This window comes from Lentzea sp. NPDC102401 (genome assembly GCF_044765805.1).
Taxonomy (GTDB): Bacteria; Actinomycetota; Actinomycetes; order Mycobacteriales; family Pseudonocardiaceae; genus Lentzea; species Lentzea sokolovensis.
This window is the reverse complement of sequence record NZ_JBIWKS010000016.1, coordinates 112,411-169,809: the sequence shown is the minus strand read 5'-3', so window position 1 is coordinate 169,809 and position 57,399 is coordinate 112,411. Positions and strand designations below refer to the sequence as shown.

The 57,399-nt window shown below is 68.0% G+C and carries 55 protein-coding genes (2 of these 55 cut by a window edge); 27 read left to right on the top strand and 28 right to left on the bottom strand.

Annotated elements, in window-relative coordinates; all coding sequences use genetic code 11:
- The 3 genes from ACIRG5_RS41025 to ACIRG5_RS41015 all read left to right on the top strand — a co-directional run.
- Positions 1 to 353, top strand: partial view of a sigma-70 family RNA polymerase sigma factor gene (locus tag ACIRG5_RS41025; RefSeq protein ID WP_258950595.1) — the final stretch only. The gene continues 637 nt to the left of window position 1, outside the view; only the last 353 of its 990 coding nucleotides appear in the window; its start codon lies off the left edge, out of view; the stop codon is at positions 351 to 353.
- Between the two features lie 284 nt (positions 354 to 637).
- Positions 638 to 2,302: a fumarate hydratase gene (locus tag ACIRG5_RS41020; protein WP_402915531.1), complete on the top strand. Its 1,665-nt coding sequence runs from the start codon at positions 638 to 640 to the stop codon at positions 2,300 to 2,302.
- A 75-nt stretch (positions 2,303 to 2,377) separates the two neighbouring features.
- A complete protein-coding gene (locus ACIRG5_RS41015; RefSeq protein ID WP_402915528.1) occupies positions 2,378 to 2,740 on the top strand; it encodes a glyoxalase in 363 nt (120 codons plus the stop codon).
- A 188-nt stretch (positions 2,741 to 2,928) separates the two neighbouring features.
- Here the strand turns inward: ACIRG5_RS41015 and ACIRG5_RS41010 are convergent, their stop codons facing one another.
- From ACIRG5_RS41010 to ACIRG5_RS40975, 8 genes are all read right to left on the bottom strand, one after another.
- Entirely contained in the window at positions 2,929 to 3,465 is a 537-nt protein-coding gene (locus tag ACIRG5_RS41010; protein ID WP_402915525.1) for a hypothetical protein, read from the bottom strand.
- A 138-nt stretch (positions 3,466 to 3,603) separates the two neighbouring features.
- Positions 3,604 to 3,894 (bottom strand): hypothetical protein, encoded by a 291-nt coding sequence (locus ACIRG5_RS41005; RefSeq protein WP_402915523.1) that lies wholly within the window; start codon positions 3,892 to 3,894, stop codon positions 3,604 to 3,606.
- Positions 3,895 to 4,127: 233 nt separating this feature from the next.
- Entirely contained in the window at positions 4,128 to 5,270 is a 1,143-nt protein-coding gene (locus ACIRG5_RS41000; protein ID WP_402915520.1) for a hypothetical protein, read from the bottom strand.
- On the bottom strand, positions 5,264 to 6,523 hold the full coding sequence (locus ACIRG5_RS40995; RefSeq protein ID WP_402915517.1) for a glucarate dehydratase family protein: 1,260 nt from the start codon (positions 6,521 to 6,523) through the stop codon (positions 5,264 to 5,266). The genes ACIRG5_RS41000 and ACIRG5_RS40995 overlap by 7 nt, the downstream gene beginning before the upstream one ends.
- Before the next feature lie 13 nt (positions 6,524 to 6,536).
- Positions 6,537 to 7,439: a 5-dehydro-4-deoxyglucarate dehydratase gene (locus ACIRG5_RS40990; RefSeq protein ID WP_402915515.1), complete on the bottom strand. Its 903-nt coding sequence runs from the start codon at positions 7,437 to 7,439 to the stop codon at positions 6,537 to 6,539.
- A gap of 8 nt (positions 7,440 to 7,447) precedes the next feature.
- The gene (locus ACIRG5_RS40985; RefSeq protein WP_402915512.1) at positions 7,448 to 8,326 is read right to left on the bottom strand and encodes a carbohydrate ABC transporter permease; all 879 of its coding nucleotides are present in this window, start codon (positions 8,324 to 8,326) and stop codon (positions 7,448 to 7,450) included.
- A complete protein-coding gene (locus ACIRG5_RS40980) occupies positions 8,323 to 9,144 on the bottom strand; it encodes a carbohydrate ABC transporter permease (RefSeq protein ID WP_402915510.1) in 822 nt (273 codons plus the stop codon). Before ACIRG5_RS40980 ends, ACIRG5_RS40985 begins: the two co-directional genes overlap by 4 nt.
- 161 nt (positions 9,145 to 9,305) lie before the next feature.
- On the bottom strand, positions 9,306 to 10,625 hold the full coding sequence (locus tag ACIRG5_RS40975) for an extracellular solute-binding protein (RefSeq protein ID WP_402915508.1): 1,320 nt from the start codon (positions 10,623 to 10,625) through the stop codon (positions 9,306 to 9,308).
- 126 nt (positions 10,626 to 10,751) lie between these two features.
- Between ACIRG5_RS40975 and ACIRG5_RS40970 the strand changes: the two genes are divergently transcribed.
- From ACIRG5_RS40970 to ACIRG5_RS40950, 5 genes are all read left to right on the top strand, one after another.
- Positions 10,752 to 11,540 (top strand): IclR family transcriptional regulator, encoded by a 789-nt coding sequence (locus tag ACIRG5_RS40970; protein ID WP_402915505.1) that lies wholly within the window; start codon positions 10,752 to 10,754, stop codon positions 11,538 to 11,540.
- Positions 11,541 to 11,581: 41 nt separating this feature from the next.
- On the top strand, positions 11,582 to 12,409 hold the full coding sequence (locus ACIRG5_RS40965) for an NAD-dependent epimerase/dehydratase family protein (RefSeq protein ID WP_402915502.1): 828 nt from the start codon (positions 11,582 to 11,584) through the stop codon (positions 12,407 to 12,409).
- A complete protein-coding gene (locus ACIRG5_RS40960; protein WP_402915499.1) occupies positions 12,406 to 13,911 on the top strand; it encodes an aldehyde dehydrogenase (NADP(+)) in 1,506 nt (501 codons plus the stop codon). The genes ACIRG5_RS40965 and ACIRG5_RS40960 overlap by 4 nt, the downstream gene beginning before the upstream one ends.
- Before the next feature lie 68 nt (positions 13,912 to 13,979).
- The gene (locus tag ACIRG5_RS40955) at positions 13,980 to 14,561 is read left to right on the top strand and encodes a class I SAM-dependent methyltransferase (protein ID WP_402915497.1); all 582 of its coding nucleotides are present in this window, start codon (positions 13,980 to 13,982) and stop codon (positions 14,559 to 14,561) included.
- Between the two features lie 172 nt (positions 14,562 to 14,733).
- A complete protein-coding gene (locus ACIRG5_RS40950; protein ID WP_402915494.1) occupies positions 14,734 to 15,579 on the top strand; it encodes a radical SAM protein in 846 nt (281 codons plus the stop codon).
- On the opposite strand, the gene cpt is transcribed toward ACIRG5_RS40950, so the two are convergent.
- The gene (gene cpt / locus ACIRG5_RS40945; RefSeq protein WP_402915492.1) at positions 15,576 to 16,121 is read right to left on the bottom strand and encodes a chloramphenicol phosphotransferase CPT; all 546 of its coding nucleotides are present in this window, start codon (positions 16,119 to 16,121) and stop codon (positions 15,576 to 15,578) included. The genes ACIRG5_RS40950 and cpt overlap by 4 nt on opposite strands.
- Positions 16,122 to 16,355: 234 nt before the next feature.
- A complete protein-coding gene (locus ACIRG5_RS40940; RefSeq protein ID WP_402915490.1) occupies positions 16,356 to 17,675 on the bottom strand; it encodes an NAD(P)-binding domain-containing protein in 1,320 nt (439 codons plus the stop codon).
- Positions 17,676 to 17,772: 97 nt separating this feature from the next.
- Here ACIRG5_RS40940 and ACIRG5_RS40935 point away from each other — a divergent pair, with 97 nt between their 5' ends.
- From ACIRG5_RS40935 to ACIRG5_RS40910, 6 genes are all read left to right on the top strand, one after another.
- Complete coding sequence (locus ACIRG5_RS40935) at positions 17,773 to 18,738, top strand: ATP-binding cassette domain-containing protein (RefSeq protein ID WP_402915487.1); 966 nt, start codon at positions 17,773 to 17,775, stop codon at positions 18,736 to 18,738.
- On the top strand, positions 18,735 to 19,535 hold the full coding sequence (locus ACIRG5_RS40930) for an ABC transporter permease (protein ID WP_402915485.1): 801 nt from the start codon (positions 18,735 to 18,737) through the stop codon (positions 19,533 to 19,535). The genes ACIRG5_RS40935 and ACIRG5_RS40930 overlap by 4 nt, the downstream gene beginning before the upstream one ends.
- Positions 19,536 to 19,582: 47 nt before the next feature.
- Entirely contained in the window at positions 19,583 to 20,254 is a 672-nt protein-coding gene (locus ACIRG5_RS40925; RefSeq protein WP_402915482.1) for a hypothetical protein, read from the top strand.
- A gap of 10 nt (positions 20,255 to 20,264) precedes the next feature.
- Positions 20,265 to 21,443: an RtcB family protein gene (locus ACIRG5_RS40920; protein ID WP_402915479.1), complete on the top strand. Its 1,179-nt coding sequence runs from the start codon at positions 20,265 to 20,267 to the stop codon at positions 21,441 to 21,443.
- A gap of 71 nt (positions 21,444 to 21,514) precedes the next feature.
- Entirely contained in the window at positions 21,515 to 22,099 is a 585-nt protein-coding gene (locus ACIRG5_RS40915; protein WP_402915476.1) for a hypothetical protein, read from the top strand.
- A complete protein-coding gene (locus ACIRG5_RS40910; protein ID WP_402915473.1) occupies positions 22,092 to 22,697 on the top strand; it encodes a hypothetical protein in 606 nt (201 codons plus the stop codon). Before ACIRG5_RS40915 ends, ACIRG5_RS40910 begins: the two co-directional genes overlap by 8 nt.
- A 72-nt stretch (positions 22,698 to 22,769) precedes the next feature.
- On the opposite strand, the gene ACIRG5_RS40905 is transcribed toward ACIRG5_RS40910, so the two are convergent.
- From ACIRG5_RS40905 to ACIRG5_RS40880, 6 genes are all read right to left on the bottom strand, one after another.
- Positions 22,770 to 23,111, bottom strand: a complete 342-nt coding sequence (locus ACIRG5_RS40905; RefSeq protein ID WP_093599595.1) for a hypothetical protein — start codon at positions 23,109 to 23,111, stop codon at positions 22,770 to 22,772.
- Positions 23,112 to 23,265: 154 nt separating this feature from the next.
- Positions 23,266 to 26,817 carry a hypothetical protein gene (locus ACIRG5_RS40900; protein ID WP_402915470.1) on the bottom strand — a complete coding sequence of 1,184 codons (3,552 nt, stop codon included), beginning with the start codon at positions 26,815 to 26,817 and terminating at the stop codon, positions 23,266 to 23,268.
- A 50-nt stretch (positions 26,818 to 26,867) separates the two neighbouring features.
- Positions 26,868 to 27,635, bottom strand: coding sequence for a GntR family transcriptional regulator (locus ACIRG5_RS40895; protein WP_402915468.1), 768 nt, complete (start codon positions 27,633 to 27,635; stop codon positions 26,868 to 26,870).
- Positions 27,636 to 27,666: 31 nt separating this feature from the next.
- Positions 27,667 to 28,500, bottom strand: a complete 834-nt coding sequence (locus ACIRG5_RS40890; protein WP_402915466.1) for a glutamate ABC transporter substrate-binding protein — start codon at positions 28,498 to 28,500, stop codon at positions 27,667 to 27,669.
- A 185-nt stretch (positions 28,501 to 28,685) separates the two neighbouring features.
- Complete coding sequence (locus ACIRG5_RS40885) at positions 28,686 to 31,331, bottom strand: GNAT family N-acetyltransferase (protein WP_402915463.1); 2,646 nt, start codon at positions 31,329 to 31,331, stop codon at positions 28,686 to 28,688.
- A gap of 6 nt (positions 31,332 to 31,337) precedes the next feature.
- Positions 31,338 to 32,510: an acetoin utilization protein AcuC gene (locus ACIRG5_RS40880; RefSeq protein WP_402915460.1), complete on the bottom strand. Its 1,173-nt coding sequence runs from the start codon at positions 32,508 to 32,510 to the stop codon at positions 31,338 to 31,340.
- A gap of 102 nt (positions 32,511 to 32,612) precedes the next feature.
- Between ACIRG5_RS40880 and ACIRG5_RS40875 the strand changes: the two genes are divergently transcribed.
- A complete protein-coding gene (locus ACIRG5_RS40875; protein WP_402915457.1) occupies positions 32,613 to 33,215 on the top strand; it encodes a hypothetical protein in 603 nt (200 codons plus the stop codon).
- 15 nt (positions 33,216 to 33,230) lie between these two features.
- Here the strand turns inward: ACIRG5_RS40875 and ACIRG5_RS40870 are convergent, their stop codons facing one another.
- Positions 33,231 to 34,082, bottom strand: a complete 852-nt coding sequence (locus tag ACIRG5_RS40870) for a sulfurtransferase (RefSeq protein WP_402915455.1) — start codon at positions 34,080 to 34,082, stop codon at positions 33,231 to 33,233.
- Positions 34,083 to 34,160: 78 nt separating this feature from the next.
- Between ACIRG5_RS40870 and ACIRG5_RS40865 the strand changes: the two genes are divergently transcribed.
- The 4 genes from ACIRG5_RS40865 to ACIRG5_RS40850 are packed head-to-tail and all read left to right on the top strand — an operon-like array spanning position 34,161 to position 39,037.
- Positions 34,161 to 34,856, top strand: a complete 696-nt coding sequence (locus ACIRG5_RS40865) for an iron dependent repressor, metal binding and dimerization domain protein (protein ID WP_402915453.1) — start codon at positions 34,161 to 34,163, stop codon at positions 34,854 to 34,856.
- Positions 34,853 to 36,028 (top strand): galactokinase, encoded by a 1,176-nt coding sequence (gene galK, locus ACIRG5_RS40860; RefSeq protein WP_402915450.1) that lies wholly within the window; start codon positions 34,853 to 34,855, stop codon positions 36,026 to 36,028. Before ACIRG5_RS40865 ends, galK begins: the two co-directional genes overlap by 4 nt.
- A 36-nt stretch (positions 36,029 to 36,064) precedes the next feature.
- Complete coding sequence (gene galE, locus ACIRG5_RS40855) at positions 36,065 to 37,027, top strand: UDP-glucose 4-epimerase GalE (RefSeq protein ID WP_330278037.1); 963 nt, start codon at positions 36,065 to 36,067, stop codon at positions 37,025 to 37,027.
- A gap of 6 nt (positions 37,028 to 37,033) precedes the next feature.
- On the top strand, positions 37,034 to 39,037 hold the full coding sequence (locus ACIRG5_RS40850) for a prolyl oligopeptidase family serine peptidase (RefSeq protein WP_402915448.1): 2,004 nt from the start codon (positions 37,034 to 37,036) through the stop codon (positions 39,035 to 39,037).
- Here the strand turns inward: ACIRG5_RS40850 and ACIRG5_RS40845 are convergent.
- Positions 39,007 to 40,047 carry a DUF4192 domain-containing protein gene (locus ACIRG5_RS40845; protein WP_402915446.1) on the bottom strand — a complete coding sequence of 347 codons (1,041 nt, stop codon included), beginning with the start codon at positions 40,045 to 40,047 and terminating at the stop codon, positions 39,007 to 39,009. The two genes, ACIRG5_RS40850 and ACIRG5_RS40845, sit on opposite strands and share 31 nt — an antisense overlap.
- A gap of 174 nt (positions 40,048 to 40,221) precedes the next feature.
- Positions 40,222 to 42,021 (bottom strand): Xaa-Pro dipeptidyl-peptidase, encoded by a 1,800-nt coding sequence (locus ACIRG5_RS40840; protein ID WP_402915443.1) that lies wholly within the window; start codon positions 42,019 to 42,021, stop codon positions 40,222 to 40,224.
- Positions 42,022 to 42,128: 107 nt separating this feature from the next.
- Here ACIRG5_RS40840 and add point away from each other — a divergent pair, with 107 nt between their 5' ends.
- Both add and cutA read left to right on the top strand, forming a co-directional pair.
- Positions 42,129 to 43,130 carry an adenosine deaminase gene (gene add, locus ACIRG5_RS40835; protein WP_402915440.1) on the top strand — a complete coding sequence of 334 codons (1,002 nt, stop codon included), beginning with the start codon at positions 42,129 to 42,131 and terminating at the stop codon, positions 43,128 to 43,130.
- Positions 43,127 to 43,441, top strand: a complete 315-nt coding sequence (gene cutA / locus ACIRG5_RS40830; RefSeq protein WP_402915437.1) for a divalent-cation tolerance protein CutA — start codon at positions 43,127 to 43,129, stop codon at positions 43,439 to 43,441. Before add ends, cutA begins: the two co-directional genes overlap by 4 nt.
- Here the strand turns inward: cutA and ACIRG5_RS40825 are convergent.
- Entirely contained in the window at positions 43,424 to 45,448 is a 2,025-nt protein-coding gene (locus tag ACIRG5_RS40825) for a helicase (RefSeq protein WP_402915434.1), read from the bottom strand. The genes cutA and ACIRG5_RS40825 overlap by 18 nt on opposite strands.
- Before the next feature lie 324 nt (positions 45,449 to 45,772).
- Here ACIRG5_RS40825 and ACIRG5_RS40820 point away from each other — a divergent pair, with 324 nt between their 5' ends.
- From ACIRG5_RS40820 to lspA, 3 genes are read left to right on the top strand one after another with little or no spacing between them, the layout of a single operon-like run.
- The gene (locus ACIRG5_RS40820; RefSeq protein ID WP_402915431.1) at positions 45,773 to 47,071 is read left to right on the top strand and encodes a 6-phospho-beta-glucosidase; all 1,299 of its coding nucleotides are present in this window, start codon (positions 45,773 to 45,775) and stop codon (positions 47,069 to 47,071) included.
- Positions 47,072 to 47,075: 4 nt separating this feature from the next.
- A complete protein-coding gene (locus ACIRG5_RS40815; RefSeq protein ID WP_402915428.1) occupies positions 47,076 to 47,543 on the top strand; it encodes a YybH family protein in 468 nt (155 codons plus the stop codon).
- A 49-nt stretch (positions 47,544 to 47,592) separates the two neighbouring features.
- Complete coding sequence (gene lspA / locus ACIRG5_RS40810; RefSeq protein WP_319978286.1) at positions 47,593 to 48,078, top strand: signal peptidase II; 486 nt, start codon at positions 47,593 to 47,595, stop codon at positions 48,076 to 48,078.
- On the opposite strand, the gene ACIRG5_RS40805 is transcribed toward lspA, so the two are convergent.
- Positions 48,050 to 48,775: an endonuclease V gene (locus tag ACIRG5_RS40805; protein ID WP_402915426.1), complete on the bottom strand. Its 726-nt coding sequence runs from the start codon at positions 48,773 to 48,775 to the stop codon at positions 48,050 to 48,052. The two genes, lspA and ACIRG5_RS40805, sit on opposite strands and share 29 nt — an antisense overlap.
- Positions 48,705 to 49,670, bottom strand: coding sequence for a DUF3500 domain-containing protein (locus ACIRG5_RS40800; protein WP_402915423.1), 966 nt, complete (start codon positions 49,668 to 49,670; stop codon positions 48,705 to 48,707). The genes ACIRG5_RS40805 and ACIRG5_RS40800 overlap by 71 nt, the downstream gene beginning before the upstream one ends.
- A 77-nt stretch (positions 49,671 to 49,747) precedes the next feature.
- Here ACIRG5_RS40800 and ACIRG5_RS40795 point away from each other — a divergent pair, with 77 nt between their 5' ends.
- Entirely contained in the window at positions 49,748 to 50,095 is a 348-nt protein-coding gene (locus tag ACIRG5_RS40795; protein WP_402915420.1) for an ArsR/SmtB family transcription factor, read from the top strand.
- Positions 50,079 to 50,624, top strand: coding sequence for an SRPBCC domain-containing protein (locus ACIRG5_RS40790; RefSeq protein WP_402915417.1), 546 nt, complete (start codon positions 50,079 to 50,081; stop codon positions 50,622 to 50,624). Before ACIRG5_RS40795 ends, ACIRG5_RS40790 begins: the two co-directional genes overlap by 17 nt.
- A 105-nt stretch (positions 50,625 to 50,729) precedes the next feature.
- On the opposite strand, the gene ACIRG5_RS40785 is transcribed toward ACIRG5_RS40790, so the two are convergent.
- The 4 genes from ACIRG5_RS40785 to ACIRG5_RS40770 all read right to left on the bottom strand — a co-directional run bounded on the left by ACIRG5_RS40785 (position 50,730) and on the right by ACIRG5_RS40770 (position 53,600).
- Complete coding sequence (locus ACIRG5_RS40785) at positions 50,730 to 51,671, bottom strand: MBL fold metallo-hydrolase (protein WP_402915414.1); 942 nt, start codon at positions 51,669 to 51,671, stop codon at positions 50,730 to 50,732.
- Between the two features lie 27 nt (positions 51,672 to 51,698).
- Positions 51,699 to 52,127: a CBS domain-containing protein gene (locus ACIRG5_RS40780; protein ID WP_402915412.1), complete on the bottom strand. Its 429-nt coding sequence runs from the start codon at positions 52,125 to 52,127 to the stop codon at positions 51,699 to 51,701.
- Between the two features lie 144 nt (positions 52,128 to 52,271).
- The gene (locus ACIRG5_RS40775) at positions 52,272 to 52,439 is read right to left on the bottom strand and encodes a hypothetical protein (protein WP_402915410.1); all 168 of its coding nucleotides are present in this window, start codon (positions 52,437 to 52,439) and stop codon (positions 52,272 to 52,274) included.
- 207 nt (positions 52,440 to 52,646) lie between these two features.
- Entirely contained in the window at positions 52,647 to 53,600 is a 954-nt protein-coding gene (locus ACIRG5_RS40770) for a DUF6923 family protein (RefSeq protein ID WP_402915408.1), read from the bottom strand.
- A 315-nt stretch (positions 53,601 to 53,915) separates the two neighbouring features.
- Between ACIRG5_RS40770 and ACIRG5_RS40765 the strand changes: the two genes are divergently transcribed.
- Positions 53,916 to 54,674, top strand: coding sequence for a hypothetical protein (locus ACIRG5_RS40765; protein ID WP_402915405.1), 759 nt, complete (start codon positions 53,916 to 53,918; stop codon positions 54,672 to 54,674).
- Here the strand turns inward: ACIRG5_RS40765 and ACIRG5_RS40760 are convergent.
- Positions 54,671 to 55,327, bottom strand: coding sequence for an EcsC family protein (locus ACIRG5_RS40760; RefSeq protein WP_402915403.1), 657 nt, complete (start codon positions 55,325 to 55,327; stop codon positions 54,671 to 54,673). The two genes, ACIRG5_RS40765 and ACIRG5_RS40760, sit on opposite strands and share 4 nt — an antisense overlap.
- Positions 55,328 to 55,337: 10 nt before the next feature.
- On the bottom strand, positions 55,338 to 57,399 hold the 3' portion of the coding sequence (locus ACIRG5_RS40755; protein WP_402915401.1) for a PEP/pyruvate-binding domain-containing protein. The gene runs 452 nt beyond the window's last position; only the last 2,062 of its 2,514 coding nucleotides appear in the window; the start codon falls outside the window, past its right edge; it ends in the stop codon at positions 55,338 to 55,340.

Here is a 57,399-nt window from a genome sequence, read left to right as displayed (position 1 = left end):
ACCTGCTCGACCACGCGCGTGACCCGGTATCGCTCGACATGCCGGTCGGCACGGAGGAGGACGCTCCCCTCGGTGACTTCATCGAGGACTCGGACGCCACCGACGCCGAGAGCGCCGTCATCTCCGGGCTGCTGCAGGACGACCTGCGCCGCGTTCTCGCGACGCTGGAGCCGCGCGAGCAGGCCGTGATCCGGCTGCGCTACGGGCTCGAGGACGGTCAGCCGCGCACGCTCGACCAGATCGGCAAGCGGTTCGGCCTGTCGCGCGAGCGGGTGCGTCAGATCGAGCGCGAGGTCATGTCCAAGCTCCGCCAGGGCGAACGCGCCGCGAAGCTGCGGGCCTACGCCTCGTAACCCCGGAATCGTCCCTGGTGGCGTTACGGTCGGGTCTCACCCGCCGAGCAGTATTGACTTGTGACTCAACTCACGGCACGGTCGGGCGTTACCAGAGCCACGCGACGCCCGTCGTGAGTCGGGTTAGCACGCGAAGGAAGGTCGGGACGGCCGGGGGCCGCCTCGGCCTTCCGCGTTTGCGGGACCCCCGCGAAAACGGTTGCGAAGAACACGGTGGACGGGGACCAGTGCGTCCCTTTGGTGGCGGTACGGTTTTCTGATCCGAACTGCACACCGTTGGAGTTGTGTACCCCGTGCCCACCACATTCGAGTACACCGACGTCCTCCCCCTCGCGAAGGACACCGAGACCGAGTACCGCCTCGTCACCTCCGACGGGGTCAAGCTCATCGAGGCCGGTGACCGCAAGTTCCTCCAGATCGCGCCCGAGACGCTGACGCTGCTCGCGAAGGAAGCGATCCGGGACATCCAGCACCTGCTGCGCCCGTCGCACCTCGCCCAGCTCCGCAAGATCATCGACGACCCCGAGGCCTCCGGCAACGACCGCTTCGTCGCCATGGACCTGCTGCGCAACGCCGCCATCTCGTCCGGTGGCGTGCTGCCGATGTGCCAGGACACCGGCACGGCGATCATCATGGGCAAGCGCTCCGAGACCGTCCTGACCGGCGGCGACGACGAGCAGGCGCTGGCCCGCGGCGTCTACGAGGCCTACCAGGAGCTCAACCTGCGTTATTCGCAGATGGCTCCGGTGACGTTCTGGGACGAGAAGAACACCGGCACGAACCTGCCCGCGCAGATCGAGGTGTTCCACAAGCCCGGTCAGGAGCCCGTCTACGAGTTCCTGTTCATGGCCAAGGGCGGCGGTAGCGCGAACAAGACGTTCCTCTACCAGGAGACGAAGGCGGTGCTGAACCCGAAGCGCCTCGCGTCGTTCCTGGACGAGAAGCTCCGTTCGCTCGGCACCGCCGCGTGCCCGCCGTACCACCTCGCGGTCGTCGTCGGTGGCCTGTCCGCCGAGCAGAACCTGAAGGTCGCGAAGCTCGCCTCCGCCCGCTACCTGGACAACCTGCCGTCCGAGGGCTCGGCGCTGGGCCACGCGTTCCGCGACACGGACCTCGAGCAGCAGGTCCTGGAACTGACCCGCAACTTCGGCATCGGCGCCCAGTTCGGCGGCAAGTACTTCTGCCACGACGTGCGCGTCATCCGGCTCCCCCGCCACGGCGCGTCCCTCCCGGTCGGCATCGCGGTGTCGTGCTCGGCGGACCGCCAGGCCAAGGCCCGCATCACGGCCGAGGGCGTGTTCCTGGAGCAGATGGAAAGCGACCCGGCGCGGTTCCTGCCCGAGATCGAGGGCGAGGACCTGTCCGACGAGGTCGTCCACATCGACCTCACTCGCCCGATGTCGGAGATCCGCGACATCCTCACCAAGCTCCCGGTGAAGACCCGCGTCTCGCTGACCGGTCCGCTGGTCGTGGCCCGCGACATCGCGCACGCCAAGATCAAGGAACGCCTCGACGCCGGCGAGGAGATGCCGCAGTACCTCAAGGACCACCCGGTCTACTACGCCGGTCCGGCCAAGACGCCCGAGGGCTACGCCTCAGGTTCGTTCGGCCCGACCACCGCCGGCCGCATGGACTCCTACGTCGAGCAGTTCCAAGCCGCGGGCGGCTCGCTGGTGATGCTCGCCAAGGGCAACCGCTCCCAGCAGGTGACCAACGCCTGCTCGTCGCACGGCGGCTTCTACCTGGGCTCGATCGGTGGCCCGGCGGCGCGGCTGGCGCAGGACTGCATTCGCAAGGTCGAGGTGCTCGAGTACCCCGAACTGGGCATGGAGGCGGTCTGGAAGATCGAGGTCGAGGACTTCCCCGCGTTCGTCGTGGTCGACGACAAGGGCAACGACTTCTTCGCGGAGACGTCGACCCCGACGCTGCAGATCAGTTTCCGCCGCTAGGGTCCCTCAGCGACCCCGAAGCCCCCGATCAAACAGTACGGTTGTCCCGTATTCGTTGCGATCGGGGGTTTCGCGTTGATCCACCACGTGCAGGTCACCTGTCCGGCAGGAGCCGAAGACGAGCAGCGCGCGTTCTACGCAGGCGTGCTGGGCTGGACCGAACTGCCCAAACCGCCGCTGCTCGCCGCGCGAGGCGGCTGCTGGTTCGCGGTACCCGGCGGCGGCGAGATCCACGTCAGCGTCGAGGACGACTTCCACCCCGCACGCAAGGCGCACCCGGCGTTCGTGGTCGACGTGACCGCGGTGGCCGAATCCGTGGCGGCAGCGGGCCACCCGGTCGTCTGGGCCGATCCCGCGGAGATCCCCGGCCGTCTCCGCTTCCACACCTTCGACGCCGCCGGCAACCGCGTGGAGTTCCTCGCCCACGCTGGAAACTGATATATCGGCTCGCTCACTCCGGTCGCTTCCCGGCCTTTGCAACGAGTCTTTTGCGGACGAAGTCCAAAGAGTCATTGCTAAGCAGCAGGTGAGCGGGGTCCGGCCGAGCACTGAGGTGGCGCACGCGAGGGCGTGTGGTGCGCCACCTCAGTGCCGGACGACCGCGAACTGCGGGGGGTGCCGGACGCTCAGCCGGTTTCCTCGCGGGCTTCGAGGACCAGGCGGCGGTTGCCCAGCGGCGCGTCCAGGCGGACGGTCAGCGGCACCTCACGGATCTCCTGGGTGCACACGGTGCCGGGGGGCTGCTTGGTGATCGTGACCAGCGTGATCTGGACGACGTCGGCCGACTGGCCGGTGATCTCGGCGCGGGCTTCCTTGCAGCCGCCACCGGCACCGAAGACCTCGACGTCACGGCCGTCGCCGAAGACGTAGGCCTCGTCGCGGTAGGTGTCTGACAACGATGTCGTGTCGACCTTGTCCTTCGCCACGGGCGTGACGCCGGGCGGTACGACGGGCTTCTGCTCCGAGATCGAGACCGGAGGCTGGACGGGAGCGGTGGGGTTCCCGCTCGACGAGCCCGTGCCGGGGGTGCCGCTCGAACCGGGCGCGGTCGTGCCCGTGGGCGCCCCGCCCGACGAGCTCGCGCCGGGTGCGCCGGACTGAGTGCCGGACGAGCAACCGACGAGCACGACGGCGAGAGCAACGACTGCGACGGCGTTTCTCATGCGCACCATCCTCGCAAACCGGGACGGGAAGTCCCTGTCAAATGTCCTGCGACCTGTCCGGTCGAACTTTCACCACGAAGGAGAAGAGGTACCCGGCCGGCGGGGCAGATGCCGGCCGGGCACCGTGGGGAGGAAGGTCTACTTCTGTTCCTGCCGCGACGTCAGCACGACCGTGCGCTCACCGAGGGGCTCGGAGAGCTGCACCGTCAGCGGAGGAAAGCGGATGTCCATGGTGCACATCTGCTTGGTCAGCGGCAGCGTCTCGAGCAGCTCGATCTTCACCGTGGCCGCGTTCTGCTCCAGCACGGACGCGCTCGCCTTGCCACATCCGCCCTCCTGGGCGACGACTCCGACGGTCTTCCCGTCGCCCTGAGTCCAGACGGTGCGCGGATAGTCCGGCGTCAGACCGTTGGCATCGAGCTTGGTCACGGGTTTACCGTCCGGCGGCACTTCTCCGGGTGCGATGTTCGGGGGCAGCTCCGAGGGTGAGGTGGCGGTCGGCAACTCCTGACCGCCACCTGCCCCGGTGCCCGCGTTCTGCGCGCTGCCACAGGCCGAGATGACGAGCAGCAGGACGCCAGTGCCAACTACGGTTCCTATGTGCCTCATGTTCAAAGGACGGAACCGCGCTCACAGCGGGTTGCAGTGACTTCTCTTCACAGTTAGCGGCTGACGGCCGCCACAGCCTCTCGCAGAGCTTCCAACCGTGCCGCGGACGCAAGACCTCCGTGGTAGAGGTGGAACTCCTCCACACCGGCGTCCAGATAGGCGAGCCACTCCTTCGACAACGCCGCGCCGTCGGCCGGTTTGGGCGGCAGCCCCAGCACGTACGCGGCGATCCGCGTGTCCGGTGCGGCGGAACGAAGAGCCTCGATGCCGGGGACAGCGATCTCCGGGCCAGGCCAGCACATCGTCGTCAGGACGTCGACGTCGGCGCCGACTCCCCCGGCCACGGTCGCGAACGGCCCAGTGCCCCAAGGGTCTGCCGTCACGTGCATTCCAACCCGGATCGAAGGCGCCGCGGCACGAATCTCGCCGACCAGCTTCTGCCGCAACGACCGCACCACGCCGGTGCGCACGGTCTGAACGTCCTCCGCGAGCGCACCCAACGCTTCCTCAACGCTCTGTCCATTCTTGGGTGCGCCGCGATCAACTCCGGCCCGGACCGCTTCGCGCAGGGCATCCGGGTCGGCGTACAGGGCGGTGCAGGCAGAGCAGAAGCACAGCGACAACAGCTTCTGCTGCACCGCGTTCCAGTCCGTGCCGTCGGTCTTCTCGTGGTGCCCGCCGTGGAAGAACCCCAGCGGCCCGCAGGCCTCCAGGATGATCCCGTCCGGCGCGCCGAGTTCCAGCACCTCGGACACCAGCACCGACGCGTACTCGACGACGTCGGGCTGCGCGGTGCACAACGCGTACGGGTAGCGATCCCCGAACGCGTTCACCACGGTCACATCGGGATGAAGGTCGCCCAGCCGCGAGTTGTGCGTCAGCACGGTCCACGCGTACACCGGCAGTCCGGCGGCACGAACCAACGCCGCCGCGGCACCGAACGAGTCCGAACCGTCCATCCAGGACGGTTCGGCGGGGGCCAACCGGCCGTACTTCTCCGAACGCACCGGTAGGTAGAACGCCGCATGCCTCGCGTCGACCATCCGATGCGAAGGGTGCAGCGGCGTCGCGGCCCGCACGGTGTGATACGACGCGGCAACGGCGATCGCGTCGACCCCGAGCTCCTGGTACCGCGTGACGGCCTCAGGGTCTCCGATCAGGTCCCACGGATAGGCGTGCACAACCGACTTCACCACCGGGGACGCTTCCTCTCGTAGCTCGGGTCGAACTTCTGCATGTAGCCCGTGTCGTCACGAGCCGTGATGCCGCAACGAACGTAGTTCTCGGCCATGCGCGCCAACGCGTCCCGGTCCAGCGTCACTCCGAGGCCCGGCGTGACGGGCACGGGCACGGCACCATCCACAAAGGACAGCACACCCGGCTCCACGACCTCGTCGGCCGCGTTCCACGGGTAGTGCGTGTCGCACGCGTAGTTCAGGTTCGGCGTCGCCGCCGCCAGGTGCGTCATCGCGGCCAGTGAGATGCCGAGGTGTGAGTTCGAGTGCATCGACAGGCCGATGCCGAACGTCTGGCAGATCATCCCCAGCTGACGCGACCGCTGCAGGCCGCCCCAGTAGTGGTGATCGGACAGGAGCACCTGCACGGCGTCCTGCTCCACCGACGGCTTGAGGTGCTCGAACGCGACCACGCACATGTTGGTGGCCAACGGCATCGGCGCCTTCGCGGCCACCTCCGCCATCCCGGAGATCTCCGGCGTCGGGTCCTCCAGGTACTCCAGCACGCCGTCGAGCTCCTCGGCGACCTTCAGTGACGTCGCCGTCGACCAGGCCGCGTTCGGGTCCAGCCGCAGCGGGTGCTCCGGGAACGCCTCACGCAGGGCGTGGATCGCCTCGATCTCCTGCTCTGGAGGGAAGACACCGCCCTTGAGCTTGATCGACCCGAACCCGTACCGCGAGATCATCTTGGTCGCCTGCGCCACGATGCCGGCGGGGTCGATCGCCTCGCCCCACTCGTCCGGCTCGGCGCCGGGGTGCCCGTCCCACTTGTAGAACAGGTACGCCGAATACGGGACAGCGGAGCGAACGGCGCCGCCCAGCAGGTCGTGCACCGGACGGCCCAGCGCCCTGCCCTGGATGTCCAGGCAGGCGACCTCGAACGGCGAGTACACGCGGTCGACGGTGCTCTCCGCCGTGATCTTCCCGGTCAGGCCGTGCTTGTCCTGCCCGGCCTTGCCGCCGAGAACGGCGGAGACCCGCGCGTGCATCTCGTTCAACGCGAACACGTCGAGGCCGATCAGGGAGTCCACAACGGACCTTGAGCGCTCCAGGTGCCCAAGGTCGCCGTAGGTCTCCCCCAGCCCCGAAATGCCCTCGTCGGTGTGCACCTCGACGATGGTGCGCAGCGCCCACGGCTCGTGGACGCCGGCCGAGTTCAGCAGCGGCGGGTCCCGGAACGCGATCGGTGTCAGAACAATCTCGGTGATCTTCATTCCGAACGCCCTCTCAGCTCAGCAGAGCCTTGCCCGCAGCGATGATCTTGTCGAGAGCGGCCAGGTGCTCGTCCAGCGGGTCGATCAGCGGCGGCCGCACGCCACCCACGTCGAGCCCGTTCGCGCGCACCGCGGCCTTCACCAGGGCGACCGCGTAGCCGGGAACCTTGTCCCGCAGCTCGACCAGGGGCTTGTAGAACTCGTAGAGGAAGCGGTTCACCAGTTCGGTGTCGCCGGACTGCACGGCGTTGTAGAAGCCAAGCGAGATCTCTGGCGCGAAGCAGAACACCGCCGACGAGTAGAGCTCGACGCCGATGCCCCGGTACGCGAGCTGGGTCATCTCCGCGGTCGGCAGGCCGTTGAAGAACTGGAACGGCTTGTCAACGTTGGCACGAACCGACAGCACGATCCGCTGCATCTGGTCGAGGTCGCCGATGCCGTCCTTGAAGCCCACGACGTTCGGGATCCGCGCGACCTCGACGGCGGTCTCCGGCGTGAACCGCGCGTTGTTGCGCTGGTACACGATGATCGGCAGTTCGGTGACGCCGGCGACCTCGGCCACGTACCGCACGAGTCCGGCGGCCGGGTTCGTCACCAGGTACGGCGGCAGCAGGAGAATGCCCTGCGCACCAGCACGTTCCGCCGCCTGGACGAACTGCTTGGTCGCCACGACCGAGCCGCCCGCACCGGCGAACACCGGCACCTTGCCCGCGGTCGCCTCGACCGCGACGGCCACCGCGCGCTCGAACTCCTCCAGCCCCAGGGCGTGGAACTCGCCGGTGCCGCAGGCGGCGAACACCGCGCCCGGCCCGGCGGAGACACCGTGCTTGACGTGCTCGGCGAGCACGTCGTACGCGATGTTCCCCTCGCTGTCGAACGGGGTCACCGGAAAGAACAGCACACCATCGAGTTGCATAACCAGACTCATCCCTTGATCGCTCCGGTGGTGATCCCACGCAGGAAGGACTTCTGCAGCGACAGGTACACGACCAGGCTCGGTACCAGCGCCAGCAACGCTCCGGCCAGCACGATGCCCGTTCCGACCTGGTCGTCGGAGCGAAGCGCGAGAAGTGCGACCGTGAGCGTGTAATCGGAGGGGTCAGCGGCGACGATCAGGGGGAGCAGGTACTGCTCCCAAATCATGTTGAAGCCGAACACGGCGATGACGCCGAGCGCGGGTTTGCACAGCGGGAGGATGATCTGCGCGAAGAGACGCAGCTCCCCGGCACCGTCCACTTTGGCCGCCTCCTCCAGTTCGCTGGGGATCTCCTTCATGAACTCCGTCATGACGAAGATGGAGAAACCCCAAGCCCCCAACGGGAGGATGACGCCGAGCAGGGTGCCCTTGAGACTCACGTGCACCAGTGGTAGGTCTCCGATCACCAGCGACAGCGGGATCGCGATGACCTCCTCCGGCAACATCATCGTGGCGAGAATGACCAGCAGTGCGATGGCCTGGCCGCGGAACTTCTTGCGCGCCAACGCGTAGGCGGCGAACACACTCACCGCCAGCTGCAACAGCAGCGCGCCACCGGCGATGATCAACGAGTTCATCAGGTAGTGCCAGATCTTGTTCTCCGCCGCGACCTGGAAGTTGATCAGCGACGGGTTGGCCGGGATCACCGACAGCTTGGTCGGGTCCGGGTTGTGGTCGAACGCGCCGGAGAAGATGACCAGCAGCGGGCCGCAGAAAAGGATTACAGCGAGGGCACTGAAAAGGAAGCGGACGGCCCTGCTGCCCCACGCGTCCGGCCTGGTGGACCAGCCGATGGCGCTGTCGAAGCGGCTCGAGTTGACGCTCATCGCGCCTCCTTCCTCCGGCGGTACCACTGCACGCTGACCGTCAAAATCAAGGTAACCAGGAACAAGAGCACAGAACCAGCCGAGGCGACTCCGGCCTCGGACTGTTCGAACGCCGTGGTGTAGACGCGGGTCATCCAGACGTCGGTCGACCCCGCGGGGCCACCTCCGGTGAGCACGTACACCTCGGTGAAGACGCGCAGGCCGCGGATCGCCGCCAGCGTCAGGAGGATGGTGATGACGGGCCGCAGCGCGGGGAGCGTGACGTTCCAGATCCGTTGCGGCGTCGAGGCTCCGTCGATCGCGGCGGCCTCGTACTGCTGGCGGTCGATGCCGGCGAGCCCGGCGAGGATCAGCACCATGTCGTACGGGGCGTGCTTCCAGATGCCCACGAACATGACCGACACCAGCGAGGTGTCCGTGCTGTGGATGTACTCCCAGGGCCCGAGGCCGACCCACGAGATGAGCTCGTTGAGGAAGCCTTCGGGCGCCGGGTAGAAGAACAGCCGCCAGATCTCGCCGATGACCGCGGTGGCCGCCACGACGGGCAGGAACACCGCGGACCGCACGAACCACAGCGACTTGGTGTGGCCTTCGAGCAGCAACGCGAGGAAGAAGCCGATCAGCATCGCGCCAACGGTCTGACCGCCGGCCAGCACGAGGGTGTGCCAGCTGGCGGTCAGGAACTTCTCGTCCTGCAGGATCGTCGCGTAGTTCTTGAACCCGACGAAGATGTCCCCGAGGAACGGCCGGACCTCGAACAACGAGAGCCGGATGCCCTCGCCCATCGGGATGAACTTGAAGACCAGGAAGATCAGCACGGCGGGGAGAAGAAAGAGCCACGGGACCCAGGCATTTCCCCTTGGGGTGGCTCCCGTGAGGCGACGCCGGCGGCGTCGCCTCACGGGGTGGGTTTCGACGGCACCGCCGCCACTAGCCGTCGAGCCCACGTCTCGGGTGTCGCCGAGTGACTGAACTGCGGTCACTTCGACGCCTTCTGGTTCTCGAGCTCCTTCTTCAGTGCTTCCGCGAGCGTCTTCAGCTCGGCCGAGGAGTCAGCGGGGCACTTCGCGAAGATGGAGTTCAGGGTCTCCGAGGTCTTCTGCCGGAACGGCGCGAAGTTCGGAACGCTGGGGAACGGCCGCGCCTCGCTGGAGTACACGCCCGCCACGGTCGCCCACCGCGGGTCCTTGTACGTCGCGTTGACGTCGACGGTCTTGTTGACGGGCAGGCGCACGACCGGCTGCGGGTCGCCCTTCATACCGGCCTGCTGTGCCTCGGGCGTGATCAGGTACTCGGCGAGCTTCTTCTGGTCGGCGGTCTTCGCGGAGCCGGCCATCTGGTAGATGTTCTCGCCCTCACCGAGCACCGTGGCGCCGGCCGGGCCCTTCGGGGAGGCGATGACCTCGTACTTGTCCTTGCCGACCGACTTGTCGAAGCGGCCGATCATGTACGGGCCGGTGAGGTAGATGCCGCTCTTGCCCGACTCGAACAGCGGATGCGCGTCGTTCGTGCCCAGGGTCAGCGAGCCGGGCTGCATGACCTTGTCCTCGCAGAAGAGCTTGCGCAGCCGTTCGACGGCCTTGGTCGACTCCGGCGAGTCGATGCCGACGCGGAACTTGCCGTCACCCTCGTCCTCGAGGATGTCGCCGCCGCCCTGCCAGATGTAGCTGGCCGCCCACCACGCGAGGTAGCCGCGGTCGGTCGTGCCCGGCACGAGCATGCCGTACGTGTCGTTCTGCCCGTTGCCGTCCGGGTCGTTCTGGGTGAAGGCCTTCGCGAGGTCGTCGAGCTCCTCCCACGTCGTGGGGATCGGCTTGCCGAGCTTCTCGCGCCAGTCCTTGCGGATCAGCGTGACCATCGCCTGGGTGGAGTAGGGGATGGCGTAGAACTTGCCGTCCGCGCCCTTCCCGTTGTTCCACGCGCGGTCGACGATGTCGCCGCTGCCCGCGACGTCGTCGCGGCTCACCTCGGTCGTCCAGCCCTGCTTGACGAAGTTGCCGAGAGAACCGGTGTCGGTGATGACGACGTCGGGGAGGTCCTTCGACGCGGCGCGCTGCTGCACCTGCTTGTCGAAGTCGTTGAAGATCGGCTTGTAGTCGACCTGCACGCCGGTCTTCTCGGTGAACGACTTGAAGATCTTCTCGTAGACCTTCGCGGTCGCCTCGGTCGAGCGGGTCCACACTTCGAGAGGCTTGTTCGGGTCCTTGGACGACGCCGCCGTGGTGCCACCGCTGCCACATCCTGCGAGCAGCGCTGCCACGCCGAGCGTGGCGATCGTGGTGGCTGTTCTACGGCGCATCGTCGGAGCCCTTCGTGTTCATGTATGTGAACGTGGGTCGTACTTGTGAACCTGAGTCAGGACTGTAAGAATCAGCACAGCAACGTGTCAAGGGAAAGTTTCTTCCCTGTTTCGAGGAGGCTTCAGGTGGCGTCGCCGATCGGCAAGGGCACAGCTCGTCCCGGTGCGGTGAAGTCCGCCGACCGCACGGTGGAGTTGCTTGAGGTGCTGTCCGCGTCGGACCGCAGGCTCACGCTCACGGAGCTGCACCGCGAACTCAGCTATCCCAAGTCCAGCCTCTACATGTTGCTGCAAACGCTGGTGGCACGCGGCTGGGTCGAGGTCGACGCGGACCGCGGCACCTACGGCATCGGCGTGCGCGCACTGCTCGTCGGTACGTCCTATTTGGACCACGACCCGGTGGTGCGCGCGGCGATCCGCGTGATGGAGCAGGTCCGTCAGGACATCAACGAGACCGTCCACCTTGCCCGTTTGGACGGCGCGGACGTCGTCTACCTGGCGAGTCGCGAGTCCGAGCACCACCTGCGGGTCGTCTCACGCGTCGGCCGCCGGCTGCCCGCGCACTCGACGTCACTGGGCAAGGCGGTGCTCTCGACGCGGACGCCGGAGGAGGTCGATCTGCTCCTTCCGGCCGAGCTGGCACCGCTGACGCCGAACACCGTGATCGATCGGGCGGCGCTGCACGAGCAGCTCGCCGGGTTCCGGAACGTCGGCTACGCGCACGAACGCGAGGAGAACACGCCCGGGCTGGGCTGTTTCGCGGTGGCGTTGCCTTACCGAAATCCCGTCCTGGACGCTATGAGTTGTTCGGTTCCCCTGGGCAGACTGGACCCCGAGCACGAGCGGCAGGTCATCTCCGCTCTGCTCGACGCCGCCCGGCAGATCACCGAACTCCTCCGCCAGTTCGGTCGCTGAGCTTTGCCGACACACCTGAACAAGACGGAGGGCTCCAACCCGTGACCGCACGCATCCTGATCACCGGCGCCGGCGGCGGGGTGGGCACGCTCATGCGTACCCGCCTCGCGGCGGAGGGCCGTGTCCTGCGGCTGCTGGACATCGCGGAGCTTCCCGCGGCCGCCGACGGCGAGAACGTCGAACTCGTCGAGGCGTCGGTGACCGACATGGCCGCGATGGAAGCGGCGCTGAAGGACGTCGACGCGGTGATCCACCTCGGTGGCCACAGCCTCGAGGAGCCGTGGGAGAAGATCCTGAGTGTCAACATCGACGGCACGCACACGCTGCTGGAAGCCGCACGCCGTCAGGGAGTTCGCCGGGTGATCCTGGCCAGCTCGAACCACGCGGTCGGCTACGTCGAACGCGCCGACGGCGAGGCCGGCGACTACGCGTTCCCGCGTCCGGACACCTACTACGGCGTGTCCAAGGTGGCGCTGGAGGCGTTGGGATCGCTGTACGCCGACCGCTACGGCATGGACGTGATCGCGATCCGCATCGGTTCGTGCTTCGAGAAGCCGCGTGACGTGCGGATGCTGTCGACGTGGATGTCGCCGGACGACGGCGCGCGCCTGTTCGAGGCGGCTCTTTCCTTCCCCTCCCCCGGTTTCCGGGTCGTCTGGGGCGTGTCGGCCAACAAGCGCGGCTGGTTCTCGCTCGACGAGGCCCGCGCTCTGGGCTATGAGCCCCAGGACGACTCCGAGGAGTACGCGGCCGCGGTGCTGGAGCAGCACGGCGGTGAGCTCGATCCCTCGTCGTACGCGGCGAGGTACGTGGGCGGGGCCTGGTGTGGCCCCGATTTCGACACGGCAGTCAAGGAGGCAGGGCGTTGAGCCACGTCGTTCAGGGATACAACCCGCGCACCGGTGAGCCGTTCGGCGAGCCAGTTGCGAAGACCCCCGACAGCGAGGTGGACCGGATCGCTTCCGCCGCGGCCACCGCGTTCTCGGCGTGGTCGGTCGTTCCGGCGGCGGATCGCGCCGTGGTGCTGGAGAAGGTCGCGGACGCGCTCGACGCCGAGTCGTCGTTGCTCGTCGAGACGGCGGACGGCGAGACGGCGCTGGGCGTGCCGCGGCTGACGACCGAGCTCAAGCGCACGACGAACCAGCTGCGGTTGTTCGCGGAGGTGCTGCGCGAGGGCAGCTACGTCGAGGCCACTTTGGACACGGCGAACCCGGACATCATCCCGCCGCGCCCGGTGCTGCGGCGCGTGCTCCGTCCTTTGGGGACGGTCGCGGTGTTCTCCGCGTCGAACTTCCCGTTCGCGTTCTCGGTCGCCGGCGGTGACACGGCTTCCGCACTGGCGTCCGGTTGTTCCGTTGTGGTGAAGGCACATTCGGCGCACCCGTCGACGTCGCGCGAGACCGCGCGCGTCGTCGTGGACGCTCTGCGCGAGGCCGGTGCGCCCGAGGGTGTGTTCGGCATCGTGTACGGCACCGAGTCGGGTGTCGCGCTGGTGAAGCACCCGGCGGTGCGCGCGGTCGGTTTCACCGGGTCGACCGGTGGCGGGCGAGCGCTGTTCGACCTGGCGCAGGGCCGGCCGGACCCCATCCCGTTCTACGGCGAACTGGGCAGCGTGAACCCGACGGTGATCCTGCCGGGTGCGGCCGGGCGCGAGGACATCGCCGCCGGGTTCGCGGCGTCGCTGACGATGGGCGTCGGCCAGTTCTGCACGAACCCCGGTCTGGTCTTCACGCCCGAGACGCTGGTGCCCGCGCTGGGTGAGGCCGTCGCGGCGACAGCCGGTGGCGCGATGCTGAACGAGCGGATGTGCGACTCCTACACGGCGTCGACGGACGCGCTGGCGGCGTCGGACCTGGTGACCGTCGTGTCCTCAGGTACGCGCCCGGACGAGGCGTGGGCCGTGGCTCCGCGCCTGTTCAGCGTGCCGGTGTCGGTGTTCGAGGAGAACCTCGAGAAGCTCACCGAGGAGCACTTCGGCCCGGCCGCCCTGGCCGTGACCTACTCCGATCCCGCCGAACTGCACTCGGTGCTGGCGAAGCTGCCGGGCACGCTGACCGGCACGGTGCACGCGGAGGCGTCGGACCACGCGGAGGCCGGTGAGATCGCCGAGGTCCTGCGGCACGTCGCGGGTCGCATCATCTTCAACGCGTGGCCGACCGGTGTCGCGGTGGCGTGGGGTCAGCACCACGGTGGTCCGTGGCCGTCGACGACGAACCCGCTGCACACGTCGGTGGGCGCCACGTCGATCCGCCGCTGGATCGCGCCGGTGACGTACCAGTCGTGGCCGGACGCGTTGCTGCCGGCCGAGTTGCAGGACGCGAACCCGCTCGGCATTCCGCGCCGGATCGACGGAGTGCTCGGCGTGCACTGAAAGGTCGTTCTATGAGCGGGGCCGCTGACTTCATGTCGGCGGCCCCGTTTTCGTTGGGAGGACGTGGGATGGTCGGTCGTCGGGCCTACAACTTCATGTACCGGACCTGGGCGCCGTGGGAGGGCGGGCCCCGTGCCGAACTGGTCGAACTGGTGACGTCAGGCCAGATCGCGCCCGGCCGGGCGATCGATCTCGGCTGTGGCAGCGGGGCGAACTCGATCTTCCTGGCGGAGCACGGCTTCGACGTGACGGGCGTGGACTTCTCCCCTGTCGGCCTGGAGAAGGCCCGGCGCGCGACGCCGCCGTCGTTGTCGGTCGAGTGGCTGCCAGGGGATCTGACGGCCACCTCGATCCTCGGCGTCGCCGGGACGTTCGACCTGCTCGTCGACTACGGCGTGCTGGACGACCTGAGCGGGCCGGCCCAGGAGGCGATGGCGGCGACCGTGCTGCGGCTGTCGCACCCCGGTTCGGTGTTCGTGATGTGGTGCTTCTACGACGAGATCCCGTGGTGGAAGCGTCGTGGCGCCCGGTTCCCCGGTCTCGCCGTGGGTGACGAGCAGCGGCTGTTCGGGGCGTCGTTCGACATCGAGAGGCTGCCGGAGCCCGCTTCCGGGAGCGGTTTCGCGTGCTTCCTAATGAGACGCTCCTGATCGGCGATTGATTGGTCGGTTAATACTAATACGGCGACGCGCACGCAGTATTCGTGTCGGTGACATGTCACCAGTCCGACAGCAGACCGATGTTTAAATCAATTCGACAGCTCCTTTCGCGGCCCGCCGGGGCAAGATGGTTATCGCACGGCGTCGTCCAGGGGAGCGGGACATGACCGACCTGCGTTTCGCATGGCTTGAGATCACCGGCAAATGTCAGCTGAGCTGCACGCACTGCTACGCGGAGTCCGGACCGCGCGGCGACGAGGGCGTGCTCAGAACTCGTGATTGGTTCCGGACCATCGACGACGTCGCCGAACTCGGCGCGCACTCGATTCAGTTCATCGGCGGAGAGCCGACATTGCATCCCGATTTACCGGAGTTCGTCGACCGCGCACTCGCCGCCGGACTCGAGGTCGAGGTGTTCAGCAATCTCGTGCACATCGGCCCACGCCTGTGGGACACGTTCTCCCGTCCCGGCGTGCGCCTGGCGACGAGCTACTACTCCGACACGGCGTCCCAGCACGAGGCGATCACCCGCGGGCGTGGCAGCCACGCCCGCACCCGCGCGAACATCGCCGAGGCCCTGCGCCGCGACATCCCGTTGCGCGCCGGCGTCATCGATGTCAGCTCTTCCGAGCGCATCGGCCTCCAGCGCACCCGCGCCGCCCAAGCCGACCTCTCGTCGCTGGGCGTCTCGCATGTCGGTGTCGACCGGCTGCGCCGCATCGGCCGCGGCGCAAACGCTTCACCGGGCCCTGACCAGCCCAGCTTCGACCAGCCCGGCCTTGACCAGCTCTGTGGCCGCTGCGGCCACAGCGCCGTCGCCATCTCACCGTCCGGCGACGTCTGGCCGTGCGTGTTCGCCCGCCGAATCCGACTGGGCAATATATTGGATACGGATCTGGCGACGATCCTGTCGACCGCCCAGCCGACCCCGCCGATCACCGCCGGCCCGTCGTGCTGGCCTCAGGGCGGCGGCTCCTGCGCCCCGAACGACGACCCACCCCGCCCCTAGACGTTCCCGACCCGCGCGGCGATCACCTTCGCGCACTCGACCGCCTCGGCCTTCGCGGTGTCGACCTCGACGTCGTAACTCATACCGCGATGCACCAGTTCAGCCTGCGCCTCGGCCATCCCGGCAACCCGATCACCACGAGCAAGCTCGCGCCCGGCGGCGACAGCGGCGTCACACCGCACCCCGACCCACACCACGTCGAGCCCGTCCAGGGCCTTCTCCCACCGCCGCCGCGACTCGGCCCCACCGAGGAACACGTCGTCCACGATCACCCGCGCCCCCGCGCGCACCATCGCCGCGACGCCGTTCATCCACGCGTCCTCCAGCAACCGGAACTCGGCCCCGACGCTGACCTCACCGTCGCCCGCGAACCCGATCCCCTCCGACCCGAGCCGCAACCGCGCGGGCATCACGTCGATCAACGTGTCGACCCCGATCGCCAGCCACGCCTCCGGCAATACCGCCTGCAGGCACCGCGCGACCCCCGACTTACCGGAGCTGGACCCACCGTTGAGAACGATCACCTGAGCGCTCGACGACACGCTCCGACCGTACCCACGCCACCCAGCGCCCACCCCCTCATTTACTACCTCTAGCAATGAGTCTTTTGACGACGTAGTCAAAAGACTCATTGCTAAGGCCCAGCTCACAGCCCGCCAGCTCACTGATATATCGCTTCCTGCGCACACCGGATGCAAAAAACGTTTGCGGACGAAGTCAAAAGACTCATTGCAAAGGTCAACATCGAGAGTGGCGGCGCAGAGCAGGGCGGCGAGTCAGCGGCGAGCGGCGCCGGCCCGCCGCTCCTCCTGCAACTCCCGCTGGTACCCGAGGAAGTCGACCTCCAGCGTGTGCCGCTTCGACTTCACGTACCGGCGCCGCAGCGTCTCCCGGTAGGAGGTGATCTCCGCCTTCATCTCCGGCACCGGCGGCAGCGCCCCGTGTCCCGAGATCAGGTCGGCGATCCACTCGGACTGCGCCTCGGCCAGCGGCATGATCGCCCCCAGCGGCTGGATCAGCCCGAGGAAGTAGAGCCCGGGATGCGCCGGATCCACGACCCGCCGGTACAGCGACACCTCGTTGTCCGCGGACGACACGGCGGGGAACTCGGCGGAGGAGAGGAACGGGAAGTCGACCTTGTACCCGGTGCAGTAGACGATCACGTCGACGTCCTCGCGGGATCCGTCCGCGAACACGACCCCGGATCCGTCCAGCCGCGCCAGGTTCGGCTTCACCGTGATGTCGCCGTGCCCGAGCCGGGTCAGCAGATCGTCGGACACCGTCGGATGCGCGGCGAGGATGCCGTGCGACGGTTCGGGCAGGCCGTAGTCGGAGAGCTTGCCGCGCGCCAGCCGCAGCATTGCCCGCACGGACAGCGCCTGCAGCCAGGCGGGCGCGAAACGGGCGAGCGGTGAGGTCGTCAGGTGATCGGTCGGCATGCCGAAGAGGTACTTGGGCATGATGTGCGCGCCTCGGCGCATCGCCAGAAACGTCCGCGCGGAGACGCGTGAGGTCTCGACCGCGATGTCACAGGCGGAATTGCCGATGCCGAGAACCAGCACCTTCTTGTCCGCGAATCGTTCGGGCGTCTTGTAGAAGTGCGCGTGCATCTGTTCGCCGTCGAACGAGCCGGGAAAGGCGGGCTCGGGCATCCGCGGTGACCAGTGATGCCCGTTCGCGACGATTACTGAACCATAGACACCCGAAATCTCCTCGCCCGTATCGCGATCGCGCGTCGTGACCGAATAGCCACCGGGCGCGACGGAAACCGAGGTGACCTCGGTCCGGAACCGGATGCGGTCGCGGAACCCGTGGTGCTTCACGAAGTCGTCGAAGTACTCGGCGATCTGGAAGTGCGACGGATAGGCGGGCAGACGCGCGGGCATCGGGAAGGACTTAAACTCCATCATCTGCCGCGAGGTGTTGATGTGGAGGGACCGGTAGGCCGACGACATGCCGTTGTCGTTGAGGTAGCGCCAGTTGCCGCCGATCTCCGACCCCGTCTCGAAGCAGTCGAACTCGATGCCGCGGGCACCGAGCACCTGACATGCGGCGATGCCGGACGAGCCCGCACCGATGACGCACACGCGTTCCATGGCTCTGAAGTATTTTCACGTTCAAAGCGGCTGTCAATCACCTGGGCACGGTCATAAATCGGACGAGATTGTCAGACCTCAGCGCCATGATGCCCCCATGACAGACGCGATCGTGGCCGAAGGCCTGGTCAAACGCTACGGATCGGTCGTCGCGCTCGACGGCTTGGACCTCACCGTGCCCGAGGGCACCATCACGGGCCTGCTGGGTCCCAACGGCGCCGGCAAGACGACGGCGGTGCGGGTGTTCACCACACTGCTCGAGGCCGACGAGGGATCAGCGCGCGTCGCCGGGCTCGACGTGCGCAGGCAGGCCGAGGAACTCCGCACGAAGATCGGGCTCTCCGGCCAGTACGCGGCCGTCGACGACAACCTCACCGGGTTCGAGAACCTCGACATGGTCGGCCGTCTGTACCACCTCGGCCGCGCCAGAAGCCGGGAACGAGCCCGCGAACTGCTCGCCCGCTTCGATCTCGAGGACGCCGCCGACCGTCCGGTGAAGGGCTACTCCGGCGGCATGCGACGCAGGCTCGACCTCGCGGGCGCGCTGGTCGCGAAGCCGACGGTGCTGTTCCTCGACGAACCGACCACAGGCCTCGACCCGCGTTCCCGGCTGGGCATGTGGGACGTGATCGAGGAACTGGTCAAGGGCGGCACGACCCTGCTGCTCACCACCCAATACCTTGAAGAGGCGGACCGGCTCGCCGACCAGATCGCCGTGATCGACCACGGCAGGGTGATCGCCGAAGGCACCGCGGACCAACTCAAGGACCAGGTCGGCGGCGAACGTCTCGAACTGTCCGTTGCCACGTCCGCCGAACTGGGTAGCGCCGCCACCACGTTGGTGGACCTCGCCGTCGGCCCGATCGAGTCCGACGACCGCCAGAACCACCTCACCGTGCCGGTCACGGGCGGGTCCTCCGTGTTGATGGAGGCGATCCGGCGCCTGGACGCCGAGTCGGTGAAGGTCCTCGACATCGGGTTGCGCAGGCCGACGCTCGACGACGTGTTCCTCGCCCTGACCGGTCACGTCGCGGACGACTCAGTGCAGGGGGAACAGAAGTGAAGCTGCTGCAGGCGCTCGCGGACGGCGGGGTCGTCGCCAAGCGCAACCTGATCAAGATCAAACGCGTGCCGGACCTGCTGGTGTTCTCCACCGCGGCGCCGATCATGTTCGTGCTGCTGTTCGCCTACGTGTTCGGCGGCTCGATTCAGATCCCCGGCATGGATTACCGCGAGTTCCTGATGGCGGGCATCTTCGCGCAGACAGTGCTGTTCGGCGCCACCATCACCGGCAGCGGCCTCGCCGAGGACATGACCAAGGGCATCATCGACAGGTTCCGCTCGCTACCGATGGCGCGCTCGGCCGTGCTGGTCGGCCGCACCACCTCTGACCTGGTCAACAACGCGCTGGTCATCGTCATCATGATGATCACCGGTGTGATCGTCGGCTGGCGCATCCACTCGTCGCCGCTGGAGGCCCTCGCCGCGGTCGGGATCCTGCTGCTGTTCGCCTACGCGTTCTCGTGGGCGATGGCGTGGATAGGGCTGCTGGTGCGCAGTCCCGAGGTGTTCAACAACGCCAGCTTCATCTTCATCTTCCCGATCACCTACATCGCGAACACGTTCGTGCAGTCGGAGAACCTGCCGGCAGGCCTGCGGCACGTCGCCGAGTGGAACCCGGTCTCGGCCGTCACGCTGGCCGCCCGCGAACTGTTCGGCAACACCTCTCCCCTGCAGACACCGCCGGACGTGTGGCCGCTGCAGCACCCGGTGCTCGCGTCGCTCGGCTGGGTGGTGGTCTTCCTGCTGATCTTCGTTCCGCTGGCCAATCACCAGTACAAACGTGCCGTTGCCCGCTGAGTGGAACGGGGTGTACCGAACCGCGTCGCGCCAATACGTTGTGCCCCATGCGAAATCTTCTCGTGGCAGTCACGTCGGTACTGGCGTTCGCGGTCTCCACCGGCACGGCGGCGGGCGCACCGCTGCCGTGCCCGGAGATCTTCGCGACGAACAACACCGCGATCATCACCGACCCCGCCGACCCGCGGTTGCAGGACAGACTGGTGAGTTTCGACCGCGAGGTCCGCGCGATCGTGCACGCGAACGGCGGCCGCACGACCCGTTCGACGCTGCTCGACGGCGTGTTCTGGTCGGGTGACCAGCAGCAGACCACGTTCGAACGCTCCCGCAAGTTCGACGTCACCCTCGACGAGGAAAGCCTGCGCCACACCGCGTCCACGATCGGCAAGCAGTTCCGGCAGGAGTCGGTGCTCACGTTCCGCTTCCTGCTCGCGAACTCGCCGGAGGTCGACGCCGTCCAGGTCGAGGTCGACGGCGTCACCGCGACGCAGGTACGCGAAGGCCTGCTCAAGGACGCGGTCGCGCGCGAGAAGCTCGGCGGCGGCAGCGTCACGTTGCAGGACAAGGCGATCCTCATCGCGGACGTCAAAGACCTGCCGACCGTGCGGGCGTTCGTCACGAACATCGGTGGCGACCTCCGCAAGGCCAAGGTGCGCAAGGGCACGTGGGAGTTCGTGAGCGCGGAAACTCTTTTGTGGAACGGGCAAAGCGCCGCCTAACCTCGTGGGCATGGCAGCAACCCTGGTCCGCGGCCAGAACGTGGACATTCGCATGTGGACTCGACCGGACGAGGTCGAGGAGTTCGCCATGCGGCAGTTGCAGAACATCTCCTCGCTGCCGTGGGCGTTCAAGCACATCGCGGTCATGCCCGACGTGCACTACGGCAAGGGCGCCACGGTGGGTTCGGTGATCGCGTTGCGCGACGCCGTCTCCCCCGCGGCCGTCGGCGTGGACATCGGCTGCGGCATGACCGCCGTGCGCACCTCGCTCACGGCCAGCGACCTGCCGGAGACGCTGCGCGGCCTGCGGTCCCGCATGGAGGCCGTGGTCCCCGTCGGTTTCGGTCAGCACAAGGCGACCGCGTTCACCGAGAGGGACGCGTCCGACTGGGGCGCGTTCTGGAGGAAGTTCGACGACCTCACGCCCGTTGTGAAGGCGCGCGCCGACAAGGCGCTGCACCAGATGGGCACGCTCGGGGGCGGCAACCACTTCCTGGAGGTCTGCCTGGACGGCGACCAGCGGGTGTGGGTCATGCTGCACTCCGGGTCGCGTGGGATCGGCAACGAGCTGGCGCAGCACCACATCGCGGTGGCCCGCACGCTCGCGCACAACGCCGAGCTGCCGGACCCGGACCTCGCCGTGTTCCTCTCGGGCACGCCCGAGATGGCGGCGTACCGGCACGACCTGTACTGGGCGCAGGACTACGCGCGACGCAACCGCGCGGTCATGCTGCGCCTGGTCTGCGACGTGCTGCGCGGCGAGTTCCCGCAGATCGTCTTCGAGGAGCCGATCTCGGCGCACCACAACTACGTGTCGGAGGAGAACCACTTCGGCGAGGACGTTCTGGTGACGCGAAAGGGTGCGATCCGCGCCGGACGTGGCGAGCTGGGCATCATCCCGGGCTCCATGGGCACCGGTTCGTACATCGTGCGCGGACTCGGGAACCCCGACTCGTTCGAGTCGGCGTCGCACGGCGCCGGCCGCCGGATGTCGCGCAACAAGGCCCGCAAGACGTTCACGACGAAGGATCTCGCCGCCCAGACAAGTGGTGTCGAGTGCCGCAAGGACTCCGGCGTGGTGGACGAGATTCCGGGCGCGTACAAGGACATCGACACCGTGATGGCGAACCAGTCCGACCTGGTCGAGGTGGTCGCCAAGCTCAAGCAGGTGGTTTGTATCAAGGGTTGATGTTTCCCTTGTGGGTGAACGGGAAGCCTCCAGGACAGCAGAGTCTTTCTTGCCTGTCTTGGAGGTTTTCCATGTCAACGGGCGCCATCATCGGCCTGGTGGTCGCGGTTCTAGTGGTGCTGGCGGTCCTCGCGTTCGTGCTGAGGCCCGCTATGCAGCGCAAGAAGCTGCGCGACCGCTTCGGCCCTGAATACGACCGCGCGGTCACGGACAGCGACAGCAGAACGGCCGCGGAGAAGGAGCTCGCCGAGCGGGAGCACCGCCACAGCGAGTTCGACCTGAAGCCGCTTTCCCAGACGGCGCAGGAGAGTTACCGCCGGCACTGGGCGAACGTGCAGACGAAGTTCGTCGACTCGCCGGAGAGCGCGATCGCGGACGCCGACCGTCTCGTGACCGATCTGATGTCCGAGCGCGGTTACCCCACCGAGGGTTACGAGGCGCAGCTGAGCGTTCTGTCCGTCGAACACGCACGGACCTTGGAGCACTACCGCAAGGCGCACGACATCTCGGAGCGCCACGAGATCGGCGAAGCGAACACCGAGGACCTGCGCACGGCGATGGTCCACTACCGCGAACTCTTCACGGATCTGCTCGAACACGGCGCCGAGCCGCGCAAGGACAGGGAAACCGTGCGGAAGGAGAAGACTGATGTCTGAGGCACCGACTCACGCCGCTGGGGTTCCCACTCCGGGTCGTCCGCAGCAGGGTGACCGCACCCCGCAGCAGACGCAGCGGGTAGACGCGGAACGGACTGACGCGCAGCGGACCGAGGCTCAGCGCACCGACGCGAACCGGACCGACGCGAACCGGACCGACGCTCAGCGCACTGACGCTCAGCGCACCGAGGCTCAGCGCACCGACGTGAACCGGACCGACGCAAGCCGGACCGACTCGAACCGGACCGAGCACCAGCGCACGGAAGCGCAGCGCACCGAGCACGAGCGCGGCGAGCAGAACCGCACCGACCGGCAGCCCACCGGGTCGCAGCGCGCCGACCAGCCGCGCACCGACCAGAAGCTGTCGAGCAAGCTCGAGGACGAGTGGCAGTCGGTGCAGTACGAGTTCGTCGACGACCCGAAGGCCGCCGTCCGCAAGGCCGACGACCTCGTGACCCGCGCGCTCGAGGAACTGAACACGCGCCACCGCTCCCTCACCAAGCAGCTCGAGGGAAACGGTGATCCACAGACCGAGGACCTGCGACTGGCTCTCCACCGCTATCGGGAATTGTTCAAGTCGCTGGTCGCCGTCAAATAAGTGCTGGAAGCCCCGGCGCCGTGGCCGTAACAGGTGGCGGCGCCGGCAGGCATGTCCGGACCTTTTCCAGCCTCAGCTGGGCAGTTCGCGGATCTCCATCTCGAGTACGTCGATCTCGTCGCTGATCGCCTCGTCGAGCATGTCGTCCAGCAGTTTGCGGCACTCCGCCGATCCGCAACGGGGAAGTCCCGCGCCGAACCGCGGCACCTGCTCCCACCACACCGCCGGGTTGTTCCAGAACGACCCGGAACCCTGGTCGACACCTTCGAGGCAACGCAGCCTCTGGTCACTTGCCGGAAGGGCTCGCACGAACTCGATGAACAACGCGAGTGCGTCGGGATTGCTCACCGGGACCGCGCCGTAGCCGCGCAGGCAATCCTCGAGTTCTGCGAGGAACTCCGCCTTGAAGGACACGGCACACCCCCGCTCCTCCGCACCGTTGCGGACGCCTGAAGTTCGTAGCGTCAACAGTACCTCCGCGACTTGAGCGGGAAACGAGTGCGAACGGGCGGTATCTTTCCTGCACCCGCACGGGGGTGCGGTGACCCGCAGTCACTTCACCTGATGGTCATGTTCCTTCGTGCGACACATAGCGGGACACCAGGAAACCGTTGTCCAGCTTGACGATCTGGCCCACGACCAGCTTGTCGGCCGGGTCGGCGCCGGACGTGCCGCTCGCACCGGTCCGGTCGAACGTCAGCCTCCCGGACGCGCCTGGGAAGTCACGCAAAGTGCGCAGCCTTTCGTAGAGGTCTTCTCGTGACGCACCAACGGACGTCTGCCGCGCGACAACGCTGACGGCGTCATAGGCGAGCAGAACGTGTCCGTTGGGGCCCGAAAGGAATGCCCTTCTGGCGTGCTTCTTCTGGGCGGCCTCGTACGTGGTGAAGAACTGTTGCGTTGGCTGGGGAATCGGCTCGCGGCCCGGCGTCCACGCGAACGTCGTGAAGTAGAGCCGGCCGTCGGCGAATCGTTTGATGTCTTCCAGATCCGTGAAGTTCGTCGTCTCGAGCTGGGTCAGGTCGTCGCCGCCGAACACCACCGGGTCGGTGCAGTTGCTGTGGCTGAGTTCGGTCAGCAGCCCGCCGACCTCCGCGGTGCGGCCCGTGTAAAGGATGAGCGGGTTCGGAGCCTTCTCGCAGATGTCCGTCACCACCTGCCCCAGCTGGGTGGTGACGGTGTTGGCGGTCTCGTCGTAGTCGTGGCGTTCGGGCCCCAGCACGGCCTCGAACTTCTCGGCGAGATCCGAGCTGTACTCGTCTCCCGGGCTGCGCACGAGGTGCAACGGGCGGCCGCGCAACGCTTCGGTGCGTTCGATGATGCGGGCGGCGACCTGCGCCTGACGGTCGTTGCCCGGCGCGATGCGGAAGAAGTACGGCTTCTGGCTGAAGTTCGTCGACGACAACGACGACCCGACCATCGGGATGCCGGTCGGCTGTTCCTTCGACGGGGCCAGCACCGCGAGCGCCGACTGGGTGGTCTCGCGGCTCTGCCCGAGACCGGTCACGGCGATCACCGACGAGTCCCGTGCGGCGTAGTCGCGGATCTGCTTCGCGACGTCCTCCGCGTACTTTGACTCGCCTCCGAAGTTCGCGAGAACCAGGCGCACCAACGGATTTCGGCCGAGTCCGTCGAGCTGGTTCCAGTCGCGCTGGGCGAGGTAGGCGCCGCGCAGTTCGTTCACGCCCGCGGACAGGTCCCGCTTCACGCGCTCGCTCGAACTGAGCATGGTGGCGACGACGATCGTGACGACGCTGCGGTCCTTCACTTTGGTGGCACGGTCGTTCTCCTCCGCGATGAGCTTCGCGAGCTCCTCCACCTCGGCGTCGTCGTTGTTCTGCGTGGCCGGGTCGCCGTACGCGAACCTGCCCGGTTTCTCACTCAGGCCAACACATTGAACGCCATCCATTTTGGACAGACGCGTGTGTTCGCCCCTGAGGTCCGCGACGAGCTCGGCGGGTTCGAGAACGCCGTAGCGCAGGCAGTTGGTGCTGTTCTGGAGGTAGAAGGCCGCGCCGTACAGGACAAGCAGCACCACGACGAGGTAGACGGTCACGCGGCGCACCGAGTTGCGTCCCGGCCAGCGCCGCGGATACGGGAATCTGCCGACCGTGGACGGGCGCGGCAACGACACCGGCGGCGACGCGGGCGTGTTGTGCTCCAGTGCGCGTTTCGTCGTGCGGTAGGCGGTCAGGCGTTCCTCGGCGCCGTCGAGCTCCTGGTGGGTGCGCAGAACCCGGTCGTACATCTCGACGGTCGGGCGGACGGTCCGGCTGCGGGAACGCAGTTCCCACGTCGCGATGACCGCGTCCTCCAGCAGCCCCGTCTCCGGGCGCACCACGCTGTCGTAACGGCGATGCAGGTTGCGTTTCGTACCGGTTCGCAGGCGCTCCCACCATGCGCGCGGCTCTTCGTCGAACTCCGGTTCGCCTTCGCCCGGCGGCATCGGGGCCTCGGCGATGGCGGCGAGCTCGGCGATCCAGCGGTCGCTGCGTTCGTCGACGTGCGGGCGCAGGCGATGCGCGACGAGGTGGACTTGGCCGAGCGCGAGTGCGTGGTAGAGCGCGTCCTCGCGTTGCCCGAGGCTGTCGTAGCGGTCCTTCAGCAACCGGTGGACGTTCGCGTGCGAGAACGGCTGGTCCGCCGGGACATCGCGGAGTCTGCGCGCGAGAAGGTCGCGCAACAGCGGATGCAGGACGAAGTTCTCGCCCTCCTGGCCGACGAAGCTGAGCTGCGCCAGCAGAGCGCGCATGTTCTCGGCCGACCACGACGGTGGCAGCAGCGCGCGGATCACGTGCCGGTCGAGCACTCGCGGAGCGGCGAGACGGGCGAAGATCTCGCGCGCCGCCTCGCGTTCCGGCATCTCCTCGGTGCCCGGAATGCGTTGGAAGAAGCGGAGAAGCAGGTAGTCGCCGACGGTGGCGTCCTGGAACGTCGTGGTCTCGTCGACCGGCAGCCGTTCGTCGAACACCGACCGCACCGACGGCAGCACCTGATCTCGTGCGAACACGAACTGCACCAGTTGGATGGCGAGCCGCACCGCGAGCGGGTGGCCGTGCGTGACCTCCTGCAGCTCCTCCACGAGCGCCTCGGACTCGACCGTGCTGTTGCGGGTGCGGTTCCACTCGGCGAGGAACTGCCGCGTCTGCGCCAGCGTGAAGGGCTCCAGGCGCACGGGCTTGAAGACCGCCGAGTCGGCCAGTGCGGGCGCGGACTGCTTGGTGGCGATCACGAGCAGCGGCACGTTCGGTTCTTTCGCGCGACGCTCGGCGAGCAGGCTCAGGAAGTCGGTCGCCCGCGCGGCGGGCCGCGGCCGTTTCGGGGGCAGGTAGGAGTCGATGCCGTCGAGCAGGTCGGCGCCGTCGAGCAGCAGGAGGCTGTTCATCCTGCGGTAACGGCGGAACCGGTAGGCGGCCGTGATGTCGGCGAGGAAGGCGGCGACGAGCAGGCGGTCGATCTCCAGCGCGTCGCCGGAGCGGTGGAGGCTCCACGTGTGCACGAGTGCGGCGTCGAACTTCGGGCGCTGTCCCGATTTCAGTTCCTGGCCGACGTAGTTCTCGAACCAGCGCAACGCACTCGCGACGCGTGGCCCGCCCAGCAGCCAGCGCAACGGCCGCGGTGCGACGACCGCGAGCCCGATGAGCCACAACAGCAACGGCCGCAACACTTTGCCCAGCCCCTGGGCGGGCGGCAGCATCTCGACGACCTCCGCGGCGTCGGCCACCGCGACGAGCCGGGTCATCTGCTTGGCGGCGAGCTCACGGGCGCGGTGGTGCGGATCGTCCGCGGGCTCCGTGTACAGCGCGAGCCGGGCGAGGTCGTAGCGCGGCAACCGCATGCGGCCGAACTCGGCGTGCCGGTAGGAGCGCAGCTGCTCGGCGGCGACGTCGAGGATGTCCTTGCAGGAACGGGATCCGGCCTTGTCGAGGTCGATCTTCGCCGTCGGCGCGTCGCGGTAACGCCGGCGGACGTGGTCGAGCAACGACGTCTTGCCGCTGCCACCGGGGCCGAACGCGACGATCACCGGCAGGGGGTGTTTCGCGCGGCGTTCCACGAGGGACTCCACCAACGCGGTGATGTCGTCCCTGCCGACGAGCCCGATCTCCGGTTCCAGCGCCATGATCCTCAGACGCCTCGGAGACCGATCCTGTTCCGTTCCGAATGAACCGGCTAGCGGTCCGCGTGCAGCCTGGCCACGAAACTGAACCGATCACCCCGGTAGAGCGAGCGGGCGCGTTCGATCGGGTGGCCGTCGACGTCGTAGGAGACGCGGTGCAGCAACAGCATGGGCAGCGCCGGGTTCGTGCCGATCAGCAACGCCTCGCGGGGCGTGGCGAGCACCGTTTCGACGCGTTCCTCGGCCTCGGCGAAACGGACGCCGAGCCGTTCGGTGAGGCACGCGTAGAGCGAACCGGCGGGGTCGAGCTTCTCCAGCAGGTCCGGGAAGCGGCCGAGGCTCAGGTACGTCGACTCGAGGCCGATTCGCTCGTCGTCGGCGAGCAGGACGCGTTCGAGGTGCACGATCGGGTCGCCGGGTTCGAGCAACAGGTCGCGGGCCAGGCCCTCGTCGGCGCCGAGCTCCTCGACCGTGATGACCGTGCGGTTCGGCTCGACGCCCTGACGGCGCATGCCCTCGGTGTAGCTGACCAGGGACAACGGCTGGACGAGCTTGGGCGGCGCGACGAACGTGCCGCTGCCCTGGCGGCGGATGAGCTTGCCTTCGAGCACGAGTTCGCTGACGGCCTGCCGCAGCGTGACGCGCGAGACGGAGAACCGTTCGGCGAGTTCACGTTCGGAGGGCAGGACGGTGCCTTCGCCGAGGTTCTCGACGAGGTCGAACAGCTCGGCCTTGACCGCGTAGTAGCGCGGGACTCTGCCGTGTTCGGGAATGCCCGCGCGAACGGGTCGATCAGCGCGGTGCGGCGGGACGCGGTTCACGTGGCGTGAGCCTACGTGACGCCCCGTGTGATCAGGGGGCCAGCTTCGGCGGGTCGGGAATCTTGTAGCCGGAAGATCCGATGTTGACCTCGAGCGACTTGCGCCATGCACCCGTGTCGATCATCTTCTGCATCGCGGCCTGGACCTTCGTCTTGCTGGCGGGGTCGTCGCGGTGCAGGCCGACGCCGTACTCCTCCTTGCTGAACGGGTCGCCGACGACCCGCAGGAGCTCGGGGTTCTGGGCGGCGTAGCCGGCGAGCAGCACGTCGTCGGTGGTGACGGCGTCGACGTTCTCCGCGAGCAGCGCCGTGACGCAGTCGCTGAACTTGGCGTACTCGACCATCTTCACGTCCTTCGCGAACTGGTCGCGGACGTACTCGGCGGAGGTCGAGCCGGCGGTGGAGCACAGGCGCAGGGTGGCGTTGAGCGACTTCGGGCCCTCGATGCGGTTCTCGTTCATGCGCACCAGCAGGTCCTGGCCGGCGACGAAGTACGGGCCGACGAAGTCGACGATCTGCTTGCGCTTGTCCGTGATCGAGTAGGTGGAGACGACCATGTCGGCCTCACCGCTGGTCAGCAGCGTCTCCCGGTTGCCGGGCTGCGCTTCCTTCCAGGTGATGTTCTCCTCTTTGACGCCCAGTTCGTTCGCGATGTACTTGGCGACGTCGACGTCGAACCCGCGGTAGCTGCCGTCGAGCCTGCGGATCGACAGTCCCGGCTGGTCGTACGACACGGCGATGACCATGCGGTCGTCCGCACTGACCTTGCTGGCCATACCGGACCCGCCGCCGCCCGCGCACGAGGCGAGCAGGAGCACGGCCGCGCATGTTGTCGCGACCAGGCGGAGAAGTGCTCTCGGCGTCATTCGTCCCTCTTACAGCGGTCATCCACTACATCGGTATTCCACGGGCATGCGCCTGCGCACCTGCTTCGGCGCTGCTGGGCGATGCGGGAAACCTAAGCGGCGAACCGACGCATGTCCATACCTCGACGCGAATGGAAACAACCGAATCGGTGCGGTAACAGATCAGTTCGGAGCCGGCCCAGGAGTCAGCGCAGGCGACGCGGACCGGCGTCGTGCAGGGACGGAGGCGGGCCGATGACGATGCGGGCGCTGCTCACGAAAGCCCCTGCGGCAGAAGCAAGAACGGGCTCGAGCTTCAGGGAGCGCACCTCCGGAAGGTCCTCGGCCAGTGCGGCCAAACGGAGTACCAAATCCTGAAGTGCTTTCAGGTCCGCGGGTTCGTCGCCGCGGTAACCGGTCAGCAACGGCGCTGCTTTCGGTGCGGCAACGAGTTCCGCCGCGTCGGTGTCGGTGAGCGGTACCGCCCGGTAGGCCCGGTCGCCGAGGAGATCACTGACCAGACCCGACAGTCCGAACCAGACCAGCGTGCCGAAGCTCGGATCGTCCTGCAGGCCCAGGACGCAGCTGACTCCCTTGGGCGCCATGCGTTGCACGTACACGCCCGGTTTGCCGGAGAGTCCGGCGAGGTCCTGGTAGGCCCCCGTGACCGATTCGGCGTGGGCGATGTCGAGCCGGACGCCGACGAGATCCGTGCGGTGGCGCAGGCGTTCGCTGGTGGCCTTCATCGCGACGGGGTAGCCGAGTTCGTCGGCCGCCCGCACGGCTTCCTCGGCGCTGTGGGCGATGCGGAACGGGACGACGTCGATGCCGTAGCACTCCAGCAGTTCGACGGCTTTGCGGTCGTCGAGACGGACTTCGCTCTGCGGGTTGTCCACAATGGATCGTGCCTTGTCGGCGTCGATGCCTTCTGGACGCACGAAGTTGCCCTGCGGCGCGGCGCGCCAGCGCGCGTAGCGGACGGCGCGGGCCAGGGAGAGCACCGCGCGTTCGGGACTGGCGTAGCTGGGGATCGACCCCTTGCCGGGCATCTTGAGCTCGTCGGGAATGCCCTCGACCGCCAGGAACGTGGAGACGATCGGCTTCGTGCGGTGCGCGGACTCCTTGATCGCACGCGCATAGGCGGCGCCGGGGACCGCGATCGGCGGCACGAACACGACGACGAGCGCGTCGGTGTCGGCGCGGTCCAGGGCCTCCTTGACCGCCTTCGCGAACTCCTCGGGGGTGGCCTGGGCACCAACGTCGATGGGGTCGCCCGCGAGTTCGAGGTCCTGGGCGAGCAACGTGTCGGCGGCGAGCAGGCCGATCGCGGTGGAGTTGCCGACGACGGCGACGCGCTTGCCCTTGGGCAGCGGCTGGTGGGCCAGCAGGAGCGCGGTGTCGAACAGCTGGGCCAGCGAGTCGACCCGGATCACGCCGGCCTGCTCGAACAGGGCCTGGACGCTCGACTCGTCGACCTTCGCGGCGGTGGCGGCGAGGCCGGGGACGACGGCGTGCCGGCCGGACTTCACCGCGACGATGGGCTTGGTGCGGCCGAGCCGGCGGGCGAGCCTCGCGAACTTGCGCGGGTTGCCGAACGACTCCAGGTAGAGCAGGACGACGTCGGTGGCGGGGTCGGTCTCCCAGTACTGCAGCAGGTCGTTGCCGGAGACGTCGGCGCGGTTGCCGGCCGAGACGAACGTGGACAGGCCGAGGCCCCAGCCCGCGGCGTTGGCGAGGATGGCCGTGCCGAGGGCACCGGACTGGCAGAAGAAGCCCGCGCGGCCCCGTGCCGGCAGCTTCGGGGCGAGGCTCGCGTTGAGGCGGACCTTCGGGTCGAGGTTGATCACGCCGAGCGCGTTGGGGCCGACGACACGCATGCCGTGCGCTCTCGCCTCCGCCGCGAGCCTGCGTTCGGCAGACAGCCCGTCAGGCCCCGTCTCACCGTAGCCCGAACTGACGACGACGAGCGCCTTCACGCCCTTGGCGAGGCATCCGTCCATGACCTCGTCGACGCTGGCCGCGGGGACTGCGACAACGGCGAGGTCAACGTCGCCAGGGATGTCGAGCACGGTCGGATAGGCCCGGACGCCCCGCACGGCGCGATGCTCGGCGTTGACGGGGTAGACGGGCCCGTTGAAGTCGGCTTCGAGGAGGTTTTTGAGGACCGCGTGCCCGATCTTGGTCGGGTCGGTGGACGCGCCGATGACCGCGACGCTGCGCGGGTGCAGCAGGTTGTGCACGCTGCGGGCCTCGGCGGCCTGCTCGCGGGCCCTGGCGACGGCGACGGACTCGTCGGTGGGGTCGATCGCGAACTCCAGGTGCAGCACGCCCTCCTCGAACGCCCTGCTGACCTGGTAGCCGGCGTCGCGGAACACCCGGACCATCTGCCCGTTCTCGGCGAGCACCTCGGCCTCGAACCGCTCCAGCCCGACCTCCCTGGCCGCGGCGGCGAGGTGTTCGAGCAGGATGCTGCCCAGCCCGCGCCCCTGGTGACCGTCCTCGACGACGAACGCCACCTCGGCGCTGTCTCCCCGATGGCCCTCACCGTGCAGCCGGTCGAACCTCCCGACGGCGACGATGTCGTCGCCCAGGAGCGCGATGAGCGCGACGCGGTCGTGGTGGTCGACGGTGCTGAATCGGTCGAGGTCCCGCTGCGGGATCCGCGGGTACGGCCCGAAGTAGCGGAAGTACCGCGTCCGTTCGGACAGCCGGCCGTGGAACTCCCGCAGCTTCTCGCCGTCGTCGGGCGTGATCGGTCGCAGGTGGACGGTGCCGCCGTCGCTGAGGACGACGTCCGCCTCCCAGCGCCGCGGGAAGTCGAACGGATCTCTGTGCCCGTTTTCGGAGCCCACGTGGCTTCAGTCCCTGGGGTCGTCGGGATCAAGTCCGTGCAAGGGGAACACAGCGCGACGGGTCTCGCGGATCGCCTTGTCCACCGGCTCCTCCGCGTCCCCACCCCACGGCTGGTGCCCAGGGTCGCATCCATCCGTCATCGACGCAGGCAAAGGCCACTCGGGCGCGATCCGTGTCGCGTGCGCGATCCAGTCCGCCGGCAACGGCCGGTTCGGGTCGACGTCGCGGTCCAGGACAGTCGCCAGCAGGTGCGTCCACGACCGCGGCACCACCCTGAGCAGCTCGTACCCGCCACCTCCGAGCGCGAGCCACTTGTACCCGTGCTCGTTCACGAGGTCCCGGAACGCCTGGTAGATCGCCCGATGCCCGTCCACGCTCAACGACAGGTCCGCGAGCGGATCCTCCTTGTGCGTGTCGACACCGCACTGCGTCACGAGCACCTGCGGCCGGAACGCCCGCAACAACGAGGGCACCGTCGCGTGGAACGCCCGCATCCAGCTGCCGTCCCGCGTCCCCGCGGGCAACGGCACGTTGACCGCACTCCCCTCGGCACCGGCGCCACCGACCTCACCGGCCCACCCGGTACCGGGCCACAGGCTCATCGGATGCTGGTGCAACGAGATCGTCAGCACCCGCGGGTCGTTCCAGAACGCCGTCTGCACCCCGTCCCCGTGATGCACGTCGACATCGACGTAGGCGATGCGTTCCACCCCGCTGCGCAACAGCCACTCGATGGCCACCGCGCAGTCGTTGTAAACGCAGAACCCGGCCGCGCTGTCCGGCATCGCGTGGTGCAACCCACCCGCGATGTTGACCGCCCGGTCCACCTCACCTGACGCGATGGCCCGAGCCGCCACCAGCGACCCGCCCACGACCAGCGCCGAAGCCTCGTGCATCCGCTCGAACACGGGATTGTCCGGCGTCCCCAGCCCGTGCCCGACATCCCACCCGGCCGTGGGCGCCGCCTGCACGGCACTCAAATAGCCGGGCTTGTGCACCAGCTCGATCTCTTCGTCGCCGGCCGGCTCAGGAACCCTCAACTCAACGCCGTCCAGCACGCCGAGCGCCGTGGCGAGCCGGACGGTCAGGTCGAGCCGAACCGGATTCAGGGGATGGTCGCCACCGAGGTCGTACCCGAGGAAGGACCTGTCCCAGACAACCGCGGCTGGCTTACCCATGCCCAGCAACCTACAGTCGCCACTTTCCGGCGCGCCCTCCCAGCGCTCCTTTCTGGCGCACCTCGCCGGAACCGATCTCACCGAACAGGGGTCAGAGGCGACATGCACCTGCGACCAGCGGCCGTCCTCCTCGCACTGGGCCTGGCCCTCGCCGCCGTCACGGGCTGCGCCGAACAGGTCAAGGGCTCAGCGGCAGCCGACCCGAACGCGGTCCAGGAACCCGCCGACCCCACCACGACCACGAAGAAACCACCCGCCAGCACCCCGGCCTCCAAGCCGGCGGACCCCACCGCCCCGAAACAGGGCGACGTGAAGATCACCACCAGGAAGAAGACCACTGGCCTGGAAACCTGCGGCGTCCTCAAGGCCTCGGACATCGAAGCCGCCACCGGCGGCAAGTCCTCGGCCGACGGCGGCTGCATCCACACCACCACCGGCCCGTCCACCGTCATCACCCAGATGGTCACGGTCCCCGAGGTGGCGGACCAGGAAGGCGAGAAGAAGCAGATCGAGATCGGCGGCAACACGGCATGGCAGGTCAGCGCCTCCAAGGAGGACTGCCAGGTCACCGTCATGCTGACCGACGACCCGAACGCCATCACCTCGGCCTTCTCGGTGAGCGTCCTGGCGATCGAGGAACTGGACACCTGCGCCGCGGCCCTCAAACTCGCCACCGAGGGCTTCAACCGCATCCCCAGCGCCTAACTCAGGCGGGCGACATCAGCCGCCGGTCGCGACCTCCCGGTCCAACGCACACCAGTTGGACCACGACCCGGCGTACAACGCCGCCGGCTTCTCGGCCGACGTGATCCCCGCGACCTCCAGCGCGAGCACCACGGACGAGGCGGTGACGCCCGACCCGCAGTACGCGCCGACAGCCACGCCACCCGACACCCCGAGCCCGGCGAACCGCGCGGCCAGCTCCTCCGGCCCGAGCCACCGCCCGTCCGCTCCGACATGCCCGGTCGTCGGCGCGTTGAGCGCCCCCGGAACGTGCCCGGCCTTGGGATCCACCGGCTCGGTCTCCCCGCGATACCGAGCAGCCGCCCGCGCGTCGAGCAGCACACCCTCCTGAGCGAGCGCCGCGGCCTCGTCCGCGTCCAGCACGGGCATCTGCCCAGGCCGCACCACCACGTCACCAGCGTCATCACCGGTCAGGGTGGCCGGCACGTCCGCGGTCACCGGCAGCCCGGCGGCCTCCCACGCGGCGAACCCGCCGTCCAGCACCGCGACCTCACCGAACCCGGCCCACCTCAGCAGCCACCACACCCGCGCGGCGACCGACCCGTCCCCACCGTCGTACGCCACGACCCGAGCACCCTCGCGCACGCCCGCGCCGCGCAGCACGTCCTGCAACCGCTGCGGATCCGGCAACGGATGACGGCCCCCGATCCCGGGCGGAGCGGACAGCTCGGTGTCCAGATCCACGTACACCGCGCCAGGCACGTGGCTGACCTCGTAGTCTTGGCGTCCGGGTGGTCCGCCGAGACGCCACCGGACGTCCAGCACGACGGTGGCCGAACGCGCACTCAGCGCATCGGCGAGGGCCTCAGGAGTGATCAAGGGATGCACGGCTCACATCCTGCACCCGCGCGGACACCTGTGTCCCCCGGCACGACTACCATTGACACCATACGAAGGGGAGCGGGTGTGAACGACCTCATCGACACCACGGAGATGTATCTCCGCACGATCTACGAGCTCGAAGAAGAGGGCGTGGTGCCTCTGCGCGCCCGCATCGCCGAGCGCCTCGGCCAAAGTGGACCGACGGTGAGCCAGACCGTCGGCCGCATGGAACGAGACGGCTTGGTCATCGTGGCGGAGGACCGCCACCTCGAGCTCACCGAGCAGGGTCGCAACCTCGCGATCGCCGTCATGCGCAAGCACCGGCTGGCCGAGCGCCTCCTCGTGGACATCATCGGGCTCGAATGGGAGCACGTGCACAGCGAGGCATGCCGCTGGGAGCACGTGATGAGCGAGGCGGTCGAGCGCAAGCTCATCAAGCTCCTCGGCAACCCCACCACCTCGCCCTACGGCAACCCGATCCCCGGCCTCGACAAGCTGGGCGACGGCGAACCCGCCCCGCCCGCCGAGGCGGACCTGGTGCGCGTGGACGAGGTGGCCCGCCGCGGCGGGGGTCGCGTCGAGGTGCGCCGCATCGCCGAGCACGTCCAGCTCGACCCGGACCTCATGGCCGAGTTGAAGGGCGCCGGCGTCGTGCCGGGCGGCACCGTGGAGGTCGAGGCGCTGGCTGGCGCCAAGGTCATCCAGGTGCGCGGCGGCAACGGCACCACGGCAGAGCTCGACCCCGCGGTCGCCCACGCCGTCATGGTGCTCGCCCGGTGACCCAGGCGACGACACCGGCTGAGAAGGCGGCCGAGGCGTTCCAGCGCCTGCACGGACGCGCGCCCGACGGGGTCTGGTCGGCCCCAGGCCGCGTCAACCTCATCGGCGAGCACACCGACTACAACGATGGCTACGTACTGCCGTTCGCGTTGCCGCACCGCATAGCGGTGGCGGCGTCGCCCCGTGCCGACGGCGTCATGACCGTCAGCACGATGGGCGACGACGGCGGGCTGCAGGAGGCGGACCCGGTCGTGGTCGCCGACCTAGTCCCCGGCACCGTCAAGGGGTGGGCCGCGTACCCCGGTGGCGTCGCCTGGGCCCTGCGCGAGCAGGGGATCGCCGTCACCGGTGGGGCGGACCTCGTCATCGCGGGCGACGTGCCCGCGGGGGCCGGTCTCTCCTCCTCGCACGCTCTGGAATGCGCTGTCGCGCTCGCGCTGCTCGGCCTCGCCGGCGTCGACGCCGAGCGGGCGGACATCGCGCGCTGGGTGCAGCGCTCCGAGAACGACTTCGTGGGCGCGCCGACCGGCATCCTCGACCAGACGGCATCGCTGTGCTGCATCGAAGCGCACGCCCTGTTTTACGACGTGCGCTCCGGCAAGCCTGAGCAGGTCGCGTTCGACGCGGCTGCCAGCGGGCTCGAAGTTCTCGTCATCGACACGCGCGCCAGCCACGCCCTCGTCGACGGTGGCTACGGCGCCCGGCGGGCAGGCTGTGAGCGCGCGGCCGGCATCCTCGGTGTCCCCGCGCTGCGCGATGTCGACATCGCCGAGCTCGACCAGACGCTCGTCCGGCTGCCCGAAGAGCTGCGTCCGCTGGTGCGGCACGTCGTGACCGAGAACGACAGGGTCCTGCGCACCGTCGAACTGCTCCGCAACGGCAGGCTCGCCGACGTCGGCCCTCTCCTCTCGGGCTCCCACGCGAGCCTCCGGGACGACTACCGGGTCTCGTGCCTCGAGCTCGACGTCGCCGTCGACTCCGCGATGGCGGCCGGCGCACTGGGCGCCCGGATGGTCGGCGGCGGTTTCGGTGGCTCGGCCATCGCCCTCGTGCCTGTCGAACGGCACGACGAGGTCGAGCGGTCCGTGCTCGCCGGCTTCGCCTCGCGCTCGCTCACGCGGCCGAGGCTCTTCACGGCGGTTCCGTCCGCGGGCGCGGGCAGGGACCGGTAGCCAAGAACGATCTTGACCAGGAATGCGAGGACTGTGGTGAAGCTGCTCGTCACGGGCGGGGCCGGATACGTCGGCAGCGTGTGCGCCGCCAGGCTGCTCGAAGCCGGACACGAGGTGGTCGTCCTCGACGACCTCTCGACCGGCCACGAGGACGCCGTCCCCGCGGGAGCGCGCTTCATCAAGGGCGACATCGCCGAGGTGATCGGCGATGTCCTCGCGGAAGGGTTCGACGGAGTTCTGCACTTCGCGGCGAAGTCCCTCGTCGGCGAGTCCATGCAGGACCCCGGCAAGTATTGGACGGGCAACGTCCTGACGGCGATTCGTCTGCTCGACGCGATGAAGGATCACGGCACGCCGAAGCTCGTCTTCTCCTCGACTGCCGCGACGTACGGCGAGCCGCGGGAGGTGCCGATCCCCGAGACCGCGCCCACCGCGCCCACCAACACCTACGGCGCCACCAAGCTGGCCATCGACCACGCGATCACGTCGTACGCGGCCGCGCACGGCCTGGCGGCGACGAGCCTTCGGTACTTCAACGTCGCCGGCGCCTACGGCAGCATCGGCGAGCGGCACGCGACCGAGACCCACCTGATCCCGCTCGTGCTCCAGGTCGCACTTGGGCAGCGTGAGCACATCTCGATCTACGGCGAGGACTGGCCCACCGAGGACGGCACCTGCGTCCGTGACTACATCCACGTCACGGACCTCGCGGACGCCCACCTCCTCGCGCTCGAGCACGCCACCGCCGGCGAGCACCGGATCTACAACCTCGGCAACGGCACCGGCTTCTCGGTCAAGCAGGTCATCGACACCTGTCGCGAGGTCACCGGCCATCCGATCCCCGCCGTCGTCGCTCCCCGGCGCGCCGGCGACCCTGCCGTCCTCGTCGCCTCCGCCGAGCGGGCCCGCACCGACCTCGGCTGGAAGCCCGAGCGCGCGGACATCACCGGCATCGTCCGCGACGCGTGGGAGTTCACCCGCGCCCGTCACGAGGCCTGAGCCGGGATGACCGACTTCGCCTCCTTCGAGAGCTACAACGCCACCCCGCGGCTCGCGTCGCTCGCGCTGTCCCCGGACGGCACCCGGCTCGTCACGGTCGTGTCCACGCTCGCCGCGGACGGCAAGACGTGGCAGGGCGCTCTCTGGGAGGTCGATCCCACCGGGGAGCGGGAAGCCGTCCGGCTCACCCGCTCCGCCAAGGGCGACTCCTCCCCCGTGTTCGCGCCCGACGGATCGCTGCTGTTCCTGTCGGCCCGCCCGGACCCGCTCGCGAAGCCGGGCGAGGCCAAGGACAAGAAGGCGCTGTGGCGGCTTCCGGTCCGCGGTGAGGCCGCCGAGGTGTTGCGACCCGGTGGCGGAGTCGGTCAGGTGCGCGCCGCCGGCGAGACGGTGCTGTTCACGTCGTCGGCGTACCGCTTCACGGAGTTCGGCGACGGCGACAACGCCAAGCGCAAGGCCCGCGAGGACGCCGGCGTGACAGCGATCCTGCACGAGTCGTACCCGATCAGGTACTGGGACGCGGACCTCGGTCCCGCCTACCCGCGACTGTTCGCTGCTCCGGTCGCGGACGTCAGCGCCGAGAAGGTCACCACCCTCAGCGAAGACTCCGAAAGCCGGCTCAGCGACGAGGACGTCGCGCTCAGCCCAGACGGGAAGTGGGCCGTTCACGGCCACGCTGTGGACGTCAGCGCCGCCTACGGCCGCAGGATCGAACTCCGGGTCGTGGCCACGAACGGTGGCGCGTCCCAGGTCATCGCCTCCGAGGACGGTTTCTCCTTCCACGGCCCCACGTTCACGCCGGACTCCGCCGCCGTGATCGCGATCCGGTTCCGTGAGTCCACTCCAGACTCCCCATACCGGCGCGACCTGGTGCGCATCGACCTGGCGGACAACTCGATCACGCCACTGGCGCCCGACTTCCAGGAGGAGCCGGACCACCCGGTGGTGAGCCCGGACGGGTCTGCGGTCTTCTTCACCGCGAGCCATCTCGGGCACCAGCCGCTGTGGCGGCTCGACCTGGCGAGCGGCGAGATCACGAAGCCGACGGTCTCCGGTTACTACAGCGATCTGGTCGTGAGCCCGGACAGCAAGACGCTGTACGCGCTGCGCAACTCGGTCGACCATCCGCCGCAGCCCGTGCGGTTCGCCGCCAGCGGAGCCGACCAGGATCCGGAACGGCTGCGTGCGCCCGGCGCCCTCGGTTCCGTGCCCGGCACCCTCACCGAGATCTCCACGGTCGTCGCCGACGGCAGGACCGTCCGTTCCTGGCTGGTGCTGCCGGAAGGCGCTTCCGCCGATTCGCCCGCGCCGCTGGTCCTGTGGGTCCACGGCGGTCCGGTCATGAGCTGGAACGGCTGGACCTGGCGCTGGAACCCGTGGCTGATGGCCGCGCGCGGCTACGCCATCCTGCTGCCCGACCCCGCCCTGTCGACCGGGTACGGGCCGGACTTCATCAAGGCCGGCTGGGGCCGCTGGGGCGCCGAGCCCTACACCGACCTCATGGCCATCACGGACGTCGCCGTCGAGCGAGCCGACATCGACGCCTCCCGGACCGCCGCGATGGGCGGGTCGTTCGGCGGCTACATGGCCAACTGGATCGCCACCCAGACCGACCGGTTCCGCGCGATCGTCACCCACGCGTCCCTGTGGCACCTCGACGCCTTCTCCGGCGGCACCGACAGCTCCTATTTCTGGATGCGGGAGATGGGCGATCCCCTCACCCAGCCGGAGCGGATCCTGGCCAACTCCCCGCACCTGCGGGTGGCCGACATCAAGACCCCGATGCTCGTCATCCACGGGGACAAGGACTACCGGGTTCCCATCGGTGAGGGGCATCGCCTGTACTTCGACCTCGTCCGACACGGGGTCACCGCGAAATACCTTTACTACCCAACCGAAAACCACTGGATCCTCACCCCCGGGAACTCTCGGGTCTGGTACGAGACGGTGTGGGCGTTCCTGGCCGAGCACGTCCTGGATCAGGACTGGGAGCGACCCGAACTGCTCTGAGCTCCGGCGAGCAGCTCACGGGCGCTGTCCAGGTACTTGGCGGACAGCGCCCGCATCTCCGACGGCGGGAACGCGGCGCTGACGGCGGCGCGGATGAGCTTGCTCAGCGCATGGCCGGGGCAGGCCTCCTCGGCCGCGTCGAGCGCGATGGACGCGATCCCGCCGTCGCCACGCTGGTAGGCGTAGAACGCGAGCAGGCAGGCGGGCTCCGCTCGTTCTGGCGCCGGGCTGGCCCTGGTGAGCTCGAGCCACAGGCGTTCAGCCAGCCGGGACCTGGGCTGCGCCGCGAACCCCATGCTCGCGTCGCGCACCTCAGGCACCGACAACGCCCTCGCCAGAGCGACGATCTCCTTGTCCGGCAGTGATCCTTTGCGGTGCTCCACGGCGTCGATGGCGTCGCTCACCCGGCGCAGCTCGGGCCTCGGGTCAGGGTCGTACGAGGTCGTCACGAGCTCGTCGAGCAACGTGGATCGGCGTTCCAGCGCTTCGGGTGGATCCAGGGCGGCGATCGCGGCCATGGCGGCACGCGACTCGAACGTCACGTTGCCTTCGTGTGCCGACGCGGCGGCCATGGCGGACAGCTGGGGATCAGGCAGTGTCCCGTGGCAGTCGATGTCGAGATAGCAGAGCCATCGCGCGTCCTTCTGGCAGGACGGCAGCCACACCGCCTCGACGACTTCGATGCCCACGCCACCGAGCTCGAGTTTGAGCGTGGTGACCAGCGGCTCGTGCGGCAGTTCTTCGGGCATGTGCTCAGATGGCGGGCACACGACCACGAGGATCACTTCCGTCGCGCCTTGTTCCTGCAGCGGACCTTCCAGCTGGGCCGCGAGAAGGCCTCTATGTCGCGGACGAGGGAGGTCGACGCGCATGGTCATACTGATCAGATGGTCTTTCATCACCAGCACGACGAGCGAGTCGGCCGGGTGGAACCCCATCAGGTGCGGGATCGCGGCGTAGAGATCGCCGGCTTCGCGGACGCGGATCGGCTTCGAGAGGGCTGAGGGCATGGGCCCACTGTGGAGGGTGGGGCCGGGTGGTGAGCCGGGTCGGCCTCAAGGTTGTGGACAACTCGGCGGTTGTGGACAGGTTGAGATCTTGGGGTGCCCGGGAGCGGGGTTTTGTCGGGGGTGGGTGCTAGGTTGCCGCGCTTCGGCCTCGGGAGGCCGAAGCGCGGCATCACATCAGAACGTCTGGAACACGGTGCGCCAGCCGCCGACGACGGGCAGTTCCACCGACGTCCGGGTGAGGTCCAGCGACAGGCCTGCACCCGGTTGCGGGCGCAGCGTGTAGTCGTAGTCGCTGGAGATCACGACGAACTCGAGCCGGTGACCGGTCTGCAGGACGTAGTCGTCCGGCACGATCGGCACCTCGACGTCGTAGAACTTGCCGGGCTTGATGGGCGACGTCCGGTCCGGCCGTTCCCTGTTCTGCGGGTCGGTCGAGCCGCGCGTGATGACGTGCGACCTGCCGTCCGGCGCGCGGTCGACGAGCAGCGTCGTCACGTTGGCCGCGGGCCGATCGAAGGCAACCCGCAGGTTCGCCGTCGACTTGCCCGACAACCGCAGCGGCTTCTTGGCCGCCTCCGAGGTGTAGGAGAGCCGGTTCGGCGAGGTCGCCAGGTCGATCAGCGACTCAGCCGTCTTCGTCGCGTCGTCGGTGAGCTTCTCGACGCCGCGGCCGGGCAGAATCCCGAGGCCGCCCTTGGTGGATCCGCCCGCGGACAGCCGCAGCTTCACGTCGGACGTGCCGGGAGCCGGCCAGTCCTTCTCGTCGGTCCACGTCTTGTCCTCGCGCTGCAGCGTCGCCTTCGGCTCCTTGTCGATACCGTTGCGGTGACCCCAGAGGTACTGGGTGAACCAGCGGTTCAGCGTGCGCCGCCACTCGACAGAACGCAGTGTGTCGGGATCGGTGTGCCCGGACTGGTGCAGCCAGATCTTGTGCGGCACACCGACCTTCTTCAGCGCCGAGTACCACTGCTCGACGTGCGTCATCTTGACGTTCCAGTCGTTGAGCCCGTGCACCGCCAGCACCGCCGCGTGGACCTTGCGGACGTCGTTCAGGTAGTTCCGCTTGTCCCAGAACCGGCTGTAGTCGCCGGTGACGCGGTCCTGGTCTTTCGCGATCTCGGCGATGATCGGCTTGCAGATCTCCCGGTCCGCGCGCGTGTAGACGTACTCGGCGAGCACGTCGGCGTCCTCACCCTGGAACGTGCCGGGTGCGACGACGGCGCCGTCCGCGCGGTAGTAGTCGTACCAGCTGGAGATCGCGGCGATCGGCACGATGGCTTCGAGACCGCGCACGCCGGTGGAGGCGACGGCGTTGGGCAGCGTTCCGTTGTAGGAGACGCCCATCATGCCGGTCTTACCGGTCGACCAGGTCGCCTTGATGGCCTCGCCCGTGGCGGTGCGTGCGGTCGCACGGCCGTTGAGCCAGTCGACGACGACACGCGCGCCGATCGTCTCGTTGACGTCGCCCGTCGTCGGACAGCCCGTCGACTTGCCGGTGCCGAGCGATTCGGCGTAGACGACGGCGTAACCGCGTGCGATGAAGTAGGCCTCGTAACGACCCGAAGTGATCGGGTTCGGGCCGAGGGCGGCGGTGATGCGTTCGTCGGAGGAGGACTTCAGCAACCGGCCGTCGCGTTTGTCGGGCACGTACAGCTCGACGTCGACGTTGTGGTTGGCGACGTCGTTGCCGCCCGAGAAGTACGGGCTGACCATGTAGACGACGGGGACTTTGAGGCCGCGTTCGGTGGCACGTGGCCGGACGACCTCGGTGTAGACCTCGTCGTCCTTGCCGTCGCGGTCGCTGTCGACCGGCGCCCGGACCCAGAGGCTCTCCTTCACCACGTCCTTCGGATCGAAGACGGGTTGCGCCTCGCCGTCGGAAAACACCGGCCCTTCGGCGGCTTGGGCCGTCACGGGCAGGAATGGCAGAACCAGCACCGCTGTCAGCAGTGCAACTCTTCGTGCGCCCCTCACGAGGCACCCCCAATGCGGAAGCCAGAGACAGGGATTCGCCTGCACCCTCTCCTTTGACTGCAAGACATGTCACCCGTCGAACGGCCCTTGACCTGAGAGCATGGACCGTGCACATTTCCGACTTCGTCCACGCGTTGCCGAAGGCCGAGCTGCACGTCCACCTCGTGGGCGCGGCTTCCGTCGACACCGTCCTCGCGCTCGCCCGCAACCATCCCGGCGGACGGGTGCCGGCCGACGAGGACGCGTTGCGGAAGTTCTACGAGTTCAGAGACTTCCGGCACTTCATCAACGTGTACGGCATCGTCAACGACCTCGTCACCACCGGCGAGGACATCCGTACTCTCGTCGTCGGATACGCGCGTGACGCCGCACGGACCAATATCCGATATGCGGAACTGACGATTAGCGCGACCAGTCATCTGCGGGCGGGCATCGCGCCCGACGAACTCGTCGAAGCGTTGCGAGCCGGCCGCGACGAGGCACTCGCGGTGCATGGTGTGGCGTTGCAGTGGATCTTCGACGTTCCCGGAGTCTGGGACCGCGACTGGGGCATGACGAGTGCGAGGTTCGCGACCGAGCACCGGCCCGACGGACTGGTCGGGTTCGGACTGGGTGGATTCGAGTCGGACTCGCCGAGGTCGAACTTCCGCGAAGCGTTCGCCATGGCACGTGACGCCGGGCTGCGCATGGTGCCGCACGCCGGCGAGACGACGCCGCCCAGCGAAATCTGGGCCGCGCTGCGCGATCTGCGCGCTGAACGAATCGGGCATGGCGTCAGCGCCGTGCAGGATCCCGAGCTGCTTCGGCATCTCGCCGACGAGGGCGTCGTAGTAGAGGTGTGCCCGACGTCGAACATCCGCACGGGCGCGGTGAGGTCATTGGACGAGCACCCATTGCCGAGGCTCCTGGAAGCTGGAGTGCCGGTAACGATCAGCACCGACGACCCCGGCATGTTCCACACCGATCTCGACCGCGAGTACCTGCTGTGCCACGAGCGGTTCGGGTTCGGGCGCGACGAGCTCTCCGGCCTCGCGCGGGCCGCGGTGCGAGCGTCGTACGCGCCGCACGAACTGAAGGACCAGTTGCTGAAGGAGATCGACGCGCTGTGAGCGATGTGAGCGTGGTGACGACGACGGTCGATTCCGCCGAGGCCGCGGAGTCGCTGGCGAAGGGCGTGATCGAGGCACGGCTTGGCGCGTGCGTGCAGATCGTGCCGATCCGCAGCGTCTATCGGTGGGACGGCAAGGTGCGCGTCGACGCGGAGTGGCAGTGCGTCGTGAAGACCTCCACCATCCGCGTCGACGACCTCGTCGCGCACATCAAGGCGCATCACACCTATGACGTGCCCGAGGTCGTCGTCACCCCCGTGACCGGAGGTAACGACGACTACCTGGCGTGGGTCTCAGAGGAGACCTCTTAGGTGACGTGGCAAAGGTTCGGTGTGCAGGACGCCGAGTCGTTGCGTCGCCCTCGTCAGCGCCACGTACAGCTCGCTGGGCGACATGCGGTGTGGTTCGACGACGAGGACGACGTCGAACTCCAGCCCCTTCGACGCGCGCGGCGGCATCCAGCCTTCTCCGATGACGGCGATCGTGCGTTCGTTGCGTGCGTCAGCATGCGCGTCGAGTTCGTCGCGCACAGCGGCCGATATATCAGCCACGCGACGAGCCCACGGACGGACGCCGGATGTGCGCACCGACACCGGTGCCGACGCGTCTGGGTCGACGAGCTTCAGAACCGGGGTGGCGACGGCCATGATCTCGCCGGGCGTTCGGTAGTTGACCTCCAGCCGGCGGTAGGTGAACCGGTCGAACACCGAACCCCAGCTCCGGACACCGCCCGCCGCTTGGCGCTGGGCCAGGTCGCCGACAACGGTCATGGACCTGTTGGGGCATCGGCGCAGCAGCACGCGCCAGTCCATTGCGGACAGCTCCTGCGCTTCGTCCACGACGACGTGGCCGTAGGTCCACGTGCGGTCGGCGGCGGCGCGTTCGGCGAGAGTGCGCTGGTCGCGAACCTCGTGCCGGGCTGCCAGCACCTCGGCGTTGACGAAGTCCGTGACGATGTACTCGTCGGCGTCCGCGCGCCTGTCGATCGACAGGACGTCCATGACGCCTCGCGCGTAGTCGAGCTGTTCTTCCTCCTCTCGCCTGGCCGCGCGTTCCGCGGTGCCGTCGGACCCGAGCAGGTCGGCGAGCTCGTCCAGCAGTGGCACGTCGGACACCGTCCACGCTTCGGCGTCGGGCCGGTACAGCTCCGGTGCGCCGATCCGGTAACAGCGGCCGGCGTACAGGTCGGCGAGCAACTTCTCTGGTGTAAGCAGCGGCCACAGCCTGTCGACGACGTCGCGCAGCGCGGAGCTGTGGCGAAGTTCGTGGCGGACGTCCTCCTCGATCTCCGGCCAGTCGACGCCGATCAGCCGCAACGCCGGCGCGACGAGTTCCTCGGCGAGCGCGAGGAAGAAGTACTTGCGGGCGGCGTTGTGCGGCAGGCCGTAGTAACGGGTCTTCTCGCGCGCGAGGGCGGCGATGTGCGCGTCGAGCGGGACGATCACGTCTTCCAGCTCGATCTCGACGGGTTCGTCGGGAAGCTCCTGCCGATCTGCGACGGCGACTGCCAGCAGGTGCAGAACTGATATATCGCCTTTCATCCGTTGCAACGACGGGGTGTCCTCGACGTCGGTCACGAAGCCGGGGTACAACTCGCCGGGGGTCGCGAACACGACGTCGGTCTCCCCCAGCGACGGCAGGACGTCGCCGACGTAGCGGAGGAAGCCGGTGTTCGGACCAACGATCAGCACGCCATGCCGCGACAGGCGTTCACGACGCGTATACAGTAGGTATGCCACGCGATGCAGGGCCACAGCGGTCTTGCCGGTGCCAGGACCGCCTTCGATCACCAGCACGCCGGGGCCCGAGTAGCGGATGATCTCGTCCTGTTCGGCCTGGATCGTCGAGACGATGTCGCGCATCGTCGCGGTCCGCGGCGCGTTGAGGGCGTCGAGCAGCGTGGTCGTGTCGGTCAGCAGTTCGTCGTCGTGGAAGTCGCACAGCTCCCGGTCACGAACGCGGAAGTGCCTCCGCAGGACGACACCTTCCGGGTTCGCGGCGGTCGCGGTGTAGAACGGGCGCGCGGCCGGTGCACGCCAATCCAGCAGCAGCGGTTCGAAGTCGTCATCGAACAACCCGACGCGTCCGATGTAGGTGCAGTCGCCTTTCTCCGAGTCGATGCGGCCGAAGCACAACCCCTCCTCCGCCGCGTGGTACTTCCCCACTTCCCTGGTCAGCAGCTCGACGGACGCCTCGCGGTCCAGTCGCTGGGTAACGGTGTCCCGCAGCGCGGCCGCGAGGTCGGCGGCCGCTTTGTTCCGTTCTTTGTCGAGCTTTTCATACAGAGAGGTGATCCGTGCCTGTTCGCTCGCCAACACCTTGCCCCCTGTGATACAATAATTCTGTCTTCCCGGAAAATTCATTCCGAAAATGCAAAGCCATTCTTTCTATCACACTTCAGTCGCGCGTGGAACCTTTCGTGAGATCCCGCGATGAAGTTGATCCGCGCAGGTCAGCAAGCTCGCCGAGTGAGACCGACTCTCCAGTCCCATTGCGCAGACCGATGAGCTGACGCTGACCGTGGAACCCCTAACAGTCCAACGGCCGACGCTCCAGCAATTCGTCGTCCACCGCACCTGAAAATGTAAGATTCAGCGAAGCGGCTCGCACTGCAGGAGAGATCCCGAGGACGTGGTCAAGGCATGAAGCTGGTCATCCTGGGCGGAGGCGGCTTCCGAGTGCCGCTCGTCTATCGCGCACTGCTCGCCGATCGCTCACCCGGCCGCGTGACCCAGGTCGTGCTGCACGACCTGGACGCCGCCCGGCTCGCCGCGATCAATGGCGTCCTCGCCGAACTCGCGACTGATATATCGGACGCGCCAGCCGTGACGACGTCAACCGATCTCGACGAGGCACTGCGCGGAGCGGACTTCGTGTTCTCCGCCATCCGCGTCGGCGGGCTGGACGGACGCGCGGCCGACGAGAGCGTCGCGGTGGGCTGCGGTGTGCTCGGACAGGAGACCGTCGGCGCCGGCGGCGTCGCATACGGGCTGCGTACCGTGCCCGTCGCGCTCGACATCGCACGCCGTATATCAGTCCAAGCGCCGGACGCGTGGGTCATCAACTTCACGAACCCGGCCGGCATGGTCACCGAGGCGATGTCGGCGCACCTCGGCAACCGCGTCATCGGCATCTGCGACTCCCCCGTCGGGCTCGGCAAGCGGGTCGTGCGGGCGGTCGGCGCAAGTCTCGAAGACGCCTGGCTCGACTACGCCGGCCTCAACCACCTCGGCTGGTTGAGGGGCGTCCACGTGCGTGGGCGCGATGTGCTGCCGGACCTGCTCGCCGACGTCGAGCGACTCGAGTCGTTCGAGGAAGGCAAACTCTTCGGCGCGGAGTGGCTGCGGACGTTGGGTGCCATCCCGAACGAGTACCTGCACTACTACTACTTCACGCGTGAGGCGGTGGAGTCCGGCGCGTCACGCGGGGCGTTCTTGCTGGAGCAGCAGAAACAGTTCTACGCGGCGCCTTCGTGGGAAAGCTGGGAGCGGACCCGTCTCGAACGCGAGCAGACCTACATGGCCGAGACCCGCAACGACGAACGCGACAGCGACGACCTCGACGGCGGCGGCTACGAGCGGGTCGCCCTCGACCTGATGCACGCGATCACGTCCGACCAGCGAGCCACTCTGATCCTCAACGTACCGAACGGGACGACCTTGTCGTGTCTCGACACGAACGCCATCGTCGAGGTACCGAGCCTTGTCGACGCGAACGGCGCGCGCCCGGTGTCGGTCAGCCAGATACCGGACGAGGGCGTCGGACTCGTCACCGCCCTCAAGGTCGTCGAACGCGCCACCATCAAAGCGGCCATCAGCGGTGAGCGTGCGCACGCGGTGAAGGCGTTGGCGTTGCATCCGCTCGTTGACTCCGTCAGCGTCGCTCGCAAGATCGTTGACGCACATCCGCTTCTGTCCGGAGTCTTCCGCGCTACGTTCTGAGGTCGTGGACACCACGCTGTTGCGGCAGCTCAACGATGATGTCTGGCACCCGTTCCGAATCGCCTACGGGCGGTTGGACGCGCCGGCGTTCCTGGACCTGTACTCGCCGGAGCTGATCCGCGCGGGCGGCCCGGCGAAACAGGTGTTCGGGTTCTCCGAGTACGCCGACCAGACGGAGCGGTGGTTCGCCGAGCTCGCTGACCGCGGCAGTTCGGTGAGCATCACGTTCCGGTTCGTCGAGCGCATCGCGGCGAACGACGTCGCGAGCGAGCGCGGCATCTTCCAGCTCGAGTCGACGCGCGTGGATGGCGACGGACGCACGTTCTATGGCCGTTTCCACACGTATTCGCGACGCACAGACGGACGGTGGCGCATCTGCGTCGACTACGACACCGACGAGCGCTCAGCGACGTTGGAGGAGGAGTTTCTCGCTGCGGCAGGCGTCGACGACGTCGACGCGTTCAGCGAGTGACCAGGGTCTGATGCCGAGCGGTGGTGTTCTTAACTACGCTCGTCCGCAAATGGACACCACCACCTCTCGCCGCGTGCCACTCGTCATGGGCATCGCCGTGCTCGTGCTGCTGCTGGACCAGGCCACCAAGTTCTGGGCCGAGAGCGCGCTGACCGGCCGCGCGCCCATTCCCGTTCTCGGGGAGTTCCTGCAGTTCAGGCTCCTCTACAACCCCGGTGCCGCGTTCTCGATCGGCGCGGGGTCGACGTGGATCTTCACCATCGTCGCGGCCGTCGCCGTCGTGATGCTCGCCCGGTACGGCATGCAGCCGCAGTCGAGGCTGCGGGCGATCGCACTCGCGTTGATGCTGGGCGGCGCGACGACGCACCTGCTCGACCGGTTGTTCCGGCCGCCGGGCTTCGCGCGCGGGCACGTCGTCGACTTCATCGACTACAACGGCTGGTTCGTCGGCAACGTCGCGGACATCGCGCTGGTCGGCGGCGCGATCCTGCTCGTGCTGCTGAGCTTCACCCCGACGAAGCAGCCTGCTTCGTGAGAGTGTCGGCGCGGCGGGTCGTCTCGGGCAGCCGGTAGCGCGGGGCCAGGCGCAGCACCTCGGCGCACGCCCGATCCAGGTCGATCTTGTGGCCGACCGACACGAAGACGGGTTTCACGCCGTCCTGCGTCCGCAGTGCCCTGCCGACGACCTCGTCGCCGTTGTCGCCGTCCATGACTAGGTCGCTCATCGACCCGCGGGTATGGCCTGGCTGCTCGAACGCGCCCATCGCGTTCTTCGCGACGCCAATGCTCGGGATGCCGGTGTGCACACCGAGATGACACGCCAGGCCGAACCGGCGCGGGTGTGCGAGGCCCTGACCGTCCGCGACGAGCAGGTCGGGCGCAACGGTCACCTGATCGAGGACGCGCAGCAGAACTGGCATCTCGCGGAACGCGAAGAGCCCGGCGATATATGGGAAGTCCGTCGTGTCCTCGACGACCACCTCGTCGAGGACGACCAGCGTCTTTGCATCGAACACCACGCAGACGCCTACAACTGTGTCATTGCTACGGTAGCCGACGTCCAGGCCCGCGACGGTGTCTACGCACAGGTCAGGGGCGCTGGTGGTGATCACTTGGGTGCGCAGGCGCTCCTGTGTTGCCACGGCGGCATCAATTCTCGGGTCAACCGTTCTGGGCCACTCCACGGGCGACAGTGTGCCGTGACGCGCCGTAGTGGGCCGCGAGCAGGTCATCGCCGAAGTCACCTGAATGGCGACGCCAGACTGTATGGACGTGGTTGGCCTCGTTGGCCGTGTTGTCGTACTCGATGAGCAGTTCCGGACCCTGGACGCGGTAGTAGTGACCCTCGCCTCGACGTAGCGAGCCCTCCCACGAGAAGTGCAGGCGTTCTGGGTCGATCTGGGCGAACTCCTCGTCGGCCAGTTCGTACGCGAGCCGGTCGAGGTAGAAGCGGACGATGTCGACGAGCAGTTCCGCGGCGGGTTTGCCGAGCTGGGCCGGGGTCACGCCAACCGGGTCGGACGGGCTGATTCGTGGCGCGTTGCCGGTGCGGATGTCGTGCGGCGCGGTGTCCGAGACGATGGCCAAGCGGCGGGCGGTCGGGCCCATGCGGTCCAAGAGTTCGCGGGCGAGTTCCTCTTCCAGTCGCAGCGGCTGGCCGACCACGCGGCCGCGGTAGAGAACGCGCGCGGGGTTCGCGCCGAGGAAGAACGGTGTCGCGGAGACTCGGCCGTCGGCGACGACGACGTTCACCGACAGGTGGTGTCCTTCGACGCGCCATCCCCACGGCTCGTCGCTGCCAGGCGTGCCGAAGAGCACGGTCCAGAAGTCGCCGTTGTGCCGGTCGCGGAGCCCGCCTTCACGGTGGTCGAGCACGTCTTCCAAAGCCATCACCGCTGCGGCTTGGGCATAAGCGTGTGGGCTGAGCACCGTCGCGAGCATGGCCTGCACCGCCTTGCGCTGGTCTCGCTGGAGTTCACCGAGCGCGAGTCCAGGGCGTGTACCGGGTGTATACGCCCAGCGGTGCCTGAGGTCGTCATCCGTGATCGCGCGAATGGCGTGTTCACGCTGGTCAACGGCGAGCAAACCAATATATCGGTGCGTGGCGTCAGCGACGTCGTGCAGCATCATTCGAACTTATAGGCCTTGAGGTCGATGTTCCGATGCTCGACATGGGTGCACTTAGGTGTTAAAAAGCCTACGTAATGAAGTTGCCACATGATGATGACGTCGTCTGGCGCGCCCTCGCGAACCCGCTGAGGCGCGCGATCCTCGACGTCCTGCGCACGGGACCGCGCACCACGGGAGAGCTGGTCGAGGAGTTGGAGACCAGCCGGCACGTCGTCATGCAGCACCTCGGTGTGCTCCGCGGGGCCGATCTGGTGCTCGTGGAGCCGCGGGGCCGGAAGCGGGTCAACCACCTGAATCCCGTGCCCATCCAGCAGATTCACCAGCGGTGGGTCGCGCAGTACGAGGAGAACTGGGCAGCGGCGCTGGTCGGCCTGAAGTTCACGGTCGAGAGCGCCGAACAGGAGGATGAGGACGTTGACTGAACCCGGCACCGAGCTGTTGCACAGCATCGTGATCGCCGCGCCCGTCGAGAAGGTGTGGGCGGAGATCACCAAACTCGACGGCAAGCAGCGCGCCATGATGGACGCGGTTCTCGACTCCGCGCTCGAGCCGGGCGCACCGTTGTACTACCGGTCGACCGACGGCAAGCGGGTCTTCGTCGTCGGCCGCGTCATCGAGGTCGATCCGCCGCGGCTGCTCTCCCACACGCAGCGGCTCACCATGCGCGACGACCCGTGGACCGTCGTCTCTTGGGAGCTCGAAGAGGCCGACGGCGGCACGCGTGTCACGTTGCGCAACTCCGGTTGGCCCGAGGGCGTCAAGCGACTCGACAAGGTCGACACCACCTGGAAGGGCATCCTCGCCGCACTCAAGCAGGTCGTGGAGTCCGGCGACGTCGGCGCCGGACTGAGGTTCCAGTACGCGATGATGCGCGCCTTCATGTGGGCGATGCCGGCAGGCACCAAGACCGAGAACGTCCCCGAACCGCCCGGCGTCGACCAGGCCGTCTAGAACGTGAAACCTGGTTTAGCAATGAGACTTTTGACTTCGTCGTCCAAAGACTCATTGCTAAGCGGCAGTTCAGACGGGTCGACGGAGGCGATATATTGGTTGGAGCTAGGCGTGACAGGCGATCGGGCCGCCATGAAGTTCCATCATGTCCATCCAGACACGAGGGAGTTCGAGGCGTTCGGAGAGGGGCTTGCCGTCTAGTTCGTGGTAGGCGCGGTGGAGGTTGCCGACCAGGCGCTCGGACTCCTGCCACGACGAGAAGCGCGACTCCCCTGCCTCTTGGACGACCTCCATCGGGGTCTTGGCGGCGGCGTGGCCGGACGTGGCGAGTTCCGAGAGATAGGTCGTGTAGGCGACCAGGTCGTCGAGGACGCGGTTGATCTCGGGGCCTCGCAGTAGCGGACCGTGACCGGGGACGACCACCGCGGCGTCGAACGAGCGCAGGAACTCGAGTGCGGACAGGTAGCCGTGGATGCTGCCCTCGGCGAGGAACGGCTGGCCGCCCGCGAAGACCAGGTCGCCGGTGAACAGGACGCGTTCGGCCGGCAGCCACGCGACGGTGTCGCCGCGGGTGTGTGCCGGGCCGGGGTGGTGCAGTTCGACCACGCGCGTGCCCAAGTGGAGGGTCAGGGACGTGGTGTAGGTGACCGACGGCGGGCGGACCTCGAGGTGGCCGTAGTCCGGGCCGGTCAGGACCTGCGCGGCGATCAGGCCGGCGGCGAGCACCTCTTCGCGGCACGCCTCGTGGCCGACGATCACGGTCGACGGTGGCATCAGCCAGTTGCCGAAGGTGTGGTCGCCGTGGTGGTGGGTGTTGATCACGTAGCGAGGTTCGGCGGGGCACACCGACGCCACCGAGGCGAGCAACGCGCGGTTGCGTGCCTCGGTGGACGTGGTGTCCACGAGCAGCAGCGTGTCGTCGGAGCCGACGACGACGCCGGTGTTGTTGATCATCCAGGACCCGTCGGGCTGGATGTAGGCGTGGACTCCTGGTGCGACCTCCACCAGTTCTGGGACGAGTCCGGGCCGGCCAGGAGAAGGTTTCACCCGATCCAGCGTAGTGAGTGGCTCGGGTCAGCCCTGGGCGATGTAGGCCTGCAGCTGGTCCTGCGACTGTTCTAGCTGCCCGATCCGGCTCTTCACCACGTCGCCGATGCTGACGATCCCGACCAGTTGCCCGTCGGACAGCACGGGCACGTGCCGGAAGCGCCGCTCGGTCATCACGACCGTGAGGCTGTCCACCGTGTCCGACGGCGAACAGGTGAAGACGTCGGCGGTCATGATCGCCGACACGGAAGAAGACAGCAGGTCAGGGCCCACTTCGTGCAGATGGCGCACCACGTCGCGCTCCGACACGATCCCCGCCACGCCGGAGGAACCGACGACGACGATCGCGCCGATGTTGTGTTCGGCGAGCGCTCTGAGCAGTTCGGACACCGGAACGTCCGGGTCGATTGTGGCGACGGCTGTTCCCTTGGCCCGCAAAACGTCAGCGATCCTCATCTGGCGCCTCCGATCCTGTCGGTCCGGTAGCAACTCAGGCTAGATCGGATCCGGACAGAACGGGAGATCGAACCCACGAAGAGAGCAGGGGACGTGGTCGTTCGACCACGTCCCCTGCTGGTGTCGCGCCTGGTTCGGCGTCGGCTACGCGGTTCCTCCGCGGCGACGCATCGCGAACTGGCGCGGCTGGACCAACGGCGCACGCAGCTGTGGCGGCTGGAAGTGTGCGTTCTGGTCCTGCTTGGTCCGCTTCTGCGCACGACGCGCGGCGCGGTTGCCCGGCTCGGGCTGGGGTTGGGTGGTGTCAGGCATGCGAAAGCCTCCTCGCGAAGAGGGCGTGCAGAGGGCACGGCGAGGAACAGCCGTGAGAGATGGACCCGCTCATGGGTCACCAGAGGCGCGCGACGACGAGGTCGCGAGGGCAGCGTCAAGAGCGCTGCGGGGCTTCATCAGATGAGGCGCATGTCCGCAACGTTAGCGACGTCGTCGTCGCACGCCAACCGAATTAATTCCGGAGATCTAGCCCCGTGCACGAGCGGCTGCCGCTCCTGCGCCGAACATCACGAGGATGACGGTCACCACCGCCCACTTGCGGGACTTGGTGAGCGGAGTGGTCTCGGGATCGGCCGCGAGTGCCTGGCGGGGCTCGGTCCTCTGCCGCGCGGCGCGGACTGGCACCGGTTGCGGCGCACCGGAAGACGGCGTGGTCGTGACGACCGGCGGCTGCCGCACGATCGGCGCGGGCAGCGGGGCCGGAGCAGGAGGAACGCCAGGGGCGGGAGGCGGCGGCACCTCGGGGCGCGGGTCGGGAGGTTCGACGCGGGGCGGCATCGGGTTCGGCAGGCAGCCCGCCGCGTCGATCAGGCTCATCTGCGGACCGGTCGAGAGCTCCACCGCTGTGGTGCCCGTGACGCGATAGAGGCGGCTGTAACCGTTGTAGCCGTTGTTGATGGCGTAGACGGTGCCGGCAGCGTCGATCAGCACGGCGCCGTAGGTGGACTTGCCGGGCAGGCCGGCTATCTCCGTCCTGCTCTGCACGCGCCCGGACACCGGATCGAACGACACGACCTCGCCCGGTCCCCAGCCCGCGGCCGACACCCCGGTCAGCTTGCCGGTCGCCGGGTCGGCGGTGAAGTCGTCGAGTGTGAGAGCGGGCCAGTCCAGCACGACGGTCCGCACGATCTTGAGGTAAGACGGGCTGGCCGGGTCGATGTCGATGGCGTGCAGCCGTGCGGTGTCGCGCACGTAGAACGTGGTGCCGACGACCGCTCCCGCCGACACGTCGTCCGTGCGGAACCAGTGCGCGTCAACAGGTCCGAGGTCGTTGACCACGCCCTTGGTGTCGATCAGCACGACGTGCGAGGGGTTCTTCCACCAGTGATGCCCCTTGGACGTGAGACCGACCAGACGACCCAGCGTCGGTGAGTACCCCAATGCGTTCAGCGCGTAGTCCAGGCGGGCTACTTCTGTCACCCCACCGGATGAGACGTCCACTTTCGTGAACGTCGAAAAGTCTCCACGATGGGATGAACGGACTTGATAAGCGTCACAGTTCGGGAGTGCGGCCTGAGCAACGGCGCTGGTGAACGGCGCGGAAAGCATCAACAGGGACGAGACACCACCCAGTGCGAGCAAATTCCGCCGCCACCGGAATGGAGTAGCCCAATACGACAACCGGGTATCACTGCTGTTGCCGCGCATTCCCACCTGACCATTACTCGTTAACCAGACCGTGCTGTACCGGTCACAGTAGACCGTGGTCTAATCCCACACCAGAAAGGAGCCGAATTGAGCATTTACCTCAGCGGCACGCTCTGGGTTCTCGGTGCCGCCGTCATCTCCGCCGTTCTCGTCGTCATCACCCGCCGGTTCGGCTCGGAGGAAGTGGGCGAGAAGAACCTCGGCGCGGGCGGATCGGTGTTCAGCATCGTCGCCGGCCTGCACGCGGTGCTGGCCGCCTTCATCCTGATCTCCCTGTTCGACGCGGCCAACGGCGCGGAGGAACAGGTGCAGAAGGAGGCCAACTCCCTCGTCGCCGTCAACTGGTCCTCGGACTCGCTGCCCGAGCCCGCGAAGACCAAGATCGACGACCTGATCCGCGACTACGTGTCGATCGTCGTCCGCGACGAATGGCCCCGCATGCGCGACGGCGAGACCGTCGACAACGAGGGCTGGACCACGTTGAACCAGATCAGGGACACGATCGCGGCGGCGGCGCCGGACGGCGACTGGCAGCAGGACCGCAAGACCGAGGCGGCGAACCAGCTGTGGGAGGTCTACCAGGCGAGGCAGGAACGCCTGGACGCGGCGGACAACGGCGTCAACCCGGTCGTGTGGCTCGCCCTGCTGATCGGCACCGGACTCTCGCTGCTGTTCCCGTACCTGTTCCGCGGGCCGACCCTGACCTCACAGCTGCTGATCACCATCACGCTGACCTCGACGCTGGTTCTGCTGCTGTTCGCGATCCACCAGCTGCAGAATCCGTTCAGCGGTGGCGTGCTCATCCCGTCGGACGCGTTCAGCTCCGCACTGGACCGGCTGAGTTAGCGCGAATCGGACTTTCCGTCGGCTTCCTCGATCTCCACGGACAGCACCTCGCCGTCGATGACCTTCGGCAATGCGTCCGTCTGAGCGAAGTAGCGATTTGCGAATGCGCCGACCGCTCTGGTAGAGGCGGCGTCGATGCCACCACCGATCACGCCGCCCAGCACCGGAACACCCTTCGCGGCAACGGTGCCGAGTTTCTTCGTACCGTATTTTGTGATGAGCGCCGACGCGGCCTTCTTGGTGAACTGCTTGATGCCGACCTTTTTGAACAGTTCGGTTCCGGCGTTGCCGAGCAGGCACAGCAGGATGGCCATCTGCACCTCGTCGCTGTCCACGTCGTGGCCGCGCAACGACGCGATGGACGCGATGAGGTGCGTCTGGATGACGTAGGTGGCCGCGATGTTGGACGGCAGCGACACGGGAAGCGTGATCAGGCCACCGAGGTTCGTGACGAAGCCCTGGGCACCCGCCAGCGCGACGTGCGTGCGAATGAGGTGCTTGATCGCGTCGACCTCGTCGCCCTTCTTGACGAGCGCGTCGGACGCGGACTCGCGGGCGCTCTTGAACGGACCGAAGCCGTCGACGCCGGCGCGCAGCAGGTAATCGGCGATGCCCTGCTGGACCTTGTTCAGCTCACCCTTGGACTCAGCCACAATCCCGACATTACGCGTTCGGTTGCCCCGATGAGACGTCAACAGGCTGTTCCAGCACGACCGCGCCGGTGCCGCCGTCCACGGTGATCCGCTCGCCGGTCTTGATCCTCGTCACGGCCTCGCGGACGCCCACGACCGCCGGAATGCCGTACTCCCGCGCCACGACCGCGCCGTGCGAGTTCGCGCCGCCCATCTCCATCACCAGGCCGCCCGCCGTCAGGAACAGCGGTGTCCAGCCGGGATCGGTCGACGGCGCCACGAGGATCTCGCCGGGTTCGAGATGCGCGCCGACCGGGTCCATCACGACGCGCGCGATGCCGGTGATCGTGCCCGCCGACGCCGGCGTGCCGACGAGATCACCCTCTACGGGCGCACCGTGGTGCACGGCTTCGGGTTCCGTGCCGTCCGACAGCAGCACGCGCGGGATGTGCCTGCGTCGCATCTCGCGGTCATAGACCTCACGGCGCCCGGCCACGATCGGGCGCAGATCCCCTTGCGGGGAACGCATTTCCTCGAAGTTCAGGAAGAACACGTCGTCCGCGGTGTCGAGCCGGTCGGCCGCGACGAGCTGGGCGCCGATGTCGGCGACGCGCTTCCGCAACGCGCCGAACAACGTGATGATCAGGTACTTCGGGTACTCCCGCAGGCCGGCGAGCAACCTGGTGCGGCGCAACGCGAAGCGCACGAACCAGCCACGGCCCCAGGCTCGCCGGGCGAGCGTGTCGATCATCGCCTCGGCCTCGGTGGCGCCACGGGCGAAGACCGCGTCCGGTTGGGCCTGATCTTCTTCCAGGCGCAGGAAGTTCTTCACGACGCCGATGACGTGCGCGGGGTCGTCGGACCACCTCGGCAGGCCGAGGTCGATCTCGGCGACGGCGCGATGACCCCACCGTGCGAGGAACCGGTCGAGCGCGGCGGGGCGTTCGCCGTTCTGGAACTGCCGCAGCGCGACGGGGTCGTGGCGGATCTCCTGCGCCAGGTCCCACATCGCCATGTCCATCTCGGTGGTGATGTTGTTCGGCAGGCCGCGCAGGACGGTCTGCAGCTCCCCCGGCCCGGTCTTCACGACCTTGCCGACCAGGCCGAGCATCGCGAACCCGATCAGCGCGGTGGGCGCGAGCCGGGGCAGTACCGGCACGACGCACTGTCGCAACGCCTGCTCGATCGGGAGAGCAGCGGACTTCTCCAGGATCTCGCGTTCAAGCAGCAGCGCGTTCCGCACCGCCTTCTCGGGGTTCGCCAGCGCCTTCATCGCCGTCACGGGCACGTGGAACCGGCGGGCAAGCCGGAGAACGCGCTTCAGTGCGGGCGCCGGCGAGGAGTTCCTGATCGCGAACCTCGGGTCGTCGAACAGGCCGCGCAGCACCTTGGAGGAGCGCGCCTCCATCACGCCGAGCAGGCGCGTGACGAACTCGCGGCCGACCTTGCTCTGCAACGCCTTTGTGACGTCGAAGAACATGCGCTCGCCTGCCTCCACATAGGACTTGCTCTTCGGGTCGCCGATCACGATCTCCAAAGCGGACTGGGCGATCTCCCGGAACACCGCGCGCCCCATCGGCGTGATCGGGCGTTCGAGACCCTGCGCGAGGCTGAAGCAGAAGTAGACGCGCGCGTGGCCGTCCGGGTTGTCCGGCAACGGGAACAGCGTCGTGATCGGGCGCGACTGGGTGAGGTGCAGATCGCCGTCGTCGTCGATCGCCCACTCGGTGTCCTGCGGCGACCCGTAGTGCTGCTGCACCTTGCGGCCGAGGACGGCGAGCGCGTGGATCTGCCCGTCGGTGAGACATTGTTCGTCGCTCTCGCCAACCTCGACGTGCTCGGTGCCGCCGCCTGGCAGCGAGCGGATGACGAACTTCTTGTCCCCCAGGCGCTTCTCGATGATCTCGCCGCCGTCGACGACGAAGTGGTCGGGGTTGACCGCGCCGGACACCACGGCCTCACCGAGGCCGGGGCTCGCGTCGATGACGATCTGGTCGCGCGTGCCGGTGACCGGGTTCGCCGTGAACATCACGCCGGACACCGCGGACTGCACCATCCGCTGCACGACAACGGCCAGGTAGGTGGTGGTGTGG

Bases quoted from the DNA above. Each gene is read 5' to 3' on its own strand.
- ACIRG5_RS40845 (WP_402915446.1), bottom strand. From the start codon at position 40,047: ATGCCCTCAGCCCTCTCGAAGCCGATCCGCGTCCGCGAAGCCGGCGAT.
- ACIRG5_RS40875 (WP_402915457.1), top strand. From the start codon at position 32,613: ATGCACCTGCGACCAGCGGCCGTCCTCCTCGCACTGGGCCTGGCCCTC.
- ACIRG5_RS40915 (WP_402915476.1), top strand. From the start codon at position 21,515: ATGTCAACGGGCGCCATCATCGGCCTGGTGGTCGCGGTTCTAGTGGTG.
- ACIRG5_RS40800 (WP_402915423.1), bottom strand. From the start codon at position 49,670: ATGCTGCACGACGTCGCTGACGCCACGCACCGATATATTGGTTTGCTC.
- ACIRG5_RS40955 (WP_402915497.1), top strand. From the start codon at position 13,980: ATGGTCGGTCGTCGGGCCTACAACTTCATGTACCGGACCTGGGCGCCG.
- ACIRG5_RS40775 (WP_402915410.1), bottom strand. From the start codon at position 52,439: ATGCCTGACACCACCCAACCCCAGCCCGAGCCGGGCAACCGCGCCGCG.
- ACIRG5_RS40940 (WP_402915490.1), bottom strand. From the start codon at position 17,675: ATGGAACGCGTGTGCGTCATCGGTGCGGGCTCGTCCGGCATCGCCGCA.
- ACIRG5_RS40910 (WP_402915473.1), top strand. From the start codon at position 22,092: ATGTCTGAGGCACCGACTCACGCCGCTGGGGTTCCCACTCCGGGTCGT.
- ACIRG5_RS41010 (WP_402915525.1), bottom strand. From the start codon at position 3,465: ATGAGAAACGCCGTCGCAGTCGTTGCTCTCGCCGTCGTGCTCGTCGGT.
- ACIRG5_RS40935 (WP_402915487.1), top strand. From the start codon at position 17,773: ATGACAGACGCGATCGTGGCCGAAGGCCTGGTCAAACGCTACGGATCG.
- ACIRG5_RS40900 (WP_402915470.1), bottom strand. From the start codon at position 26,817: ATGGCGCTGGAACCGGAGATCGGGCTCGTCGGCAGGGACGACATCACC.
- ACIRG5_RS40850 (WP_402915448.1), top strand. From the start codon at position 37,034: ATGACCGACTTCGCCTCCTTCGAGAGCTACAACGCCACCCCGCGGCTC.
- ACIRG5_RS40990 (WP_402915515.1), bottom strand. From the start codon at position 7,439: ATGCAACTCGATGGTGTGCTGTTCTTTCCGGTGACCCCGTTCGACAGC.
- ACIRG5_RS40975 (WP_402915508.1), bottom strand. From the start codon at position 10,625: ATGCGCCGTAGAACAGCCACCACGATCGCCACGCTCGGCGTGGCAGCG.
- ACIRG5_RS40950 (WP_402915494.1), top strand. From the start codon at position 14,734: ATGACCGACCTGCGTTTCGCATGGCTTGAGATCACCGGCAAATGTCAG.
- ACIRG5_RS40995 (WP_402915517.1), bottom strand. From the start codon at position 6,523: ATGAAGATCACCGAGATTGTTCTGACACCGATCGCGTTCCGGGACCCG.
- ACIRG5_RS40820 (WP_402915431.1), top strand. From the start codon at position 45,773: ATGAAGCTGGTCATCCTGGGCGGAGGCGGCTTCCGAGTGCCGCTCGTC.
- ACIRG5_RS40795 (WP_402915420.1), top strand. From the start codon at position 49,748: ATGAAGTTGCCACATGATGATGACGTCGTCTGGCGCGCCCTCGCGAAC.
- ACIRG5_RS40790 (WP_402915417.1), top strand. From the start codon at position 50,079: ATGAGGACGTTGACTGAACCCGGCACCGAGCTGTTGCACAGCATCGTG.
- ACIRG5_RS40985 (WP_402915512.1), bottom strand. From the start codon at position 8,326: ATGAGCGTCAACTCGAGCCGCTTCGACAGCGCCATCGGCTGGTCCACC.
- ACIRG5_RS40805 (WP_402915426.1), bottom strand. From the start codon at position 48,775: ATGACCTGCTCGCGGCCCACTACGGCGCGTCACGGCACACTGTCGCCC.
- ACIRG5_RS40890 (WP_402915466.1), bottom strand. From the start codon at position 28,500: ATGACGCCGAGAGCACTTCTCCGCCTGGTCGCGACAACATGCGCGGCC.
- ACIRG5_RS40925 (WP_402915482.1), top strand. From the start codon at position 19,583: ATGCGAAATCTTCTCGTGGCAGTCACGTCGGTACTGGCGTTCGCGGTC.
- ACIRG5_RS40780 (WP_402915412.1), bottom strand. From the start codon at position 52,127: ATGAGGATCGCTGACGTTTTGCGGGCCAAGGGAACAGCCGTCGCCACA.
- ACIRG5_RS40880 (WP_402915460.1), bottom strand. From the start codon at position 32,510: ATGGGTAAGCCAGCCGCGGTTGTCTGGGACAGGTCCTTCCTCGGGTAC.
- ACIRG5_RS40920 (WP_402915479.1), top strand. From the start codon at position 20,265: ATGGCAGCAACCCTGGTCCGCGGCCAGAACGTGGACATTCGCATGTGG.
- lspA (WP_319978286.1), top strand. From the start codon at position 47,593: ATGGACACCACCACCTCTCGCCGCGTGCCACTCGTCATGGGCATCGCC.